Below are 57,671 nucleotides of genomic sequence, written 5' to 3'. Positions count from 1 at the left end.
CTCCGAACGGACACTATGGAAGAGCCCACTTCACGACGAAGGATTCGAGTGGCGTTCTCCAACGTCGCTGGCCATCTACGTCCACACGTCGCATGCGTGGAAGATCGATATCGAGGAAGAGCCCCAGGACGGCAGGATCAGGACGGCAACGGTCAGGATCTGACGGACGTGTAGAGTTCGTCACTGCCCTCTGCCCGGCGGTTGTGCCGGAAAGATGTCCACACGCCGGCTCTGCGGATGCTCCTTCAGGAAGAGCTGGGTTCCCTGATACTCCACGCCTCGGCCCGTCGCCTCGATGCGCTTCTCGTCCGCTCCTGCCTTGCGCAGCGCTTCCCGCGTGGCTTCTGCTCGGCCCTTCGAAAGCCTGGCATTATCGCGCTGGTTGCCGATCGGATCCGTATACCCGACGACCTCGAAGCTGATGGCCCTCAAGCCGTATCGTTGCACGAGCTCGTCGAGCTTGGCCTGCTCGACCGGTCCTACTTCATATGAACCGCGCTCGAAGAAGACGCTCGCCAGCGGCATGCGATGATCGAACAGGTAGACCGACAGCCTCAGTTCCGATGTCGAATCGAGTCTGCGTACACCGATCGTCTGCGTGGCGGAAATGTGATGGGCGGCCTGTGCTTCGATACCGTAGCGTTTGCCCGATGCCAGCGTGATCGTGAAATCGCCGTTCGCCCCCGTACCGTAGATCAGCGCTTCGCGGCATGTCGATGTGGAATCGCGTACGACGAGACGCGCACCTTCCACGGGTTGTCCGGTCAACGGATTGGTGATCCTTCCCGAGAACATGACGTAGGGTGCCGGACGCTGGTCGGTCGTGAGGCCGACGAGATAGATGCCCGGTCTGCCATGCTCCGGGTCCCATGATGTGACCAGCGCCGAATCGCCATCACCGATCAGCGAGAACGATGTCTCGTCTTCCAGCGTATTGATGCACGGCCCCATGTTCACGGGGCGGCTCCATGACGTCCATGTGTCGTCCAGCCTGCGCGTAACGTACATGTCGGCCTTGCCGCGCCGGTCGTCCCGTCCCGATGACGAGAAGTACAGGGTGAGACCATCGGGGGCAAGACAGGGAGCTCCTTCGAAGGCTTTCGTGTTGATGGTATGACCGAGAGAAACCGGTGTACTCCATTTGTCGCCGCACCGTCTGCTGACGTAGAGATCGAGATCACCGACACCACCCGGACGATTCATCGCAATGACGAGGGCAGTGGCATCGTCGGACAACGACCCGTAGAAGTTCCGTCCCATGTCTCTCATCGCAGGCAGATCGATCGGGGTCAGCACCGAAAAGGGAAGACCGGCATCGATACGCTCCGCGACAGCGAAGCAACGGATGGAATCGCCATCCCTATAGAGATACCGCCCGTAGACGAGGGCTCTCCGTCCGTCCCTGCTCAGCGAGAAGAGAACATCGGGACGACGGAACGTCGTGAATGCAGTACGTTCCGGTTCGGTCCAGATCGATCCACCCATCCGGTGGCTGATCCACACGTCGTCGGGGTCGGAGGCACCTTCCTCGTTCTCCGGGTGGAGCTTGCGATCCACGAACAACGTCTGGCCGTCCGGGGACAGCACGGGAATGGTCGTAGGCTGGAATTTGTTGATGGATTCCGGCAGCCGCTGGCGCATGCATGTCGTCGGCCCCTGTGCGATACCGTTCGTCGCAGGAAGCGATACGCAGAGAACGAGACCGGTCATGACGATACGGAGGAATGTTCCGGCACAATACGGCAACGAACGATCATCGAACCGGACATGAAGGTGTCCTGTCACGTTCCGTCCATCCTGCTTGGCATGTCGCATTCGGATGCGATCCATCATGGTTTCGATATTCATCCATTGTCCCTGTCGAATTCATACGATCGCCGTCGTTCGTTCCGATCTCACGCGTCGTCCTCGTTGCCGGACCCCATGTCGTCGTCCTTGTACCGCTCGATCACGCGCTTGATGACGTCCCAGGCATAGCCCCTGTACTGCATGAAGCGAACGAGTTTGTCCATACGCTCACGCGGCGGCGTGCTGGACAATGTCCGCCACTTCTTTCCGGCGACGCTCTGTGCCGCGGTCAACACGTCGTCCTCCGCATACGAAGCCGACAGTACCCTGTCGATGACATAATCTGCGATACCCTTCTTCAGCAGCGTCTGCCGGATCATGCGGGGTGACAACGGTTTCCGTTCCCGCGAAGCGTCGATGAACCGTTCGACATACCGATTATCGTCGACAAGACGGAATTCGGCAAGCCAGATCATGACGTCGTCGATCTCTTCGGGCGTGTAGCCGAGCTTCGCGTAGTGATCCCTCACCTGACGTTCGGTACGCGGCTTGTAGGTCGCATAGCCATATGCCTTGGTACGAAGCGTCATCCTCCTGTCTTCGGCACGAAGCGTGCGTTCGATCTCCGGTGTCATCACCAGACCTTTACGCAGGCCCAACGATGCAGCGATATCGATCGCACAGGCGGCGAAGAACTCTTCATCGACGAAGACCGAACAGCGCTCGCCGTTCTTCTTGTTGCGTCGGATGGAGGTGATGACGGCCGTGCCCGAAACGGGAAGCCCCCGGTCATCCGAGGGCTTGTCGTTACTGACGCTCATGGGATGGGACGATTATTCCGATTTCTTCTTGCCGTTCGTCGCGGACGGCCTGGCGTTGTTCGGAAGGTGGAGCAGTCCACGAACTTCCGTTTCGAGAGCGTTGAAGAGTTCGGCGTTCTCCTGCAGCATCTTGCGGAGACCGTCGCGTCCCTGCACGCGCTCCTCGTTGTACGTGAACCACGACCCCGACTTCGTGACGATACCGTTTTCGACGGCGACGTCGATGATATCGCCGAGCTTGGAGATACCCTCGTTGTACATGATGTCGAATTCGGCTTCGCGGAACGGGGGAGCGACCTTGTTCTTGACGACCTTGGCGCGTACGCGGTTACCGACGATGTCCTGGCCGTCCTTGATCACGTCCTTCCGGCGGATGTCGATCCGCACCGAAGCATAGTACTTGAGGGCGTTACCGCCCGTGGTGGTCTCGGGATTGCCGTAGACGACGCCGATCTTGGAACGAAGCTGGTTCGTGAAAATGACCGTCGTGTTCGAGCGGCCGATGGCGGCATTGAGCTTCCGCATGGCCTGACTCATGAGACGGGCCTGCGACCCCATCTGGGCATCGCCCATGTCACCTTCGATTTCGACGCGGGGTGTAAGGGCTGCGACGGAGTCGACGACGATGACGTCGATGGCACCGCTGCGCACGAGCGTTTCGACGATTTCGAGTGCCTGTTCACCGAACTCGGGTTGCGACAGAAGCAGGTTGTTGAGATCCACGCCAAGGCGCTGGGCATAGCCGATGTCGAGGGCATGTTCCGTATCGACGAAGGCCGCGAGGCCGCCTCCGCGCTGGGCTTCGGCGATGACCTGGAGACAGACCGTCGTCTTGCCGGACGATTCCGGACCGTAGATCTCGATGATCCGGCCGCGGGGAACTCCACCGATACCGATGGCGGCATCGAGCGACAGGCAACCTGTCGAAATGGCGTCGATCTGAACGGGATTGTCGTCGTTCAGCCTCATGATGGAGCCCTTGCCGAACTGTTTCTCGATCTGTTCGATGGCAAGCTGGGCAGCCTTGATCTTGGCGTCGGGGACGAGGGTGTCCGCCTTGGGCGCTTTCGTGTCCGTACTCATGGTGATAAAACCGGGGACGAATGAAACAATTGTTGCTGGTTGGGATGAAGTGTCCGGTCGGTGGTCAACCGTGACAAGGTCTGGCTAGACCCCCAAAGATATAGCGTCGTTCCGACGGTCACGGACTGAAGTTATCAACAGGCTGGATGGTAGCGTCACGATCGGATACGGTATCGTACGAAGTAGCATGGAACGTATCCGAAGCCCCCTTCTTGCCATCCTGTGCATCACCCTGTTCGTCGATGTCCTGGTCGTCGATCTGGCCTGGATTCTCGGGTGGGATATCGACGTTCTGCACGGGATGGCATTGGGTTTCGGGCTCTGTACCATGCTCGCGAGGCGCCATTTGCCGGTCTGCGGCATGGTATCCGCGGCAGCGTCCCTGGGCACGATGCTCGCGGCAGGAGTGCTCACGATATATCCGATGTCTCCGGGTACCAGGGAACCGTACCGGAGGGCACGGATCGAGGGTAGCGTAGGCTCGGTCCGTACCGACGGACGATTCGTCATGGAAGGCACGGTGGATGGGCAGCACCTGCCGCCGATGGAGGACAGCCGGATACACGTCCGCGTCGTGGATTCCATCGAAGGTATCGCGGAAGGGCAACGGGTCGTCGTCTACGGTTCGGTCCGGCGGCGCGCCATGACCACATGGGGTCCGGTCGCCTGGGAATGCTGGTGCCATGCGCGCGACGTCGACGTCCGTGGGAATCCCGGGCCTCTCCAGGCGGCCGTGGGCCGTTCACGCAGCGCGCTACGACAGCATATCGAAGGGAACTATACCCCCTCGTCCGGCCCGATGATCCTGGCGTTGCTGACGGGAGACCAGAGTGAAATCCCGAAGGAGGAACGGCGCTGGCATGCGGCGGCAGGCACGGCTCATATGTTCTCGGTGAGCGGATCCCACGTGATGTTGATGCTCGGAATCATCTCGACGCTGTTCGCATGGGTCGCGCTACCGTGGATCCGCACTATCATATGCCTGATGGCGATCGCGTGGTTCGTCCTCGTCACCGGCGGGGAAGCGCCGGGCATACGCGCGGCCCTGTGCGGCGGGCTCGGTATCGCAGGACGGCTTCTGGAACGGGACAGGGACGACGTCACGATCCTGTCGGCCACGGCCCTGGTGATGATCGTCATGGATCCCGTCCTTCCATGGAATGTCTCGTTCCAGCTTTCCATGGCTGCGGCGCTGGGTATCCTGTTTCTCACACCGGCATGGGAAGGGTGTCTGCGACGCTGTATCGTCGTCCGCAGGTCATGGCATGGAACGGCCATCGCGACCTGGTCCGTAGGCATGGCGGCCTCGGCCGCTATTTCCATACCGTCTGCGATGATCTTCGGAGCGACGTCGCTCGTCAGTCCGCTCGCGAACATTCCCGTCGTTCCGTTGATGAGCGGTGCCATGACCATGGCCCTGTGCGGAGTCGTCATCGATCTCGTCGGACTTCCATTCCATACGGCCTTCATCGCATGCGCGGAAACGATGCTGCATCTGGCCAACGTCATCGCACGATGGATGTCGATGGCCCAGCCCGATCATTATTCCTCGATAGCCGTGGCAGTCGTCCTCGTCGTCACGACCTGGTGGATACCACGATGCTCGATCTGGCTGCATCTCGTCACTCGTGGGGCGGTCGCTGCCGTCGTCATGACCCTTGCATGCCTGGTGTGATCCGGCGTGAACGACGATTCGATTACATGACCTGTATGTCGCGCATACTTCCGGAAGGTGTGCTACCTACATATCCATCGACATGCGCGACGTATCATCTATCGCTTCGACGACACACGGCCTCTATCTATCTGCATTCGTTACACGACATCGACGGTATTCCCGACCGATCCTGTCGTCCCATGCGAGCGGAACGGTCCATATCGCGGTAGCCGTTCAGTCATCCTGGTTGGGGGATCATCGCTAATTTCATCGCATGATCACCTACACACCTGCGGACCTGGGACCGAACGTCGTCGCAGGCGTCACGCACACGAATACCGACAGACTGCCTCCACCGGGTCTTACCTTTTCCACGTCCGGCGGTGCGGACGATTCACTGGTACGGACCAGCATCCACCTTCTCGCTGCCACGATCGGCATCGATTCCGACCGATTGGTCATGCTCCGGCAGATTCACGGGAGTGAAGTCCACATCGTGGATGAACCTGTGGAAGGTCTTGCGGGGGACGGTCTCCTGACGGATGTTCCGGATCTCGTACTCGGAGTGAGGATCGCCGATTGCTGCGGCATCCTCCTTCACGATACGAAGCGGAATGTCATCGGTGCGGTGCATTCAGGTTGGCGCGGTACACAGGCGAACATCGCGGGACACGCGATTTCGCTCATGATCGAACGGTGGGGAAGCGATATGGACGACATCTTCGTCTATATGTCACCTTGCGCTTCGGGCGAGAGATATGAAGTCGGAGACGACGTGGCACGATTCTTTCCTGAACACATCCGTGTCAGTGAAAACGGTCGCTATCTCTTCGACAACCGTGCAGCCATCAGGGCTCAGTTCGTCGGCGCGGGGATATCGGCCGAACACATCACGGTGGACGGAGCCTGCACGCTCGTGGACGAACGCTATCATTCGCATCGACGCGATCGTGAATACGCAGGACGTTCGCTCGCCTTCATAGGCCTTCGAACCGCCGTAAATCCGTAGCTTTGTCGCTATTGTCGGTTAACCGGAAAGCACTCGACCATGATGTCGATGAATAGCGCATACGTCGATGAAATGTACTTCGACTATCTGCGTGACCCAGACTCCGTCACTCCTGAGTGGCGCTCGTTCTTCCAGACATACAATCCTGAAACCGCACCGGCCTCCGCCGTCGCAGCAGCGCCCGTCGTTGCTCCATCGGCACCGGTCGTCTCCACGCCTGCAGTGCCGGCCGCACCGCCTGTACCGGCTCCTGCCGTTGCAGCGACGCCCGCCATCGTACCTACGGCGAACGGCACCACGCGTCTGCCTGCACTCGGTGCCGGTGACGAGCTCGTTCCGTTGAGTTCGATCGGCGGCAAGATCGCGGAGAACATGATCGCCTCGCTGCATGTTCCCACGGCGACGTCCGTGCGATCGGTACCGGTCAAGGCGCTCGAAGAGAACCGACGCATCCTGAATACCTTCCTGTCCAAGAAGCGGCTTCCCAAGCTGTCCTTCACGCACATCCTGGCCTGGGCCATCGTCAAGGCCGCGGAGCGTGTGCCCAACATGAAGAACAGCTATGGAGTCCATGACGGTATCCACGTCAAGATCCAGCGCGCATCCGTGAATCTCGGTCTGGCCGTCGATACGACGCGCAAGGATGGTTCGCGCATCCTGCTCGTTCCGAGCATCAAGAATGCCCAGAACCTCACCTTCGCCGAATTCGCGAAGGCCTATGACGAGCTGATCGCCAAGTCGCGCACGAACAAGCTCACACCGGAGGATCTCACCGGCGCCAACGTCACGTTGACGAATCCGGGCATGATCGGCACCGTCATGAGCGTGCCCCGTCTCATGGAAGGACAGGGAACGATCGTGGCAGCAGGTTCCATCGAGTATCCGGCCGAATTCCAGGCCATGATGCCGGAGATCCTGGCAACGCTCGCGATCTCGAAGACCGTGACGATCACGTCGACCTACGACCATCGTGTGATCCAGGGTGCGGAATCGGGTGAGTTCCTGCAGTACATGCACCAGCTCCTGCTTGGAGAACACCGGTTCTACGACCAGATCTACGCCGCCTACGAACTGCCCTTCGAGCCCATCCGCTGGGTCGTGGAAAAGGGAAGCAATCCCTTCCTTCCTGCCGACCAGCCGGAAATCATCGACAAGGAAGGTCGCGTCGTCCAGATGATCAACGCCTATCGCGTACGTGGCCATCTGCTCGCCGACATCAATCCGCTCGGACTCGAAGCCTATTACTATCCGGAACTCGACCCGGCCCACTACAACTTCACGATCTGGGACCTCGACCGTGAATTCGACACGGGCGGTCTCGGTGGCGTGAAGCGTGCGACGCTGCGCGACATCATCGGCATGCTGCGCGAGATCTACTGCGACCAGATCGGTACAGAATACATGCATATCCAGGATCCCGTCAAGAAGTCCTGGATCTGCAACTACGTCGAGAACTCCCGTCTCAGGATGGCCCTCGACGCCGACAAGAAGATCGAGACCTTCCGGAAGCTGTCCCGTGCCGAGCTGCTGGAGAACTTCCTCCAGACCAAGTTCCTCGGTGCGAAGCGCTTCTCGCTCGAAGGCGGCGAGTCCACGCAGATCATCCTCGACCAGATCCTCGAAAGTGCGGCGGAAGCCGACCTTTCCGGCGTCGTCCTGGGCATGGCCCACCGTGGCCGTCTCAACGTCCTCGCCAACATGATGGGCAAGCCACTCGAGAAGATCTTCAACGAGTTCGAAGGGATGATCGACCCCGAAGCCTTCCAGGGTTCGGGTGACGTGAAGTATCACCTCGGTGCGCGCGGCACCTACGTTTCCTCCGATAAGAAGGAAGTGCATCTCGTTCTCGCTCCGAATCCGAGTCACCTCGAAGCCGTCAACCCGGTCGTCGAAGGGGTAGCGCGCGCACTCGACGACGAGATCATGGACGAAGGCCACTCGCGTGTCCTCCCCATCCTGATCCACGGTGATGCAGCCTTCGCCGGACAGGGTGTCGTTCCCGAAACGTTGAACATGGCCCGCCTCAACGGCTATGCGACGGGCGGAACGGTCCATATCATCATCAACAACCAGATCGGCTTCACGACGTCGCCGGAAGATTCGCGTTCGACGAACTATGCGACGGGCATCGCCAAGATGTTGCAGATACCGATCCTGCACGTGAATGGCGACGATCCGGAAGCCTGCCGCGCAGCGGCCCAGTTCGCCTTTGCCTATCGCAATCTGTTCAAGGAAGATGTGGTGGTGGACATGTACTGCTATCGCAAGTACGGCCACAACGAGCAGGACGATCCCACGGCGACGCAACCGCTTCTCTACAAGAAGATCCGCAGCATGATTCCCGTGCGCAAGCTCTACGGAAACAGGCTGATCTCGGAGAAAGTGACGTCGGCCGAAACCCTCCAGGCCATCGTCGAGGAAGAACAAAAGGTACTGGAAACGGCGTTCGACAACAGATCGTCGCAAGGCGCGTCCGTCTTCTCGCGCCGCCCGAACCTCACCTACGATATGATGGCTCCCGTGAAGACCACGGTACCGAAGGATGTGCTCGCAACGATGGTGTCCGCCATCTGCTCCGTACCGGAAGGCTTCAACATCCATCCGAAGGTCAAGTCCGAAATGGACAAGCGGAAGACGATGTTCGACGAAGGCCACGTCCAGTGGGGTATGGCCGAGGCGCTCGCCTTCGGCTCGCTGCTTCTCGAAGATCATCCCGTCCGTATCACCGGACAGGATACGGGCCGCGGTACGTTCAATCACCGCCAGGCCGTACAGAACGATATCGTGAACGAGTCGCGTCACATTCCGATCAATACGATTCCCGGACTGAACGCCAGACTCCGCATCCACGACAGCCCCCTCAGCGAGTATGCTGTGCTCGGATTCGAATACGGATACAGCACCGTCGCCAAGACCGGCCTCACGCTCTGGGAAGCCCAGTTCGGCGACTTTGCCAACGGCGCCCAGATCGTGATAGACCAGTTCATCAGCAGTGCCGAAGAGAAGTGGGGACAGCGTTCGAACATCACCATGCTTCTGCCCCACGGCTACGACGGTCAGGGCCCCGAACACTCGAGCGCACGTCTCGAGCGCTTCCTTCAGCTCTGTGCCGAAGACAACATGATCGTCTGCAACTTCACGTCGCCCGCCAACTACTTCCATGCCCTGCGCAGGCAGGTCAAGGCGGACTGGCGCAAGCCCCTCGTCATCATGACGCCAAAGGGTTATCTGCGGACGTTCGTCTCCGATGTCGACGAGCTGGTGAACGGTTCCTATCAGGAAATCATCGACGATGCCACGATCGCCGATCCTTCGACGATTTCGCGCGTCGTGATCACGACCGGCAAGGTCCATAACGAACTCGTCAAGAAGCGCGCGGACCTGAACGCCTCGAGCGTCGCCCTGGTCCGCCTCGAGCAGATCTATCCGTTCAACGAAGCCGGAATGCGCAGCATCCTCGCACGCTATCCCCAGGCCACCGAAGTGGTGTGGTGCCAGGAAGAGCCCAGGAACATGGGTGCCTGGTTCTTCGTCCAGCCCATCCTGTCGGATCTGATGCGACTCGGCCAACGCCTCCTTTACGTAGGACGTCCAGCGGCTGCAAGCCCGGCGACAGGTTCGGCCAAGCTCCACGAACGTGAACAGGATACACTGCTGACAGGAGCTTTTTCCGTGATCAAGTGATCGCGATAAGCGATTGACAGATAAATGAAAAGCAGGACGGGCCGTCATCCTCGAGGATGACGGCCCGTTGTCGTTCCGGTCTCGTTTGTGATGCCGGCTATCGTCCGTAGAAGGTTCCGATACCGTTTCCCTTGAACGGTGTGGAACGCTCGACGACGAGCATGGCATGAGCCGAATAGTAGGGAATGCGTTTCTCGTCATCCAGCCTGTAGGCATGCTCGCTGATGTCGGTTACGAGTCCCGTACCGACGTCGCGTCGGATGGTCGCTTCCGATACATAGGTGGTTCGTGTGAAGGTACGCCGTTCCGATCGGACGGAGAAGTAGGCGACCTCACGCTGATCGGCGATGACGACGGAGTCGAGCACGGTCGTCCGGTAGATCGTATCGACGTTGAGCTTCCGGTCGGAATTCGATTCACCAGGAGACAGGGTGGAAATGGACTGGAACCGTGACGTGACCTGGGCCGTATCTAGATACTTTTCCTGTATCACGGTCTGCTTGGGATAGGGAATCGTAGGCTTGACCACCATGTTCAGTTCGGCAGCATCTCTCGACGAAACCGTCATCCGGTTGAGCTCGTTACCTGCACTCGTCTCCATGCCCTTGTCACGTTCTTCGAGGATGGACCTGCCCGAAATCATCCGCCCCATGGCATCGATGATCGATTCGAACATACCGGCTTCCGTGAAGAGACGATTACCAGCCACGACGTACGTCGTCTTCGCTCCTGATACATCACCCTCGAACTTGCTCGTATCGGCAAGGACGTGGAGGCGGCAGATCGGATCCGAATTATCGTCGCTATCGATGACGTTCATGTCGAATCGCGTATGGAGTCGTGCCGCGCGGTTGTTGACGACATTCTGGTCGATGATGATACGATAGGAATAGACGTCGCCCACACCGATATGGTACTTCAGCGTAAGTGTATGATCCGGCGAGCTTCCGGTCTGTCCATTGGAGGTGCCGATCATGGTCAATGCCGACACGACCCCCATCAGGGTCAACTTCCACGCCCCCATTCCCATATGTCTACCCTTCGTACCGATGTCGATTGAGGTCTCCGAGAGAACCGCAAAGTTCCGGCGTTTTCGGCTGAGGAAACATCCGTAAACGTACGCAACTACCTGATTCTGAACGGGAATACGGCCGAAATACACGGCCGGGTCATCACCATGGTCCCGTCATGACGGTGCATGACGTGGCAAAATTACCATTCGTCGTCCATTCGGCCAGTCACTTTTGACGTATGTAGATGACACCCGATCCCGACATGCTGGCAAGAGTGCTGTCTCTCATCGCCCGCGAAGCCGTCACCCTGGTGAACAGCATCGTCACCAAGAAGGTGGAGGCCTTCCCCTCGGCAGCAAGACTGGACAACGGTACCTCGCCCTGATGAGTGCCACGGGAACCCATCAACGGTCCGACATCGACGAGGGCGACATCTTCGGAGCCCTGTCTGCGAACGGCGATGCCATGCGATGCGAGGTAGAGGACGTATCGATCGTTGCCGATCCCCACCTGCATGGTATCCCTGACCTTGGCTTCCGCGTCGAAGTCGAAGACGAACGGTATGGCACTACCGTCCGGAACACGTGCCAGTGCCATCACGTCCGCTTCCAGGACCACGCTTTCGTAACGGGAACGCGGATGCTGTTCACCCGTGATGACACCAAGCCGATAGGCATAGAGATCTCCGTGAGAGTAGGACAGGGTCGTGTCCGACATCGACGGAGCTCCGATATCGGAGAACCAGGACGTGATGCGTGTCGTATCGGAATAGTCGTACACGTAGTCCACGGTATTTGCGACGATCCGCTTGAGACTGTCCGGCATGGCCAAGGCCTTGTTCCTGTCGAACCGCCCGTTCGTCATCGCATGCTCACGAAGGACCGTCTCAGCACGCGATGTCTGATCGTTCCAGGAAACAGTACGGGCCCCGATAGGTCCTGCTACGGTGACGAGTCCGGCCACGAAGAGCGACAGGGGAACGATGCGGATATCGGGATTACGCACGAATGCCAGATACGGCGCGATGACCGTACAGCATGCGGCCAGGGCCATGACGACGTACCTCGGCTCCGTCATGCCGTAGTCGGCGATGCGCTGCAGGACGGCAACCCACAGCACCACCGTCAGCGGAATCAGAAGGATACCCAGAATGCGTACGTAGGAGCGTACCCATCGATACTCCGGCGATCCATGCAAGGGAGCGGTGAACAGCCAGGCCAGTACACCGCAACCGGTCAGCAGAAGGATGAAGGCCGACACCGATCCATGCATGCCCGATACGAACAGAACCTTGACGACGTATGCATAGAGTATCGCGGAGAAGACGACGACCAGCGGAAGCAGGACGAACTGCGAGAAGATGCGCAGGCCCCGGGGCACGTCCTTGACCTCGATGGTCGCCTTGTCACGGGCAGGAGTCGCCGGTATACCGGCGAGGAAGAACCACGTATGGACGATGCCGAACATGACGATGAAGATCGACGGATAGATCTCGTTATCGATGTGCATGTCGAACAGAACCTCACCCGCGACGACGGCCAGTTCGAGACCGATCGTCAGGACACCGGTGAACAGGGCGCCGGAACATATCCGAAGGAACAATGCCTTGTTGTAGGCCCAGAATCCCGTACGCCCCGTATGGAGCATACCGCACAGGGCCACCTGCAGGTGTGCGAGCGCGAGAAAGACGAGGATGATGATTCGTCCGGAGCGCGACAGATCTATGGAGGCCCGTATCGCCATGACCAGGCCGATGGCCACCAGGTATGAAAGACCTTCCGTTCGCCGCGATATCCTGCCCGACTCCCGGATGAGTACCAGTGACAGAATCATGGTGAAGAGGATGATACCGCAGGCCGTGTTCAGGACGTAGTCGTTCTCCGTCCAGTACGGGAAGGTCGTCGGATAGGATCCGGACCATAAACCGGCCAGCCCCATGATGGTCGACAACAGCGCCACGACCAGGGGTTCGGGGAATCGGCGGAGCGTTTCACCCGCGCGTACCGTCATGTCGGCCAGGGAAGGGAATCGCATGGAACCTCTATGATGAAGGTTGTCGGAGCATCGACAGGAGAACCCCATATCGGAGTCCACGCGTACTGACCGTCACGCTGTCGGCGCCGAGCACCGACATGGCTTCGTCGAGCAGTAACGCTCCTGCAGGAAGGATGTCGGCCCGCTGTGGATGCACACCCGGCAGCGCACGGACCTCGTCGAGGGTATATCTCAGCAGCTCTTCGGCACGATCGTGGACACGGACAGCAGTCAGAACGTAACCGTCGATACGGGACGCATCGAACGATGCCAGCCCCTGGTCTACGGCAGCCAGGGACGTCGGCGTCCCGGCCACTCCGACGAGTCGCCCCGCATCGCCTATCAACGTGACGATGTCCGAAATCATTGTACGGATTTCTCCGCGTGCCTTCAGGATGGCATCGCGGTCGGCCGGCAACGTGCCCAGATACCGTTCGGTACACCGTACGGCACCGATGTCGATGCTTCGTGATGCACTGACGACACCTCCCGTACCTTTCACGAACTCGGTACTGCCACCGCCGATATCGATCACCGTGGCAGGACGATCATCGGTACCGACCGTTCCGATGAACGTCAGTCCTGCTTCCTCCTCGCCGTCGATCACGTCGATCGGCCATCCCAGAGCCTGTTCCAGCCGATGCCGGACCTCCGTCGCATTGGTGGCATCCCGCATCGCACTGGTAGCGACGGCCCGGACCCGGGAAACGCCCATGTCCCTGATGATGGCGGCATAGCGTCCGAGAATGTCACATCCGCGTACGACGGCGGCCTCCGAAATCGTTCCGGTGGCATCGACACCTTCACCGAGACGTGCGATCGAGTGCTCGTCACGCATAACGACAAGATCGTTTCCATCCATCCTTCCGATGACCATGAGCATCGTATTCGTACCGATGTCGATACCGGCACCGATGATGGGATCGGACGACAGGGAATCTGGGATCATAGACGACAGGAGTATTCAGGATATACGATCGATAGCGCATAGCCCCTGAAACGCCATGGTCACGAGGCATACGGTGTCAAAAATGCCGAAAGTGTATGGGTAATCGCACAGGTATGATATAGGGATGAACGCCGTTTCGCAATCGATAATGGTCAATGGCCGAAACTGCAAAGCGATCCAGGCGCCGACGGCCGTTCTCATACTTCCTGCGAGTTCTGCTCCAGCACACGCAACAACTGCTTGTACAACACTTCGTAGGGAATGAGCTCGTTCGTTTCCGATGGCATAGGCTCGGCGCTGGACTCCTCGAGAAGCTTGGCGAGCTTCGCATTGGCCGAAGCGATGGCCTTCGCGTCGAAGCTGAGGCGGGGGAAGGAGGCGATAAGGCGCAGGAAGAGTCGCGTCCGCATGTATTCCTTCTCGCGCAGATACCGCGTCGTATAGACCCTGAGGTATTCCAGACGACGCTCCGCAGAGTCGTAGGCATTGTCGATGATGAGGAAGGCCGTGTGCGAGATGAGGATGAGGATGTTCTCGATCTTCTTTTCCTTGGAGAAGACCGGTACCGAGTTCATGAAGGTCGAAAGACGGAACGTGGTGCGCTGCGACTCTTCCTTGAAGCGGAACAGGCCGAGACGTTCGGCAAGGTTGAGATAGGCGCCGTAGACGACCCATCGCTCACGCGTATGTTCCGGCTGCAGCGCGAAGCGTTTGTGCGAGACGGCTTTCCAGTAGTAGTCCAGGGCGATGTCGTACTCGCCGCAGTTGATGGCCGAGACGAAGGATACGTCCAGGGCCACGTACCAGTTCGTTCCCGCCTCGATGAAGCTGTTGATACATGTGTCGGCCACGTCGAGGGCGTCGCGGAACCTCCGGAGATAGACGCAACTGAACATCTTCGTACTGGTGAACTCGCCGATCCGTGCCTTCTGGATGAGGTGGGGATTGGAGAAGAGATATTCCAGAGCCTCGTTGCAGATCTCGATGGAACGCTCGTGCTCGCCGCTGATTTCCGAGACGTTGACGGCCATACGGTACTTGTTCAGGATGAGCTTGTGCGACGCATGCTTCGCCACACTGGCATCGATCCTGTCCATGTAGCCCTTGCTGAGGTCGAGCAGATAGCTCTTCTTTCGGCTGGCGATCTTGGATTCGATGACGACATAGTCCAGGCCCTCCTCGCTGGCATACTCCGCTTCGAGGATTTCCAGGTATTCCTTGAGCAACTGATTGTAATGCAGGAATTCCTTGCGGCTGAACCGGATTCCGGCCGATTCGCGGAGCAATGCGACGAGCTGGAGACACAGATCCGTAAACTGGTATTTTTGCGCGACGACGAGTGTCCGCTCGGCGACGTAGGTGCTGGCCTTTCTCGACGCGAACCTCATAAGTGTCTGTGCAGCAATAAGGTTACGAGTGCACTTGTAATAGTAGGAAAGGATCTCGGAATGCTCCGGCTGCTTGACCTGCAGGAAGAGCAGGGAATGGAGCAGCCGCTCCTGTAGTCTAGACTTCAATGTTCTGTATCTTTGGTCGATCCTTCCGGATCCATAGAGATCCTTCGCGGCTTGATCGTCCGTTTCATACTGGTTGTCAAGCACGCCGCGTATGTACTTTGCCGTAAGTAGATTCTCTGAATTGTCGTCATGGAGCTCAGGAAAGGTCTTCCTGGTGTCCGATTTGGATGTAACAACTCGCAGTATTTCACGCAAAATATCCACGTTCGGGTCCCTTTTTCTGCGGAGAGTAGCCTCAGGCGGTTCGAAAAATGCTCGGAAAGCGCACTTTCTGCTTCCAAGCATCCCCGGATAGGGTTAATGTAACAAATGGTCGATTTCTGTAAGTGGTATCGCCTCTCGAACCCCCGAAATTTGTCCCTGTAAGACGCGCCGAGGAAACAAAAGCGCCGCTTACAATAACAAATTCGAAACGGGCAAACAGCAACACTACTAGATAGGGCACGACCATGGATCTGATCTGCGCAATCCTGATGTACTTCGGTCTTCTGACATCGCCTCAGCCTCCGGCAGGCGAACCGGTTCCGTACACGTATTATCAGCAGCAGCAGGCGATGCAAACAGCCATGATGCAGCAGTATCAGACCAATACGGCCGTGTTCGAGTACTACGCTGCCAACCCTGCCGAACTGGACAAGCTCCGCGGCGGTATCGATCGCACCGAAGACTAAGGTTAGCTCAGAATCCTTGCCAAGACCTCGAACGAATGTCAAACCCCAATTCTGAGTTTACCATGGAAGACACGAACAGACACCTCCCGTACATCATTGACCGCGGCGAAGAAAACTAACAGCCAGGTCGACAGACGATTCGTCAGGAGAACAACAATGCTACTATCAATGCCGGTTCAAAACTGCATGCACTTCATGGCCCCCGTAAGCCTCGAACACTGGCGAGCTTACGATGTACCGGGCATCGTTGGAGTCCTCAAACGCGAAGACAACGGCCAGTATTCGGTCATCGATGCCTTCGAAGTGGATGCAGTTCCTACAGTTCGCCAGCTTGCACTGGATGAACGTTTTGGCTCATGGACGGATCTCGCCGGCAGCCGCGATAAGGTTCGCTTCGACGTTTTCCTCATGCCGAAAGCCGATATGAACCGTCGCAAGGAAGTCGTTACGCTCCTTGAGCGTAGCTGTGGTTTCAAAGCCACGCAAATCCCTGCATATGCCCATGCTGTTTGAGTTCTGACCCGTCTCTTTTCACGGCGGGAAAATGAATTCACAATCAGTGTCGATATCAGATCGTATGCCCACGACTGGTACGCACTGACCTTTCATCTCCTCAGGAGCGACGATCGGAAGAGAGGCCGACGTAGTTACTGAGGAGATTTTATTTTTGCCACCACCAAAATACGAGAATATCCCTATTTGATAGCAAGTCTTATTTGCTTTAGCACTTCACGGGCAGCCTGGATGATATTGGTGCCGGGACCGAATACGGCCTTCACCCCCATAGCGTACATGTCGCCGTAATCCTTCGGCGGAATGATTCCACCCGCCACGACGATGATATCCTCCGCACCTTCGTCCTTGAGCGCAGCCAGAAGCTGTGGTATCAGCGTTTTGTGTCCTGCAGCCTGACTCGACACCCCGACGACGTGGACGTCATTGTCCGATGCCTGGCGTGCAGCCTCGGCCGGCGTGCTGAACAGGGGGCCGATATCGACGTCGAAGCCGATGTCGGCGAAGGACGTGGCGATGACCTTGGCTCCACGGTCGTGTCCGTCCTGCCCGAGCTTCGCTACCAGGATCCGGGGCCTCCTGCCATACTGCCGCGCGAACTCTTCCACATCCGCACGAACGGCGGCAAAGTCGGGATCGTTCGCATACTGCGCTCCATAGACACCTTCGATGGCCACGGAATGTGCCTCGTATCGTGAGAATACCTTCGCCATTGCCTCGCTGATCTCGCCGACGGTGGCACGTGCACGGGCACAGTCGATGGCCAGGGCCAGCATGTTACCCGTACCGGTGCGGGCAGCTTCCTCGAGTACGGAGAGCAGACGCCGAACCTCCGCATCGTTCCGCTCCGCGCGGATCTTCTTCAGACGTTGGATCTGCGACGCACGCACGGCCGTGTTGTCGATGTCGAGCACGTCGATGTCCGCTTCGTCCGTAGGGCGGTATTTATTGACCCCCACGATGACTTCCTTGCCCTGGTCTATCAGGGCCTGCCTGCGGGCAGCGGATTCCTCGATCCGCATCTTCGGAATGCCTGCCTGGATGGCCTTCGTCATCCCGCCGAAGCCTTCGACTTCGGCGATGATAGCCGCGGCCTCCTTGACGAGCGACGACGTGAGCGATTCGATATAGTAGGAGCCACCGAGCGGATCCACGACCCTGGTGACCTGCGATTCTTCGGCGATGATGAGCTGGGTGTTCCGGGCGATCCGTGCCGACATGTCCGTGGGCAGTCCCAGGGCCTCGTCGAAGGAATTGGTATGCAGCGATTGCGTACCGCCCAGGACGGCTGCCATCGCTTCGATCGTCGTCCGGATGACGTTGTTGTACGGATCCTGTGCGGCGAGGGACCAACCCGACGTCTGGCAGTGCGTACGCAACATCAGCGACGTATCCCGCTTCGGCGTGAACTGCCGCATGGCCGTCGCCCACAACTGTCGTGCAGCGCGCAGCTTGGCGATCTCCATGAAGAAGTTCATGCCGATAGCGAAGAAGAAGGACAGACGGGGAGCGAAGGTATCCACCTCCATGCCGCTCGACATCGCCGTGCGGACGTATTCGAGCCCGTCGGCGATGGTGTAGGCGAGCTCCTGCACAGCCGTCGCTCCGGCCTCGTGCATGTGGTAGCCGCTGATGGAAATCGAGTTGAAGCGGGGCATATGACGGCTGGTATGCTCGATGATGTCGGCGACCAGCCGCATGGACGGCTCGGGAGGGTAGATATAGGTGTTGCGGACCATGAACTCCTTCAGGATGTCGTTCTGGATGGTACCGCTCAGTTTGTCCTGACTCACACCTTGCTCTTCGGCCGCCACGATATACATGGCGAGGATGGGAATGACTGCTCCGTTCATCGTCATGGAAACGCTCATGACGTCGAGCGGGATACCATCGAAGAGGATCTTCATGTCCTCGACGGAGTCGATGGCCACACCGGCCTTGCCCACGTCGCCCTCGACACGGGGATGATCACTGTCGTAGCCGCGATGCGTCGCCAGGTCGAAGGCCACGGAAAGCCCCTTCTGCCCGGCGGCCAGGGCCTTGCGATAGAACCGGTTCGATTCTTCGGCCGTGGAGAACCCGGCATACTGGCGGATCGTCCATGGACGGTTGGTGAACATGCTTGCATACGGACCACGCACGAAGGGGAAGATGCCCGGAAGCGTTTCCTCGAAGCCGATCGCCTCGAGATCGGCCGACGTATAGAGCGGCCGAATCGGAATCCCCTCGGCGGACGTCGTCGTCAGGGATTCGAGAGGACGGTCCTTGAGTTCCTTCCTGGCCAGTTCGGTCCATACGGAGATGTCGATCGTCATTCGCCTGTTCCTGTAGCTATCTGCGTTGAGGGGCAAAAGTACGAACAAGGAACGGGGCAATCAGTACGGACACGAATGACCGTGTCGATACCGATTGCCCCGTCCTGTGGATGCGTCGGCCTGGGCCGACGTCGATTACTTACATGTGTCGATGACGCGTACCGCGATACGGCGGTTCTGCTTGCGTGCTGCCTCGATCACATCCTTCTTGCCCTTCTTGGGTTCGGGGATGAACGGGCGGGTCGAGCCGTAGCCCACGGTACGGACGATCTTCTCGGCCTTGACGCCCTGGTTGATCAGCCAGTTCTTGACGGCAGCGGCGCGCATTTCGGACAGTTCCTGATTACGCGTGGCCTGGCCTTCACTGGAGGCATGACCTTCGATTTCGACCGTGATACCGTCGCATTGATCGACGAGAGCCTTGATCTTGTTGAGGCTTTCCATCGTGCCGGGCGCGGTCATATCGAAGTTGTCCGTGTTCACGATGAAGAGCACTCCAGGGAAGTTCGTCACCGTGTTCGGCTTGGGCTTCGGCGGGCAACCATCAGGAGCGACGCCGGCGATGAGCGGGCACTTGTCCACGGCATCCTTGAATCCGTCGCGGTCCGTATCCGGATCGAGAGGATTGGTCTTCGTGCGGTTCACCTCGTCACCGTCCGTCAGCGTATCGCCATCCGTATCGGCCATGGCAGGATTGGTCTTGTAGGTATTCACCTCGTCGCCATCCTTCAGGGCGTCGTTATCGGAGTCGACGTTCTTGGGATTGGTCCTGTAGGTGTTGACTTCATCGCCGTCCGTCAGACCGTCGCCATCCGTGTCCTTGTTGGCCGGATCCGTCTGGTACGTGTTGACTTCGTCTCCGTCCTTGAGGCCATCGATGTCGGAATCGTCGGCGACGGGATTGGTCTTGTACTTGTTGACTTCATCGCCGTCCGTCAGACCGTCGCCGTCGGTATCGGTCTTGAGGGGATTGGACTTGTAGGTCTTGACCTCGTCACCATCGTTGAGACCGTCGGCATCCGTATCCGGGTTGTTCGGATCGGTCTTGTAGCGCAGCACTTCATCACCATCCGTCAGACCGTCGTTGTCCGAATCGTCCTTGGCGGGATTGGTCTTGTAGGTGTTGACTTCGTCGCCATCCTTCAGGCCATCCTTGTCGGTATCGGCGTTGGTGGGACTGGTGTTGTACTTCTTGACTTCGTCACCATCGGCGAGGCCGTCCTGATCGGTATCGGCCGCCAGGGGATCCGTCTTGTAGGTATTGGCTTCGTCACCGTCCGTCAGGCCATCGCCGTCCGTGTCCGGATTGTTCGGATTGGTCTTGCGGGCGATCTCCTCGTTGTCCTTGAGGCCGTCACCATCGGTATCGGCGCTGGCAGGATTGGTCTTGTGCACGAGGAATTCCTCGCGGTCGTTCAGACCGTCCTCGTCCGTGTCCTGCTTGAGGGGATTGGTGCGGATGTTCGTCTCGGGAAGGGCGTCGATCTGCTCTCTCGTGAAGCCGGTCGGGACCTTCCTCGATCCCATGTATTCGTATCCGTCGGGAAGACCGTCGCCGTCGGTATCGGGATTGTTCTCGTCCGTACCGAGTTGACGTTCCTGACTGTTGGTGATGCCGTCGCCGTCGTAGTCTGCATTGCCGAAGACGTAGTAGGTGAAGCCGAGACCGACCGTGAAGAAGGCATCGTTGCCGCCCTTCGACACACCGGCAGGTTCGGGAAGGGTGACATTCGAATACTGATTCGTCGTGGGATCGTAGGCCTTCATGCTACCCGGATTGTAGTCGTCCAGATACTGCGTCGTCGTGAAGCGGAAGGTACCGCGACCGTTGAACACCAGATCGTCCGTCAGGTAGAGCTCGAAGCCGAGACCGACAGGGAAGACGACGCCACCGTTCAGACCGTCCGTCTTGTAGAGTCCGGCAGCCTGGCCGGGGAGGACGCCGACCTTCACTTCGCCGTTGATCGGATCCCTGCCGAGGCCGGCACCGCCGGAGAGACCGGGGCGGACCTGATAGGACATCAGGCCTATACCGCCGAAGATAAACGGATTGAATTTCTCTCCCGGCAGCAGATTGATGGCAGCCAGAACTTCATAGGAGAAGATGCGCGTATTGTTCCGGCGTTCCTCGCCGTCGTCGGAGATCAACGTACCGTTGGGGTAGCGATCACCGGGAACCTTCGGGCTTCCGTCGGAACGCAGACCGAAGTAGTCGGTGTACTTGCCGAGCGCATTGTCGACGTCGATACGATACCGGGGATTGGCGTAGCTGAACTGTGCCTGGAAGGACAACCAGTCCAGTGCATTGTACCGGAAGAAGATATCTCCCCCGAGCCACCATGAGTTATCCGAAAACTCCCCGAAGTACTTGGCTCCGCCAGCACTGAAGCCGAATCCGGCACGTCCGGCCTGGCTTTGGGCATTCGCGCTTCCCGTGAAGGCTATTGCGATCATCAATGCTGCAAGAGTTCGCCACAGCGTACGTTTGGACATCATATAGGCCCCTTCCTCGCAATTGTACAAAGATCAAACCATGCTTCGCTCGCTTCTACACTCGAGATGCGGCATCGGTTCCTGCATCACCGATACGGCTGCTGCCTGTATCGCTGTGCTTCGGCATGGGAACCGTTGTTGTCGGACCAGGCAAGAACCTTGTCGTACTGCTTGACGGCGAGATCACGTTTTCCCTGGAGGTCGTAGATCTGGCCAATCAGCAGATTCGTCTTGATCATGAAGCCCGAAGGATCCTCGTCGAGAGCTCGACAGGCTTCATCGCACTTATACAAATATTTCAGCGCCATTTCATAATCGTTTTTACGCATTCTGGCAAGGCCAATATAATACAAAGCCTCGCGCGCGGTGAGATTATCATAACCGAACCGCTTGTCGAAGAAACGGTTCAGCACGTCGCGCCATACGACTTCCATACTGTCGATGGGACCGAGCTGTACGGCACAACGTCCGTATGCTTTATGGAAGTATGGATTGTCGGGATAGCGACGGAACAGCTCGCCGGCATATTCCATCGCCTTGCGAGGATCCTTTTCGAAATCGTAATAGACCTGGAAGAGCACGACCTCGGCTTCGACGTAGGCGTAACGCGCCTTGCGGGCCGCTGCCTGCAGTTGCAGGATGCCGAGGAACTTGTCGCCTCCGGGGAAGAAGACCATGACGGGCTTGAGCAGGGGATACTTCTCCGGCAACGCGACGGCGAAGTAGTTGTAGATGCCCGTACCGAGCATGATGTCGTGATTACCCGGTGCGATCTTCTTGCATTCCATGAGAATGTCGAACGCTTCCTTGCCATCGTTGGCGGCATTGATCATGCTTTCACGCACGGCATGGAACCGCGCACGGAATCCGAGTGCACCTCCCTTGAAGAAGAGCCCGGTGATGTTCTTCGGATCGTTCTCGAGTTGTTTGTCGCAGACGTTCAGTACCGTTTCGATCTTCTGAAGGAAGGCGGCATCGTATTCCCTGGTGCGTCTGTTGATATTCAGACGCCACCATTCGACCATCGCATCGAGGAAGTAACCCGCAGGGTGATCGGGATAGAGACTCTTGACTTCCTTGAACTTCGCGATGGCCTTGTCGAACTGTACGTTGTAGATGTACTGGATGCCCTGCTGCAGGAGGGTATCGCCATCCGACTTCATGAACATCCACTGTGCCGAGACGCGTGGTACGGACAGTGCGACGACGGCGAGAAGACAGACCAGTATCCGGGAAGATGGCTTCATGTAGTCGATGGTGATTGTTGTTCGATCGTCACGGCCTGTTCGGCGAAACGGCGTCGTGCACGCGCTGCGGCAACATAGGGATTCCAGGGCAAGCGTCGTGCCACGATCCATGTCGCGATCGCGAGAAGCAACGTCGTCACAAGACCATGCTCTATTCCAAAGGTTCCCGTCACGAGCCATTGCAACGATGGCGCGACATGCGACACGTCCATCGTGACGATGGCACCATCGACGCCATTTCCACTTACGGCACCGAAGCAGAGTGCGACGAGTACGTTCCATACGATATGGAAGGCGATACCGGGCCACAACGAACGAGTCACGGAAGCCATCGTGCCGAGAAGGATGCCGGCAAGACTCACGTTGACGACGGCGAGAAGATCGGCCCCGTCGTTCGACAGATGTGCGACACCGAACAGCAGCGACGTCGTCGATACCGCTGCGATACTGCCGAAGCGTTCTTCCAGTGCCTGGAAGATCGTTCCCCGGAAGAGTATCTCCTCACCGGCAGCGGCGATCATGAACATGATGAAGGGGAAGGCTCCGGTACCCACCGTCGTCCAGGTAGCTCCGAGGAACCATGCCACCACGGCAACGACAGTGAGCATGAGCATGGCGATCGACGTGCCCGATAGCAATTCTCTGCCGATGGTCTGGCGCAAGGGGAGACCCGCACATGCCGCCGTACCACCTTTCCGCATCTTCTCGATGCCGATCATGAGAAAGGTGAGCGGTGCATAGAAGACGAGTGGACCGACCGTTGAGCCCATCCAGGCTGTAGGAAGCACTGCCATGATGGAGACGAGGGCCGCCACCGCGAGCAGTGTCAGGAGAATGCGTACCCACCATCGGGCGAGGGCTTGCTGCATGGCGTCAGTTCGCCGACGTAGCTTGTTCGCTCTTCACGCGTTCGATATATGCGAGCACGTAGGCCTTCATCGCCTCCTCGACCTCTTCGTGCGCAGTACCCTTGATCATGTGGGCGAGCTGCGGACAGTAGGAGGCATAGTCGTTCTCGCCACGACGGCGGATGAGGATTTCGTAGTCGGATTGATCGGTCGATGTGATCATGATGCGTTACCTGTAGTTATCTGTACCTGGAGAGCTTGCGTTGGATCGAATCGCGTCCGGGATCCTTCTCGAGTGCGGTTTCCCATGCACGCACGGCTTCATCGAGCAGGCCGAGACGTTCCAGGATGTCGCCCAGGTGTTCGTAATGCGTCGCATTGCCACCACGCACGATGGCGCGCTCGATATACGTCCGAGCCCTGTCGTAATCACCGCTCTGATACAATACCCAGGCGTAGGTATCGAGGTAGGAAGGATTCGCGGGATACTGTTGAACCGCACGCCATGACATCAGGCGGGCGCGTTCGAGATCGCGGCCGCGTACGGCCAGAGAGTATGCGTAGTTGTTGTTGGCGAGATGATTGTCGGGCTCGAGCTCCAGGGCCTTTTCATAGACGATGTCGGACGAATCGGGTTTGCCGGCCATATCGAACAGCAATCCCATCTGTATCCATGCATCGGTATAACCCGGCTCGATCGTTACCGTCCTGCGATAGAGAAGCAGGGCGAGTGAATCCTTGTCCATCTGCATGCAAGCCGAAGCCATGAAGAAGGGGAAGCGGGCATCCTGCGGATGCAGGCCCACGCCCTGGGCGAGAATGTCGTACGCCTGCTGCCATTGGGCGAGCGTGAGATAGGTCATGGCGATCTGCAACGGCACTTCGGCGTCCCCCTTGCCGTGAACCACGGCCTGACGGAATTGCGCTGAGGCACGAGCAGTGTCCTGGATCCGCAGCGCGACGGCGCCGCCCGCCACCATAACGGGCCATACCTGTGCGAATCGCTGGCTGCCCGTATCGAGCAGACCGATAACGGTATCGGCATTGAGCAGGGTGAGGAGCGAATCGGAAAGGAAGACGCCATATCCGCTCAACCATACTCCCGCACGGGATTCGAGATCCTGATCCTTCGTGGCCCAGGATCGGAGCAGGTCTGCGGCGGCATCGACCTTGCCTGCCTGAAGATAGGTCCGTACGAGATCGGATGCGATGTCGGCAGACGCCGGGGCCATCCCCTGGGCGCGTTCGAGGGCGCTGATCAGGCCGTTGTTCTGCTTGGTACGCTGATACAGTTCGGCCAGACGCCGGAGTACTCCGAGATCCGGCTCCATCTTCATGAGACGTTCGAACACTGCGATAGCCCGGTCGGGATCACGAGGTTCGTACAGCCTGCCGAGCGTATATAACTGACGTCGTGTGGGTTCCAGACCCTGGATCCGTTCGTAGGCTTCGATCGCCTCGTCGTAGCGACCTTCGGAGATCAGGATTTCGGCCAGCAGTTCCCAGCCTTCCGGTTGCCGCGGTGAACGCCTCGTCGATGCTTCCGCAGCCTCGCGGGCGAGTTCCACCTTGTGCAGTTCCAGGAAGCTGCGTGCCATGGCGTTCAGCGTGACGCTGGCACTATCGTAACGGAGCGCCTGCTGGAATTCCAGGATGGCCTCCGCGTGCTTGTCTCCCTGAAGTTGCAGCGCGGTACCGTTAATGAAGTATTCACGAGCCTTCCGGACACGGGAAAGGGAATCGTCCTCCACGACATACGCCCGCCCGGACTGGGCACCACAGATCATACCGCCGATCACGACGATCGTGCTTATCGCTGTTCGTTTCATGATTCCGTAAGACGTTGAACAGCCCGTAATATGCGACAGAGAACGAAAAAAGGCCGCCGACGGCGACCTTTTCATGCTTTTTCCCGACGGGAATTACTTCTGCAGACGCTTCTTCATGGCCGTGTAACCGACCTTGTCGAGGGTCTTGAGAGCGCTTGCGGTAGCCTTTACGGTTACCCAGCGACCTTCTTCAGGAACCCAGATACGCTTCTTCTGCAGATTGGGCAGGAACCGACGACGGGTCTTGTTATTGGCGTGCGACACATTGTTGCCGTACATAACGCCAGTACCCGTGAGTTCACAACGACGCGACATGATTGTCTCCAGCTGGAAGGGATTGACACAAGAACACAAAATTACACATGTTATCAACACAAAGCAAGCGCCGTGCCAGTAAGGAATGGATGTAACCGACGGAAATCCCGTCACATACATGAATCCTTCGCCGGACGTCGTCATACGTGTCGATCCGTACCGTAATTTTGCTTTCTATGGCTAAATCCTCCGAATCCGCACGCCTCATTTCCGTCCGTGGTGCCCGCGTCAACAACCTCAGGAACGTATCGGTCGACATTCCCCGAAACGCCTTGACCGTCATTACGGGTGTGTCCGGATCGGGCAAGTCCTCCCTTGCCTTCGATACCCTCTATGCCGAAGGACAACGGCGCTTCGTCGAATCCCTGAGCGCCTATGCACGGCAGTTCCTGGACCGTATGAACAAGCCGGACGTCGACTCGATCGGCGGCCTGCCACCGGCCGTGGCCATCGAACAGCAGACGTTCTCGAAGAATCCCCGCTCGACCGTCGGTACGACGACGGAGATCTACGACTACCTGCGTCTGCTCTACGGCCGCATCGGTACGGTGATCGACAAGGACACGGGCGAAGTGATACGCAAGGACTCGCCCCAGTCCGTGGCCGATGAACTCTTCTCGCTCGCCGACGGCACGCGGCTCTACATCATGTACGTTCCGACGCTGGACCAGGCCTCGGTCGAAGACGTCCGCGACGGCCTCACGGCACGTGGCTTCTCGCGCCTCGTGATGGACGATGGTACCGACCTTGTGGAGATCGGTGATCTGACGGCCCTGCCCAAGGATCCATCGTCGTTGAAGGTCCTTGTCGACCGCATCATCATCCGCAATGACGAGGAAACACGGAGCCGTGTGACGGACTCCCTGGAAACGGCCTTCGATGCGGGCAACGGCCGTGTCATCATCCGCAACCTCGCGACGGGCGAGGACAGATTCTTCTCGTCGCGCTTCGAAAGCGCGCGCACCCAGACGCAGTACATCGAACCCGAACCACGGCTGTTCTCCTTCAACAATCCCTTCGGCGCATGCCCGACGTGTCAGGGCTTCGGCCGCAGCGTGGGTATCGACGAGCATCTCGTCTTTCCCGACAAGAGTCTGAGCATCAAGAGGGGAGCCATCCATCCCTTCCGTGGCGAGACCTTCGGCTCCCATCTTCGCGTCCTGCTGAAGGAAGCGCCGTCGAAGGGCATCCCCATCGACAAGCCCGTGCTGTCCTTCACGCCCGAACAGATGGAACTGCTGATGAAGGGCTTCGGCGACTACATCGGCGTCGAAGGCTTCTTCCGCATGCTGGAGGAGAAGTCCTACAAGACCCACTACCGCGTCATGCTCAGCCGCTATCGCGGATACACGCGCTGCCATTCGTGCCATGGCTCCCGCTTGCGTACGGCCGCACGGCAGGTCTTCGTAGGTGGAAAGAATATTCCACATGTCGTCAACCTGACACTTCTCGAAGCACGCGATCATTTCAACAGGCTCGATCTCACGGATCACGAAGAACAGATCGTGGGCCAGATCCTTCTGGAGATACGGCGTCGTCTGACCCTTCTCGTCGACATCGGCCTGGAATACCTTACACTGGATCGTCTGTCCCACACGCTGTCGGGCGGTGAATCCCAGCGCATCAATCTCGCCACGTCCCTCGGATCGGCCCTCGTCGGCACGCTCTACGTACTGGACGAGCCGAGCATCGGCCTCCACCCCCGTGATACGCATCGTCTGCTGTCCATCCTGCAACGACTGCGCGGGCTCGGCAACAGCGTCGTCATCGTCGAACACGACCTCGACGTCATACGCACCGCCGATCACGTCATCGACATCGGTCCCGCTGCGGGAGAGTTCGGTGGCGACGTGGTCTACAGCGGATCGCTGCCCGACATGATCGAAGGGGGAGAGTCACTGACGGCGGACTACCTGACGGGACGCCGGTCCGTATCGGTCAAGACATCGTACCGTCGTGGCAACGGCAAGGAGATCGCACTGCTGCGCCCGGTCCACCACAATCTCAAGGGCGACGACGTCCATATCCCGCTCGGCTGCATGACGGTGGTGACGGGGGTGTCGGGATCCGGCAAGAGCTCCCTCGTCCATGACGTGCTCTACGGCGGCATCCAGCGTACGCTCGGCGGATATACCGGTGAAGTCGGAACCTGTGAACGTATCGATGGCATCGACAACATCACCGCCGTCGAGATGATCGACCAGACCCCCATCGGCCGCTCCTCGCGCTCCACGCCCGCAACCTACACGAAGGTCTTCGACCACATCCGCGACGTCTTCGCGAGTACGCAAGGTGCGAAACAGATGGGATGGAAGGCCGGCTACTTCTCCTTCAACGTGGCCGGTGGGCGATGCGACGTCTGTGAAGGCGAAGGTCAGGTCACGATCGAAATGCAGTTCCTGCCCGACATCGAACTACCGTGCGAAGCCTGCGGCGGCTCGCGCTACAAACGCGATGCCCAGCATATCCTGTACCGTGGCAAGTCCATCGTCGACGTGCTGGCCATGACGGTCGACGAAGCATGCGAGCATTTCGACAGCGTGCCCAAGGTCGTAAACAAGCTCCGCATCCTTCAACAGGTCGGCCTCGGATATATCAGACTCGGTCAGCCCTCCACGCACCTATCCGGCGGCGAGGCCCAGCGTATCAAGCTCGCGGCGCAGCTCGACTCGCAATCGGACGGACCGATCCTCTTCATCTTCGACGAGCCCACGACCGGACTGCACGTCCACGACGTTGCAGCACTCCTGACGGCATTCGACAGGCTCGTCGAACGTGGGCATTCGCTCGTCATCATCGAACACAACGTTCACGTCATGGCTCATGCGGACTGGATCATCGACCTCGGCCCGGATGGTGGTGACCAGGGCGGCAGGATCGTCGCCACGGGTACACCAAAGCAGGTAGCCGGTACGACGGGATCGCATACCGGTGCCGCGCTCAAGGCCTTCTTCGAAGAGCAGGGCATGACGGTGGGACGTCGTCGTACATCGTCGAAAGGCAACTGATGGCCCGGAGCAATAGCCTGCGTCTGAGCATCGGTATCATCATCGTCGGTATGGCCTTGTGGTATGTGGCCAGCATCGCCGATCTGGGCGTCATGGCACGTATTCTCTCGCAGGCCGACCCATGGTGGACGCTCGCCTGCATTCCATGCGTCCTGCTCTCGCACCTCGTCCGTGCGCGGCGATGGCAGACGCTGCTGCAGCCCGTCCATCCCGACACAGGGTTGTGGACGGCATTCAACGCCGTCATGATCGGCTATGCCGCGAACACGATCATCCCTCGTTCGGGCGAGCTGATACGCCCCTTCGTGTATTCGAGGCGCGAAGGGATTCCTCTCGCGACGAGCATCAGCAGCGTCATCGTGGAACGCGTCCTCGACGTCATCGCCCTGCTGATCGGAATCGTCCTCGTGCTTGGTATCGAGCACGACAAGGTCACGGCCGCCATTCCGAACTTCAGTCCGACGATGCTGTTCGGAAGCCTCGTCCTGCCGTTGATCGTCCTGCTCGTCCTCATCGGCATCGTGGTCTTCACGTCGGCCGGCCCTGCCATGATCGACGCCACCGTACGTCGTTTCCATGCACGTACGGCGGATGCCATGTCGTCCATGCTCGGATCCGTCCGTGCAGGACTCTCCGTGATCACGACGCCATCGCTGTGGTTCCGTCTGGCCATCGAAAGCGCGGGAGTATGGGTGCTCTACATCCTCCCCATGTGGTTCGTATGGCTCGCCCTACCCATACGGTCATACCCGGCCTTCTCCTTCGTGGACGGGGCCATCGTCCTCGTCGTCATCGCCATCGGCGTCACGATCGCACCTACGCCGGGAGCGCTCGGCATCTATCAATCCTTCGCCCAGGCGGCCCTCATGCGTATCTATGGCGCTTCGCCGGAAGAAGGCCTGGCCTTCGGAGTGCTGGCATGGCTCGTCAACTACGGTACGGCCCTGCTGTCGGGCGGCATCTGCCTCGTCATCGAAATGCGTGGGGGACTCTCCATGCGCGACATGATGGGCAGGGGAAGGGTGGAGCCGACCAGCGAACGGTAGCGTCCGCACGCTCCCGACACCGTCAATGCCGTATCTTTGAAGTCTTGACATCAACGTAAGCGTACCATCATGTCGACAACACAACCCATCACGACGGACATCATCATCATCGGTGCGGGCCCGTGCGGACTCTTCACCGTCTTCGAAGCCGGTCTGCTGAAGATGCATTGCCATCTCATCGACTATCTGGGCGTTCCCGGAGGACAGTGTGCGGAGATCTATCCCAAGAAGCCGATCTACGACATTCCCGGACATCCGTCCGTCCTGGCAGGCGATCTCATCGATAACCTCATGAAGCAGATCGCACCGTTCCATCCGACGTTCTCGCTCGGCGAACGTGCGGAGTCGATGGAGAAGCTCGACGATGGCCGGTTCCGCGTCACGACCCATCGTGGCGTGGTGATCGAAGGACATACCATCATCCTCGCCGGCGGCCTCGGCTGCTTCGAGCCACGCAAGCCTGCTATCGCCAACATCGGCGACTTCGAAGACCATGGCGTGGAATACGTCATCCGCGATCCGGAATTCTATCGCGACAAACGCGTCATCGTCGGTGGCGGAGGAGACTCGGCGCTGGACTGGACCATCGTCCTGGCCGACATCGCACGCGAGGTGACGCTGGTCCACCGCAGCCAGTCCTTCCGTGCCGCTCCCGACAGCGTTGCCAAAGCCCAGGCCCTGGCCGACGCGGGACGCATCACGATGATCACCGATGCGCAGGTAACGGAACTCGGCGGTAACGGTTCGCTGAAGGAAGTGGGCCTTACCCACAACGACGGCCGTATCGAGCGCGTTGACATGGATCACTTCATCCCGCTCTTCGGCCTGTCTCCCAAGCTCGGTCCTATCGCCGACTGGGGACTCGCGCTGGACAAGCACGCCGTTACGGTAGAACCCACGACGTACGAAACGTCGGTTCCCGGTATCTACGCCGTCGGAGACATCAACGAATATCCCAACAAGCTCAAGCTCATCCTCTGCGGCTTCCACGAAGCGGCCGTGGCATGCAACGTCATCTATGCACGCCAGCATCCCGAGAAGAAGCACGTACTCAAGTACACGACGGTGACGGGTATCGCGGGGCTGGCCTGATTCGATGGCCCATGCGGCGGTGCTCGCGCGCCGTGGGATCCGATCCGAACATATGAAAACGACGAAGGGGCATCTCGCAGGAGATGCCCCTTTTCCATATCGATAGGGTAGAGTACGGCCTTCCTACTGGATCCGCGTGAGTTGCATGTACGAGTCCTGGTAGACGGTCAGTGTGTTGATGAGTCCGATACCGGCCATACCCCAGCGGAACTGGATGTTCCCCGCATTGGCGCCAGTGCGGATGATTCCCTTGACGTAGATGGATGTGATATTGCCCCCACCCAGCGCCGCTACACTGATTCCGGGCGTGGCGATACCGAGAGCCTGGACCACGCCCTGATTGAGAGCTGCAGCGGAGCTGACGTAGCCGAAGGTACCGGTGGTGCCAGCGGGACCATCGAACTGGATGGCGATGTCACCGAGGGCGAGTACCGCCGTCTTGCTCGTGGCGATGAACATATCGAAGACATAGACGGCATTCGCGGAAACGGGAATGACGAGGTTGTCGTCGTCCTGGATTCCCTGTCCGATGATCAGCGTACTCACCAGAGCCTCGTTGGCACCTTTGACGACGACACGAGGAATACCGAGGTCCGACCATTCGAGATCCGTCGCCGTCGTCGAACCACCCTTGAGATAGGTGCCCGATGTGGGTGACCCCGACGGCATCGTATACGTGATGTCGGAAGCCATCGCCGACGGTGCACGAAGGCCGACGAAGTTGGTCCCGTTCGCCGACGCTTCCATGAGACGCAATTCGGCGCGCGTACCGGTATTGGCGAGAAGCAGATTACCACCCGATACCGTCAGGCGCTCGGTAACTGCGTTACCCGTCGTACCGATACCGACGTTACCGTTCTCTCGCACACGCATACGCTCCGTGCCGTTCGTGCGAACGATGATGGGCAGTGCATCCGTTGTACCGATGTACTGCGTCGACGTATCCATGCCGGTGTTGCCGGTGATGGACCATGTGTTGCCGAGGAACGTGGAGTTGGCCACCCATGTCGGTTGCCCCGAACCGTTCGTCGTCAACACCTGATTCGCTGACGGCGCCGTCGTCCATGCAAGCTGGCCGCTGCCGTTGCTGAGATAGAGCAGGCTGCCCTGACCCGGTGCGGAGGCGGGCATGGTGAGTTGATACGATCCGGCACCTGCCGGAGCTATCAGGGATACCGTCCCGAACGGAGCGTTCTGTTCAACCAGAGTCAATCTCGTCATTCTCTGTGTCGTGGTCTGGCTACGAACGTCGTGCACCTGTACCATCGCGATGACGATGGTGAAGCACATTATCCAGCCTGCACGTCCACGCAAGGACCATTCCTTCTTCATGATCAGAACTCCTCGATGTTCTTGTTAGGGGATAACCATCCAATGGATGATATCGCTTGCGTCGGCAGCACCGGGCAGTGTGACCGTAAAGGAAGCGACGCCTGCCGTGCCCGGCGTGATGGTCGAGACGAAGGCTCCACCACCGATGGACGATACGTGCGTGATCATGATCGTCGACGTTGCCGAAAGAGCCACGCCGGGAGAAACCGTGATCTGGAAGGAACCGTCGACGGGATCGGCGATACCGCGAACCATCGACATTGCGGGAACCGTTTGCCATTGCGCCGGAGCGTTGGCGCCCTGGGATACGAGTACGGAACCGGCCGTACCCTGACCGCTTGCGACCGCGACATCACCCGTCGTGGACGTGGCACCGATGTTAGGCAGACGATAGTTGTGATCGGCGGCAAGCGTCGCGGGGTTGATCGTGGCGTTGTGCGTACCACCATCGGACAGACGCAGGCCATTGTTGAACGTCACGGCACCGGTGGCACCGTCGATGTTCAACCGTGCCACACCACCGGCGACGAGGTCGAGGTCGCCGTTCACGGCATTGTTGCCGAGGAGCGTGCTTGCGGGAGCGGTGTTGCCGCCGACCGCCCAGAACGGACCGGAAGCGGGATCCTGCCACGTCGGCGTCAGACCGGCACCGTTGCTCGTGAGCACGTACCCTGCCGTACCGGCCGAACCGTTCAGGAGAAGGGGAGTGTTCCCGCCAGCGAGTTCGAGCGAATGATAGACGCGAACGGAACCGTCGGCTTCGATCGACATACGGACATTGCCCGTACCGTTCGTGATGAAGTTGAGGCCGACATTATCGCGCGTACCGAAGAAGTTCGTCGATCCTGCCGTCAATCCCGTATTGCCGCCGGTGGACCAGAGCGTGGTCAGTGATGTCGGATTCGTAGCGACGATATCCCCACCTACGACCGTAAGAATAGAACCGTTATCGGCCGTCGATACCGTCATCCATGACAACTGGCCGGACGAGTTGGAACGAAGCAGACCATTCGCACCCGCAGCCGGAAGTCCCGTCGGCAGCGTCAGGGTATACGATGACGTAAGCGATGAGCTCGACGGCGTCAGCAGTTGTATGGTATTCAACGCCGGTCCAATGCCTTGATCGTCGAGTTCTATCCCCGATCCACGGATGAGCCGTTGGGCGAACGTGGACGAAGAGGCGAGGAACATGACCACGACGATGGCGATGGCGGCGCGAAGAAGTACTGTCGATTTCATTTCTGTCTCCGAGGTAAATAAATGTCCGTAACTAACTACTGGATGATCGCGGTCACGGCGTCACGGCGATGTAATGCAGAGAGGCGTTGGCCGTTACCGGAACGGGTGCCGACAGCCGAACGTTGAAGCTGCCTGCTTGCTGGGAAACGATCTGTGCGAAGACGAACCCCGAATCGTTGAGGTCCCGCATCGTGATCGTGATAACGGATGCCGGAGTGATGGCTGCGTTGTTGACCGTCACCAGGGTCTGTCCGGCGAGCAGGGCGACGGTGCCGGCGATCGGAGACGCGGCAGGACCGGAGCCGGGTGCCGACCATACGGGACGACCGGATCCGTTCATCGTGAGTACCTGGCCCGGTTGTCCGACCGGAATCCACTCCGGACTCTGATTCGCTCCGTTGCTCATCAGAATGCCACCAGCACTACCCGATGATCCATTCAGCATGAGAGGTCCTTGTATTCCGAGCGATCCGCGGATCGTCAGTGTCTCCGTCGGCGTATCGGTACCGATGCCGATACGTCCGTTGGCGAGAATGCGCATGCGCTCCTGGCCGGAGGTGCGGACGACGAGAGGTTGTGCATCGCTCGTACCGAGATACTGCGTGGCCGGATCGATTCCGGCATTGCCGCGAAGGCTCCATGCCGACGTGCTCACCTTCGCATCCACGATCTGTTCGATCGTCTGGCGAAGCTTCGTATCGACCAGCAGCCTGTCCCGGATGGTCTCGTAGGCGATCGTATCCGTATCGACGAGCATCTCGCCGACGATATCGCGTATGATCTTCGTCGCGATGGTATTCGTGATGACGGACTTGATGAAGGCCGTATCCCTGCCGAGGCGGGGAGCCAGTCTCGCCGCGAGGCTATCGAGCGTGGCGTCATCGACGATGTCCAGCAGTGAACGCCATCGCGGAGTGATGTCTTCGGATGCTGTAAGTATCTGTCCGGCTGCGCCGCGTTCCGTCGTCCGGTAGCGTGTCCCGTCACCATAGACGACACCTCCGGCGACGGGCATGTCGGATGATCCCGTACCGCCCTTCGAAGGGGGCAGGGTGGAAGAGAAGTCCTTCGCGGTACCGGCCGTATCCGCATACATCGATGCACGTGCATAGATGCTGTAGGGTACGCTCAGGATGCGCTGTTCTCCCATGAGTCCCAGTGGTCCGTCCTTCACACCGATTTCGATGCGAAGCGTGAGTTCACCGGAGCCCCACGGAATGCTCGTGAACGTTCCGCTTTCGACGCGACCCGTTCCGAAGGCCAGGTTGAAGTGGCCGAGATCGTCGGTTTCCGTCTCGTGCCGCTCGGCATAGACGAGAGTACCGCTCTGTGTAATGGACAGGCGGAGAAGCACATGCGTCGAGGCAAGATGGGACCCGTCGGCTGCACGGGCCACGCCCTGGAAGTTGACGGCCTCCGGGACGCCCTGCGATCGTGCTTCCCATGTGGTCATGAAGATCATGACCAGCCATACCAGCCAGGCGGAGCGCTGAAGTATCTGGTGTCGTTTCATACGCCTTACCATGAGAAGAGTGGAGATGATGTTCTGTATGGTGCCTTGTCGAAGGCCCAGAGAAGGGAAAGACTGAAGCGCGCCGTGTGCAGGAACCATTTGTCGACGTCGATCGGTCTGCCCAGCATCGCCGTCCAGCCGATTTGCGGCTGAAGCGACCATACATGATCCCGATCGATATGGAACTGCGCACTCACGCCGATCGATGCCAGCCATCGAAGACTTTCGGCCGATGCGATGCTACCGTCGGACGCATTACGCGTCGACGATCCGGATGTGAAGATCACGCCGCTGGTCGGCTCCGTGATCGTTTCCTTCTGTGTCTGATGCGTACCGATGGTGATCGCCGGACCGATACCGATCATACCGCGGAATGGACCGACGATGTCGACCACCGCCTTCGGCATGATGGTGAGATAGGTGAGGTTCACCTTCTGTTCGAAGCGGAAACTTCCCGGCGTCGGCTCGTCGTCGATGATGAAGGTCGTGGACTGGTTCGAGGTGAAGAGCACGGACGTTCCCGTGACTCCTACGTCGACACCTGCCCACCACGCACCGTCGATCCTGCGTTCCATGCCGAGCGCACCGCCGAGCCACGATCCGTTTTCCGAGCTGTATCCCGAACAGCATGATGGCGCTTCGGGCAAGGCCTGGAACGAGGCATTGTGGAATCCCATCCCTACGTCGAACGTCGCCGATAGTCTCGTGCGGGCCGCATAGGTGTGGAGCGTGGTGTCGTAGGTGGTACCCGGTTGCGACTCCTGTGGTCGTGTGTCTTCGTTGAACGACGCTGCGTTCTGACCGAGGGCATACGTCGTGAGCGAAGCCGACACTGCGATGATGATGCCGATACGGCGTATGGTCGAGATGTTCATCGCAGCACCGATATCATTACTAGTTGATCGCGTCCATCGGTCGTCAGGATCAAGGCGTGAACACCGGACGGAATGTCCGATACGTCACAGACGATGGTCTGCATTCCGACGCCGACCGATTTCACATGGGCGAGGTTATGCACCTGTTGTGTTCCGGAGGTCGCGTAGGCACGGATCAGAAGATCCTCGATGGCACTACGTACGTCGAGCTCTATGCGTACCGTCGTCGATGCAGGCTGGGGGCCGATACGGATGATCTGCGCGGAACGCAGGGGATCCACCAGTCGTGGCCCGCCTTGATAGCAGATGCCTTCCATACGTACGACGGCGTTCTGTGCGACGAACGGAACGACCTTGCCGTCGACCTCCACCGCTTCGACGTTCACCGTCGTGACGCTGTCGTCACCGAGCCCTGCCGCCATCGCCAGCTCCGCGACGAGGTCGCCTGCACCGGTGGCCGACAGGGGAACACTGAAGGTGACGAAGCGTCGCCTGTCGACCAGTTCCCTAGCATCGATCGTACCGCCTGCGGTCGCCACGCTGCGTGCCGATAGCATCGTCGCATTCCATGATGCGGTGATGGATATTCGTGACGCCGTACCGAGATATCGCGGGTGGGGATCGAGCATGCGTACGCGAAGAAGGAAGCCGCCTCCGACGGTCGTCACGGCATCGTCGACCGCCAGTCGAAGCAGTTGAACAGGTTCTCGATATGCCTGCTGAAATCCGAGCGTCAGCCTGTGGTCGCCCGTTCTGAAGCCCGTCGACTCTATCTGACCGAACGTCCAGGATCCCTGCACGGCTCCTGTGTTGTATGATTGCCCGGCCGAAGACAATACCGAGCGTTTGAGTTCTTGCGCGCAAACGCTCATGGCGTTGAGCACAAGAAGGTAGGCGAGGTACCACCGAACCACGTTTGGCATACGCACCCCTTCACTGTGGTGGTTGAAACTGTGTATTCTGGGAGAATGAGGCACTACTATAGGTTTGCGTACTTCTACGTAGTGACTTTTGTTCCCCGCAAGTAAAAATCCATCTGTCGCCGACGGTCGAGAGGATGCGTAGGGGAATTTCCGGAACACGTTATCGATACGATCCCATACGCACTAATACCGTTTTTTCGCCGTATCGTTCGGGAGCAAACATCTTGCTTTTGCCGTAGAAGACATATCCTATGTACAGGGGATATTGGTCCAAATACCGGGTTTCAGGGATGGAAGATCAGGCTTAAAAAAAAACCGTTTCCCTACATGGGAAACGGTCGTATAAGAAGTAGCATCCCTCCGGTCTTCCGCCGTTCCCGGCATGGGAACAGCGGCCGATGGATGCGGCGGCAAGCGATGTCCGGTCGGGTCCGGGTCGTCCCGATGATCCGTCAGTTGAACATGACGTGGAGGCCGACCATGACGCTGCTGAACTTCTGCTTGAGCGGATCGTCCTTGATGTATTCGCTCAGACCGAGGTAGAATCTGGCATCGACGATGAGGTTGCGGAGCAGGCGCAGATCGGCACCTACCGCCAGACCGTAGCCGACGGTATTGAGGCTGTCGAGATCCGTCGAACTACCGCTCCGGTTATCCTCGACCTTCGCACCCAACAGGAAGTTGGCGAACGGGCCGATGAATACGCTGGGCTGGATCGTATTGGGATCTCCCAGGCTCAGCTTGACGAGCAAGGGGACACGGATGCTGGAGAACTTCGTCGTCATATCCGTATTGACGGTCGCTCCACCTACGTCCATCTTCGTGTCCACGACTTCATCCGTGTACAGGACTTCGGGCTGGAAGCCGATGGATGCGAAACCACCGCTGTTGAACAGGGCAACCAGACCGGCCTGCCATGCGAGTCCGCCCGACAGCGTCGTCTGGGCTCTGTCCTCATGACCGAGAATGCCGACACCCGCGCTCAACCTGCCCCCGAACCACGTCTTCCGCTCTTCCTGTGCCAGCAGATTGACCGAAGCGATCAATATCAGCATGGTGATGAGAAGACAATGCTTTGTTCTGGCCGTCATGATGACCCCTCGCTGATGTGATGAAAACACCCGTTGCAATATCCCTCTCGGGCGAACATACTGCGGTCTGATATGAAATGTGCCGTCCAGAACGAGCCTGTCGCAACAAATTATCCGGAGAATCGCTGCAGCATTTTGATGCAATTCATTGAAAGTTCACAGATTTGACCTATTTACCGCAGGATTCACATCAAAAGAAAACAGGCATATGGTGCAATACCATATGCCTGCATTCATTACGAGATCGAAAGAACCAGGGCTGTTCCTGCTATCAATTCGCTGCCGCATGCGTCCTGCGTTCCACGAGCGACGTCGCCACGAAGAGCAGGCCGCCGAAGAAATAGGTCGCGAACAGGCTGTTCAGGAAGAAGTTGCCTCCATCGCGATAGAAGGCCAGACCGGCTTCGTAGCTCAGCAACAGGCCGCTCATCGTATGGGGATAGAAGTCGCCCATGGCCCATACCGCAGCATTCGTGATCAGGAAGAACAGTACGGAAGCTACCGTACCGCCGCCCAGCACCGTCTGCCAGGGCTTCGCATTCCTGAACAGGCGTCCGAGGGCGACCGTCAGGATGAAGGACATATAGACGAAGGGTTGGGCACTATGGAAGGCATAATCCCAGCCGAAGATCGCACCCAGCGCAATGTCGCTCAGCAACATCGCGGCAAGCGGGATCAGGAAGGCACGCCATCTGTTGGCGATGGCCGCGCCGCCGAACAGCGCCATGGCCGCCACGGGCGTAAAGTTGGGCCAGTGCGGCAGCAGACGGCTCACGGCCAGCAATGCGATCAGCACCATGATGGAGTTGGTCAGACGTTCGTTGGTTTTCATTGTCGTTCCTGCGTTGTACAGGGGAAATGGAATCGATCCATTTGGTTTACATAATGCAGATTATATTGACGAGATGCCAAGAATCAGACCGTGACACCGAGGGCTTCCGTGACCTTTTCGGCGGCGTCCTTGAGCGTGGCTGCGACCAGGAAGTTCAGTCCGGACTTCTTCAGGATCTGGCGTGCTTCCTCTGCATTCGTACCGTCGAGACGCACGATCATGGGCACGTTGACCTCGACCTGCTTGAGCGCCTGGAGAATACCGTTGGCGACACGGTCGCAACGGACGATGCCGCCGAAGATGTTGATGAGCACGGCTTCGACGTTGGGATCGCTCATCATGATGCGGAAGGCGTTGGCGATACGCTCCACGTTGGCTCCACCGCCGACATCCAGGAAGTTCGCAGGCTTGCCGCCGGCGAGCTGGATGATGTCCATCGTACCCATGGCCAGTCCCGCACCGTTCACCATGCAGCCCACGTTGCCGTCGAGCTTGATGTAGTTCAGGTTGTACTTGCCGGCCTCGATTTCGAGCGGATCTTCCTCTTCGATGTCGCGCAGGGCCGCGATGTCAGGATGACGGTACAGGGCATTGTCGTCGAAGTCCACCTTCGCGTCGAGTGCGACGAAGTCACCATCGACCGTCGCGACGAGCGGATTGATCTCGAGCATGCTGCAGTCGAGTGCTTCATAGGCTGCGTACAGCTTATGAATGAAGGCGACGAAACTCTTGAAAGAATTGCCACTTAGGCCAAGGCCGAATGCAAGGCGGCGAGCCTGGAATCCCTCGAAACCGGTCGTGGGATCGACGTATTCCTTGATGATCTTCTCGGGAGTTTCTTCGGCGACCGTCTCGATTTCGACGCCACCTTCGGTCGACACCATGATGATGTTCTTCGACGTCTGGCGATCGAGCAGGATCGAGCAGTAGTATTCGTGGGCGATCTTGCAGCCTTCTTCGATCAGGACGCGGTGGACGATCTTTCCTTCTTCACCGGTCTGGATCGTGACGAGCTTGTTGTTCAGGAGACCGTGGGCGACCTGATATGCCCTGTCGGCGATATTGCCTTCGGTGATCACCGTGACGCCACGCAACGGCTTGCCCATGATTTCGATGGGAGCGTTCGTGACGGGATCGTGTACGGTTCCCTTTCCACGTCCGCCGGCATGAATCTGAGCCTTCACGACGATGGTCGAAATGCCGCGTTGAACGAAGTCGTTATAGGCAACGGCACCAGCGTCGGCAGCGGTAAGAACGGCCTTGCCGAACAGAACGGGCACGTCATGGGCACGCAACAGTTCCTTCGCCTGATACTCGTGAATGTTCATGGGATCCTCGATGTTGGGAAATCGGAGTAATTTCGACGGTTCGCCTGATATCCACTGCACGGATCAAGCGAAGAGATGCGAAATTACCAAATCGACGTGGCATAGAAAAGAACGGACGGCAACCGACGATGCGCTACGCACGCTACTACCTTCCCCTGCTCCTGCTTGCCCTCTTGTGGCTATCCGTCCGTCCCCTGCTCGAAGACCGTTCGCTGGGCAGCAGGACGAATCCCATCATGGTGCTGCTCACACCGTCCGTCGATGCCGACCGTGTTTCGAAGAACGCGGACGTCCTGGTCAAGTACCTCGAAACCCACACAGGATATCATTACAAGGCCGTCGTGCCGACGAACTTCGTCGCCGTCGTCGAAGCCTTCGGTTCGGGCAAGGCGGACATCGCCATCATGAATACGTTCTCCTACCTGCTCGCTCATTCGCGGTACGGTGCGAATGCCGTCATGAAGGTCGTGCGTCGTGACGGAGAGCTGAACTATCGCGGACAGATCATCGCCCGGACGGATTCGGGTATCGACACGTTGACGGATCTCGGCGGCAAGCGCATCGCCTACGTCGATCCGTCCTCGACGTCGGGCTATATCTATCCGAAGGCGCTGCTGCAGAAGGCCGGCATCAGGACGAAGGAGGAAGTGTTCGGCAACAAGCACGACGTCGTCGTCATGATGGTCTATCAGCGCCAGGTCGATGCCGGCGCCACGTTCTACTCACCGCCGGACAAGCATACGGGAGAGATTCTCGATGCCCGCGCCAAGGTCCACGCCCAGTTCCCGGACGTCTACGACAAGGTCAAGATCATCGCCCTCACCGATCCCATTCCGAACGACCCCGTCGTCGTCCGGAAGGACTTTCCTGTGGACATGCAGCAGCGCATCATCGAAGCGCTCACATCCTTCCAGGCCACGAAGGAAGGCAAGGCGGCCCTGAAGGACATCGCCAGTGTGGAAGGGCTCGCAGCGTCGAGCGATGCGGACTATAACGACATCCGCACGCTCATCTCCCGGTATTCGGTCGATATCGAGAAGGTCCTGAAAAAGAAATAGGGCCTGTTCGGAGGCCCTATGGAAATCGAATGGTATGCGTTTTCCGCTTATTTCTTCTCGACGAGTTTCCGTGCGAAGACGGACGCCCCGCGTGCCACGCCGGCGATCAGCGATGCGACGTCCTCGAGCGGTTCGCGCACCTTCGCCATCAGGTTCGTTTCCAGCACCTTGACGTCGTCGGCGATCGAGGCGAAGGTATCGGCACCGCGTCCGAGTTTGTCGAGCTGGGAATCGGCATTCTCCAACGTCGAATGCAACTGACCCAGCACCACTTCACTCTGCTGGATCACGGGTTCCAGTTGTCGCTTGAGATCGGACATGTCCCCTGCCGCCTTCTCGACGGTATCGATCACGCGATCGAGCTGCTTGCGGGCGTAGAGAAGCGTAACCGCACCAGCGATGCACAGCACCGTCAGAGCTGCGAGCGCGATGCAGCCGAAGATGACGAGAGAAGTATCCATGGATCAGGACAGCTCGGAACGGAATGCTTCAGCACCGGCCTTGGCGGCATCACCGACCTTGGAAGCTCCTGCCTGAACGGACTCCTTCAGATGTTGTGCGCGATGCTTCGCTTCGCGGAGAACCTGTTCGGCATTCGACATCAGTGAATCCGCCTGCGCACGCGCGGTCGAGACGATCCGCTCGGCACGAAGGCGGCCTTCGTTGATGAAGTCTTCGGTTTCCTCTTCGCCCTTGTAGAATAGATCGGCGGCCTTGTTGTACAGTTCCTCGCCCTTGTCCGCCAGATCCCTGCGCAGTTCACGTCCACTCTTCGGTGCGAAAAGAAGTGCGGCTACGGCACCGACGGCGCCACCGATGACGGCACCAAGGAGCAGGCCCTTGGTGTAGTTGTTGTTCGAATCCATGGAAGCCTCCGAAGTGTTCACCATTGTTCCGGCAATGTTACCGGATGTCCTTGGGACGTAAGTATCAACTCTGCGAATTCACGAACGGCGCCATTGCCGCCGGGTGCGTGACACGTATACGTGGCCACGTGCCGGATGGCCTGGACGGCATCGGACGGGCAGGCCGAAAGGCCGCAGAGCTGCATCGCATGCAGGTCGTTGATGTCGTCGCCAATATACGCAATGTCGTTCAAGGCCACCGAGCAGCGCGAGGCCAGTTCGTTCAGCGCCGTCGTCTTGTCGTGAGACCCGAGAATGACCTCGGATATCCTGAGCTTGTCGGCCCTCCGGACGACGATCTCCGACCGCTCGCTGGTAATGATGGCGGTACGGATACCGGCCCTGTGCAGCAGGGTCACTCCCATACCGTCCCTCGTCGAAAAACGTTTCAATTCCTCGCCTATCGCCGAAAAATACATGGCACCGTCGGTAAGGGTACCGTCGACATCCATCACGACAAGTTTTATCCCCAACGCCTGAAAACGTATGTCGTCTGTCATTCCAACCTCATAGATTCGCGCTCCACAAAACTACACCGCTTCCACAACGATCGTGCCGATTATCAATGCTTGACATCAATGCCCTGCTTGCCGGAGAACTGAACCTACAACACTGGCAGGTGCAGAACGTACTCGCACTTCTCGACGACGGTGCCACCATTCCGTTCATCGCCCGCTACCGCAAGGAACGCACGGGGGAGATGGACGATGTTACCCTGCGAACATTGAAGGAACGGCACGAATATCTTACCGAACTGGAAGATCGCAAGCAGACGATCCTGGCTTCCATCAAGGAGCAGGGCAAGCTCACCGACGAGCTCGAACGCCGTATCGTCGGCTGTACACAGAAGACGGAACTGGAGGATCTGTACCTCCCCTATCGTCCGAAACGCCGGACGCGGGCGACGATCGCGCGCGAGCGCGGGCTCGAACCTCTGGCCATCGGTATCGAGGAATACGATAGTCCCGATGCGGCCGACGTCGACCTGCTCGCCCTCGCCGCACCGTTCGTGGACCCGACCAAGGAAGTGCCCGATGCCAAGGCCGCCCTGCAGGGTGCAGCCGACATCATCGCCGAGAACATCGCCGAACAGGCAGACCTCCGCCAGACCGTCCGCGCGATGATGTTGCGTGACGGTACCTTCGTTTCTCGCATCAAGGCGGAGATTCCCGAAGGTAGTACGAAGTTCGAGATGTATCGTGACTTCCGTGCCCCCGTATCGTCCATCGCCGCCCATACCATGCTCGCCCTGCGTCGTGGCGAGGCAGAAGAAGTGCTCTCCCTCTTCATGGAGATCGAGGAAGACGGCGTGCTCTCCTACCTCCGCGAAAAGGTCGTCCGCCGTACCTCCGGTGCCGTGGCCGACTTCAAGCGCACGGTGGTCAAGGATGCCTACGACCGGCTCATGAAGTTCACGCTGATCGGCGAAGTACGGTTCGAGAAGAAGCAGAACGCCGATGCCGATTCCATCCGCACGTTCGAGACCAACCTGCGCAACCTTCTGCTGTCGGCTCCGGCAGGCATGAAGCCCACGCTCGGCATCGACCCCGGCTTCCGAACGGGATGCAAGTTCGCCGTCGTCGATGCCACGTCCCGTTTCGTCGAACACGCCACCGTCTATCCCACGGCTGGCTCGGCGGATCAACGCCAGAAGGCCACGATGGTCCTGCGCGACATGATCCGCAGACACAACATCGAACTCATCGCCATCGGCAACGGCACGGCCGGACGCGAAACGGAACAGTTCGTGGCGGAATCCCTCGAGACGCTGACATCCGAAGAAGCGAAGCCGACGTTCGTCATGGTCAGCGAAGCGGGGGCTTCGGTCTACTCCGCATCGGAGACGGCGGGAGAGGAATTCCCCGACCTCGACGTCACGATCCGCGGTGCGATCAGCATCGCGCGGCGCCTGCAGGATCCCCTGGCCGAGCTGGTGAAGATCGATCCGAAAAGCATCGGCGTAGGTCAATACCAGCACGACGTCGATCAGCGCCTCCTCAAGAAGAACCTCGAAGAGACCGTCGAATCCTGTGTGAACTACGTGGGTGTGGATCTCAACACGGCCTCGAAGGAGCTGCTCGGCTACGTATCGGGCATCACGCCGACGCTCGCACGCAACATCGTCGAATACCGCAACCAGAACGGTCCGTTCGCCAGCAGGGAAACGCTCCTGAAGGTACCGAAGTTCGGTCCCAAGACCTTCGAACAGTCCGCAGGCTTCCTGCGCATCCGTAACGGCAGCAATCCGCTCGACAACTCGGCGGTCCACCCCGAGCGCTATCCCATCGTGGAAGTCGTGGCGAAAGATCTCGGTGTTCCGCTGAGCGAGATCACCAAGGTACCCGACCGTATCCGCTCCGTCGACATCAGCAAGTACGTCAACGACTCCGTCGGTCTGCCGACCTTGCGCGACGTCATTGCCGAGCTGGAGAAACCGGGACGCGATCCCCGCGCCCAATTCCGGTATGCGACCTTCCAGGAAGGCGTGAAGGAGATCACCGATCTGAAGCCCGACATGGAACTCGAAGGCGTCGTCACCAACGTGGCCAACTTCGGAGCCTTCGTCGATATCGGCGTACATCAGGACGGCCTCGTCCATGTTTCCCAGCTTGCCGACCGGTTCGTCAAGGACCCGAAGGACGTCGTTTCGGTGGGGCAGGTCGTGAAGGTCCGCGTCGTGGACGTCGACGTCAAGCTCAAGCGGATCAGCCTCACCATGAAGAAGAAGGGTGGTCATTCGCCCTCACCGAAGAGGAAGTCCGAAGCACAGTCGTTCAGCATGGACGATCTGAAAGCTAAATTTGCGAAGTGATCCGCGCGATGCCCCGGCATCGCGTCATCGTTCGACCAGCATCGTTCAACGAATCAACGTTCGAAGACCATATGACGCGTTACGTCCTGCTCTCCATCGCACTACCCGAAGAACAATTCGATCTCATGTCGGGAATCCTCTCGACCTACCCCATCGTCGGCATCGAGGAAGGGATGGACGAGCTGACGGTCTGTTTCGAACAGAACGACTGGCAGGATCACTATCGTGAATCCATCCTCGAAGAATGTGCAGAGATCGGCGTCAAGGCCGCGATTCTCAAGGTAGGCACGGAGGAGGACCAGAACTGGAATGCGGAATGGGAGAAGACGGTCGATCCCGTCGTCGTCAACGAACGGATCGTCATCGTGCCCGAATGGAGAGCCGACGAATACGATGCCCCGCTGAAGCTCGTCATCACGCCGAAGATGTCCTTCGGAACCGGACATCATGCCACGACACGCATGATGTGCCTACTGATGGAGCGCTACGTCGTACCCGCGGATCGCTGGATCGACGTTGGAACGGGCACCGGAGTACTCGCCATCCTCGCACGCAAGCTCGGTGCGTCGTGGGTCTATGCCTTCGACAACAACGAATGGTCGGTCCTGAACTCGCAGGAGAACATCGAACGCAACGACGTCGTGGAAGGCATCCTGCTCGAACAGAAGGAACTGCAGGAGGTGGAACTTCCATCGGTCGACGGTATCGCAGCCAATCTGTATCGCCATCTCGTCATCCCCTATGCAGCGGCCTTCACGAAGGCAGTCAAACCGGGCGGCATCATCCTCGTCTCCGGAATCCTCAAGTACGATGCGGACGAAATACGCGCAGCCTTCACCGATGCCGGCTGCACCGAAGTCGAACGTCTCGACGAAAGCGAATGGTCGGCCATCGCATTCAGGACGCCGGAGGCCTAGATGTCATCCGAGCGTCCGCAGAATCGTTACGTCATTCCCGTCCTGACGGCCGTCTTCATCGTCGTCGTCATGATCCTGATCATGAATGGAGGCATGTGCGAGCGTTACGAGCGGAGGATGCAGCGTCAGGAGATGATGCGTCACTACTACGATTCCGTACGCCGCGAATCGCAACTGGAACGACTGAAGCATCAGAAGAAGAACTGAAGTCCGAACGAAGGACCATCCACCGCATACGGAACGTGAGCTATGGCGTCACGCCTCAGTTCTCGCGATAGTTCTGCCCGAAATAATAGGTATCGTGACCGTTACGACCCATCGAAACGAAGCTGGCCTCGGACTTCGAGCGCTTCTCGAGGTAGTCCCGTGCGTCGTCCTCGTTGATCTCGGCGACGCGGGCAAGATCCTGTACAGGAACACGTCCACCATTCGAGGAAATGAGATAGCGGATGACCGTTTCCAGTCGTTCCCGCTCGGCACGATAATCGCGAAGGCTCGATAGCAAAAGCCATGACCCGCCGGCGAGATGTAGCGACGCCAGGACGAAGCACGTCAGAATGTCCTGATAAGAGGCGTCACCCATATACCAGCCGACACCACCGAACAGGAAGTAGACCAGACTGAAGATGGTCACCATACTGCCCAGAAGATACTTGATGCGGAACATGATCCTGACCTCGGGTATTGCGGTGCAAGTTACGGTCCTGTAATGACTTTCGTAACATTCCTGTGACATACGGACCGGTCACAAGGTTTCCGTGCCGGTAGCTGCAACCGCCTCCGTCCGTACTTTTGCGGTTCTTACATCACCGTCGATTCCAGCATCGTGCACGCCATACGTTCGGACTATTCCAGACTTCTCGACGCACTGAAGCATTCGGCCGCCGTACTGCGTACGGCCGATACTCTCTCGGTACCCCGCTCCACGTTCAGTATCAAGACGCTGACCGGTTCGTCGCGGGCCGTGCTGGTGGCGGCCCTGTGGGGGCTCGGTGACCTTCCCGTCGTCGTCATCACACCCGACGATCAGAGCTGTGACGAGCTCCAGCACGATCTCGGCATCCTGATCGGCGCCGACTCGGTCGGCTCCGTACGCTCGGCCTCCAGAGCCAGCGTGCTGGGATCGTCGGCGACGCTGCACCACGATCAGGTCGATGCGCTCTCCCGGTTGAAGGAACGTCCACGCTTCGTCCTCGTAGCCTCGGCTCCAGCCCTCGCACTGGCTCTACCGTCGAGCGTCGATCTCGGCGGTTCGACGGTGCATGTCACCAAGGGCGATACTCTTCCATACGACGCCTTCGTCATGGATCTGGCCGTCAACGGATTCGAGCGGCAGGACTACGTGTCCAAGCCCGGCGACATGGCCATCCGGGGTGGCATCATCGACATCTTCCCCGGTGGCTGGGACAATCCCCTGCGTCTGGAATTCTGGGGCGATACGGTCGAGTCGATCCGCGAGTTCGAACCCATGTCCCAGCGTTCCATCCGCGAGCACGATACCGTGACCTTCCTGGGCAAGGTCTTCCACGAGGACGACACGGCCCTGACGTCGTCCTTACTCGATCACGTTCCCACCGATGCCCTCATGGTGCTCGATGGTCCGGAAGCGATCGCAGGCGATCTTCATCGTCTCGACGAAACCTTCGACACGACACGATTCGAGAATTGGTCGAGGCTCCTGATCAATCCGCTCGGCGACGTCGATCATCAGGTCCAGACCACTGCACAACCCGTCTTCTCCGCCTCCATCGAACAACTCCTGAAGTCATGCGGCACCCAGCTCATACGACATCACTCCGTCTTTCTCGGAGCCGACGGCGCCAATAACGCGCGGCGGATCCGGGAGCTGTGCGACAACGTGGCCGACCAGCTCGAACTCGACTATCCCGACATCGCCCTGGCCTATCACCGCACCATCGATTCCATGTGGTTCGTGAGCGCAGCGCTCAGTGCCGGCTTCATATGGGAGGACGAACACCTCGTGTGTTTCACCGAGCATCAGGTCTTCGGACGCCAGCGCGCGCAACGGCGCACGAAGCGCAACGAAGGAGGCATCTCGATCCGCGAGCTGCAATCGATGCATCGAGGCGATTATGTGGTCCATGCCGACAAGGGCATCGGGCGGTTCGAAGGTCTGGAAGCCATCGTCATCAACGGCAGTACGCAGGAATGCGTCAAGCTGGCCTTCGCCGGTGAGGATGTTCTCTACGTCCATCTCAACTACGTCCATAAACTCAGCAAGTATGCTTCGGAAGAAGGAGCCGTTCCGAAGCTGAGCAAGCTCGGCTCGGCGGAATGGGAACGGAAGAAGTCGAAGGCGAAGAAGAAGATCAAGGATATCGCCCGCGACCTCATCAAGCTGTATGCGCAGCGGAAGTCGCAACCGGGCTTCGCCTTCCCCGTGGACACCGTATGGCAGAAGGAGTTCGAAGCGTCCTTCCAGTACGAGGACACTCCCGACCAGTCGCGTGCCACGGCCGAAGTCAAGCTCGACATGGAACAGTCGTCGCCGATGGACCGGCTGGTATGCGGCGATGTGGGCTTCGGCAAGACGGAAGTCGCCATCCGTGCGGCATTCAAGGCAGCGCAGGCCGGCAAGCAGGTAGCAGTCCTCGTACCCACAACCATCCTCGCCCAGCAGCACTACGTGACCTTCACCGACCGCCTCCATCGCTATCCGGTGGCGATCGAAGTGCTCTCCAGATTCAGGACGCGTACGGAGCAGAAGGAAGTTCTTGAACGCCTCGGCAAGGGCAAGGTCGATATTGTCGTCGGTACGCATCGCTTGCTGAGCAAGGACGTCATCTTCAAGAATCTCGGCTTGCTGATCATCGACGAAGAGCATCGCTTCGGTGTGGCGGCCAAGGAAAAGCTCCGTTCGTTACGGGCTTCCATCGATACGCTGACGCTGACGGCGACGCCCATCCCGCGCACGCTCAACTTCTCGCTCATGGGAGCGCGCGACCTCAGCGTCATCGAAACGCCTCCGCGGAACCGTCTGCCTATCAAGACGGAGATTCTGCAATGGGAGGACGACATCCTGCGCGAAGCCCTGCTTCGCGAACTGGAGCGCGGCGGCCAGGCCTTCGTCGTGACCGACCGTATCGGCGACATGGACAAGCTGATGATACGCATCAACATGCTCGTCCCATCGCTGAAGGTATGCATCGCTCACGGACAGATGGAGACCGAAGAACTCGAGAATGTGATGGAAGGCTTCCTCGAACGGAGGTACGACGTCCTGATCGCCACCAAGATCATCGAGTCCGGCCTGGACATTCCGAACGCGAATACGATGATCATCGTCAATGCAGACAACTTCGGTCTCGCGGAACTGTATCAGTTGCGCGGACGCGTAGGACGGTCGAACATCCAGGCATACTGCTACCTCGTCATTCCTCCCGTCCATACGCTGTCGCGTACGGCCCTGCGCAGACTCCAGGCTCTCGAAGAATACACGGACCTGGGCAGCGGCTTCCAGCTCGCCATGCGCGACCTCGAGATACGTGGCGCCGGCAACCTGCTCGGCGGCGAGCAGAGCGGCTTCATCATGGAAATGGGATTCGAACTGTATCAGAAGATCCTCGACGAAGCCGTATCGGAACTCCGTTCCGACGAGTTCAGCGCGCTGTTCACCGGCAGCAAGCACGTCCATCCTTCCTTCGCCAACGAAGACGTAGCCATCGAACTCGACGTCGACGCCCTGCTGCCGAAGGAATACATTCCGGCCGATACGGATCGTTACGAAGCATACAAGCGTCTCTACAACGCACACACTCATCAGGAAGTCGATACGGTCTTCGCAGAACTGCGCGACCGTTTCGGCGCATTTCCGGAACCGGCCGAAGAGCTGCTCTTCGCCGTCCGTCTGCGTATCGCGGCATTGCCGATCGGCCTCGTCCGCGTCAATCTCCGCGGCACGCGGCTGATGCTCGAAATGCCGCCCGACAGCGACACACGCTACTATGAAGAGGCATTCCCCCGCCTTCTTCCGATCATAACCTCGATGAAGAACGCACGCTTCGTCCAGAACGGAAAGCGATTCTTCGTCGAAGTGCAACTCGGTCGGCGTGACGATGCCATCGCGGTCCTCGACGAGCTCTCGCGTGCGGTGATGACGGAACCGGTCGCCACTGGGGAAGAAGAAGCATGAGCTGCGTTCTTGCCATCGAAACGTCGGGAACGACGTGTGGTGCAGCCGTCGTCATCGATGACCTGCTCGCGTCGGAAGTCGCCATCTATCGTCCGCATCAGCACGACGAACGTCTCGCCGCCTGCGTTCGACAGGCCCTGGATCATGCGAACAGGACGATCGACAACGTCGACGTCATCGCCATTTCTGCAGGACCGGGTTCGTTCACCGGCCTGCGTATCGGCGCATCGTTCGTGAAAGGGCTGTGCGTCACCGGCTCGCCGAAGCTCGTAGCCGTTCCTACGTTATCGGCATGCGCTGCGGCAGCGGTGGAAGTCGCCGTATTCGCCGGTGCGGCATCCATCGTCGCCACCGTCGTCTCGCATCGCGATCTCGTCTACTTCCAGCGGTTCGCCGTCGACGGCTCACCCCATTCGCCGAGTGACTTCATCACGGTCGAGGAAGCACGCGGCCGGATTTCCCCTTCGGACCTCGTCTGTGGTCCGGGGGCATCGACATTGATCGACGCCCCCATCAGTGGACTCACAAGATTGGCACCACGATTCGTGGCGAAAGCGGCACGGACGCTGATTCTCGACGGCCGCTTCACGGATCCGGCGATCTTCGTGCCCGACTATCAGCAGGACTTCGTCCCGCGCGGATCGGCCTGACGGCCGATCATCAGAGCGTATACTGCAGGCTCACGTTCGCAAGGCGCGGCATGATCGTACCGCCGAAGATCTCGTAGTGCTTGCGATCGAGAAGGTTGTAGATGTACAGTCCGGCACGAAGGCCCTGCATGATCTCCACACCTGCATTCACGTTGACGAGGGCATAGGCCGGAACGTATCCGCGGAAGTCGCCTGCAAGCCACGGGAAACCATCGACGTAACGGAACGTCACCGAAACGTCGAAGAGACCATCCTGCTTGTATGACGCCCCGACGTTGACGCGGTGCGGCGACGTGTTCGGGCTCAGCAGCAGATCACCCTTCGGCAGGAACGGATTCGGCGTTTCCGCTTCGACGAGACGGAATCCGTAGTACGAGTAGTTCGCGTTGAAATGCAGTTCGCGCGTCAGAGCGTACTCGGCGGCGATTTCCATACCGTACTGTTCGACAAGACCGATGTTCGTATTCGATACCACGAACATGGGCTTCCCGTCCATCGTCGTGAACCGCGCACGGTCGAATTGCGAAATCTGCTGATAGACCAGGCTGTCGACGAGCTGTGCGTACTGCTGCAGATCGGGCGACAGCGACGAGGACGACGACCACGTCTTGTAGTTCTCGTTCACACCCGGAAGGAAGCCCGAGATGAAGTCGCGCATCCGGTTATAGTAGACGTCGACCGTCACGAACAACTGCTTGCTGATCGTTCCCTTGTAGCCGAGTTCCAGACCGACGTTCTGTTCCACCTTCAGATCGGGATTACCGATACCGATGGCCGTCGGCTGGATGGCACGGGGATCGCGGGGATTCGTGACGCTGGGATCGAAGAGCGACAGATCGACGTTCTGCTGCGTTCCTGTCAGTGCCGTCAGCGTATCGTTGATGCGCTGCTGGACAGGACGGAAGTTCACCGGAGCACCCTGGGCGTTGAAGACCGGACGGAATCCATAGCGACGGTACAGTTCCGAGAAGTTCGCACGCTGGAAGGAACGTCCGGCACTGAGCCTGAGCTGATGTCCGGTGACCGGCGTGAAGACGACGGCCGCGCGTGGGGAGAACTGCTGGGGATAGATCGACGAATTGTCGTAGCGGGCCGAGAGGATCACGGACAGCGGCTGTGCGATGTTGTATTCGAGCTGACCATAGATACCGCCGATGTTGGCCGTGATGGGATCGTTCGGGAAGACCGTTCCCTTCGAGCCCACGGACATATGCTGGATCTGACCACCGACGACGTAGTTCAACGACGACGAGATGGTATCCGCATACTGGGCATCGAGGTTGAGATCGTAGGAATCGTCGAGGATGATCGTTCCTGGAGGTGCCGCGAGGATACGCATGGTATCGATCGTACGACGTGCATTGTAGGCAGCCTGGACGTGGAAGTGCGTCTCGTGGAAGGCCAGACGTGCGAACGGTTTCTCGGACTTCGGAACGTGGATCCGTCCCGCACCGGCCATCATCACTTCGTTGCCGAACTGCGTATATCCTACTTCGCCGAGAATCGTCGACGTCGGCGTCAGATCGTAGTCGAGACGCGCCGTACCGTAGGTTGCGAACGTGTTCAGGTCATCGTCCGTGAGCGCGTTCTGCTCGAGTCCCGCAGGAAACAGTCCCGGATATTCATGGACGATCGACGCACTGTCCGTACGATTGCGCGACAGGTTCTTGCTCTGCGAGTGACCGAGCGTGATCTTGTATGCGAGCTTGTCCCATGCACCGGCATGGCGAACGTCCGTACGGAGGGTCGCGTAGTCACCGGCGAGGACGGAGATCCTGGTGCCGATGGCTTCGCGCGGGGAAAGCGTGGTCAGGTTCAGTACTCCATTGAATGCATTGGCGCCGTACAGAGCTGCTGCAGGGCCGCGGATCAGTTCGATCCGGCTGAAGTCATCCAGCGAGCTCGCGAAGGAGTTCCATTCCGTGGCACCGATCTGTTGCAGGGCGACGTCGCGGCCATCGACCAGGACGAGCAGACGACGGTTGGTGCTGTTGTTGAATCCGCGCGTGTTCACGTTGAAGTCCGTGGCACCGTTCTGCGTGACGTCCACACCGTTCAGTCCCTCGAGTGCACGGCCGAGCTGGTTACCTCGTGCGGCGTGTACGATGTCGTCGGTATTCATGGCCGTCACGGCGGCCGGGGTTTCCGTCACCTTCTCCGCGCGTTTGAATGCGCCGTAGACGATGACGTCGTTGAACAGCGTCGAACGCGGAGTCATGCCGACGTCGATGGAGCGCGTCTCTCCATCCTTAAGATCGCGTACGGTGATCGTCGTATCGCTGAAGGCGATGCCGCCGAACTGTATCTGCCGCTCACCGGCAGGAACGTTCAGTTTGAATACGCCTTTCGAATTCGTGTAGGCGACCTTGTTGATACCGATCGCACGTACTCTGATACCTGCGACCGGCTCCCCTCCGTCACCGCTCACGACCTTACCCGTGATGGTGGCATCGGCATACAGCCATGCCGGCAGAATCAGCAACAACAATGACGCGGTCACGGCCAAACGGACACAATTGCCCATGGCTTCCTCGGAAAATTGATAATGGATGTGTTACGTGTGTGCCCAGTCTTACGGTGTCAATATCGGTGGCGTGGCATACCCTTCCACGGAACGCTGTCTGCCGATACGGGCATAGACTTCCGGATCCGTCGGTATGTCGGTTTCCATGCCGTCGACATATCGATTGAACATGCAGAACGACGATGCGATGAGTACGGTATCGTGAATCACCATATCATTCGCTCCGAGCGAACGTGCATGATCGATCGCCGCTGCGGTGGCAGCACGATCGAGACGCGTCGCGGCAGCGGCGATGTCGCATAGCGCCATCAGCATCGGCGTCAACGGTGCTTGCCTGTAGTCTTCGAGTATCTGGTCCATGATCCCGCCCGCGCCGGCTTCGTCTCCCCAATGACAGCGCGCAACGGCCGCGTGGGTCCGAGAGCAGTAGATGCACTCGTTCGTCCTGCTCGCGACGACGGCGATCGTTTCCCGTTCGGCGGCCGTCAGGACCTCATCTCCCCTCAGCAGTGCATTGGCGATACCGTTCATATGTACGGCGAACTGCGGATAGGCCATCATCAGTCCGCGGATGCCCGGCATTCCCTCCGGTACGTCAACGTGTGCCATCGGTCGTTCCCTTCGGCCGGACGTAACCGTTCGTCGTCAGTCGGTCGGCCAGTGTTTCGAAATACTCCATGGACGGGGGCATGACCGTCGCCAGCCCATCGACATATCGATTGTACATGCAGAACAATGCCGATACGAGGACGGCATCATGAATGCCTTCGTCGGACATATCCAGTTCCTTCAGCGCCTGGACCGAGCGTTCGATCGCCTCGCGGTCGAAGGTCGTGACGGCCGTACCCAGGTCACGCAGAGCCTCCAGTCGAGCAGGCGGCCGGGTGACGTGAAGGCTGGCATCCTTGAGTACATGATCGATGAACGGCTGCACGTCGTCGTAGCGCCGCGTTACCGTCGTATGTGCCGTAGAGCAGAACTGGCAGTCGTTCCTGTGGGAAACGACGGAAGAGACGAATTCACGCTCACCGACCGTCAGATCGGACGGTCCCCGCATCAATCGCTGGGTGAGATCGCGAATCGGTTCGCCCGTATCGAGACGGTATTCGAGAGGTCCGGTGATACCGGGAAAGTCCGTGTTGAAGGTAATGTGTGGCATCATGCTTCCCGTACATATCCTTCGACGGCCATCCGACGTCCCATCTCGACATAGTCAGCGGGATCTGTCGGCGTGATCGCACCGAGACCATCGACGTATCTGTTGAACATGCTGAACGCCGCTGCGATCAGCACCGTATCATGGATGTCCCTGTCGACGGCTCCCATGGCTCTGGCCGTCGCGATGTCGTCGTCCGTCACGATACGACCACCCTTACGAACCTTTTCCGCGATGGGCAAGAGGGCTTTCATCTTCGGAGAAAGACCATCGTAGACACCATTGTAGACGACGTCGTCGACGATGCTGGCCTGTTCGCCCCAGTGATGGCGTGCGGCAGCTGCATGGCTCATCGTGCAGAAGACGCAGCGATTGCCGTGCGATACGAAGGTCGCGATCAGTTCACGTTCCCCTTTGGTAAGAGGGCTTTCCCCGTGCAGAAGAGCCTGGGCGAGCCGAAGCATCGGTGCCGCGGTTTCGGGTCGGAACTGGAACAATCCTCTGATACCGACCACCGACGAATCAACGGTAATATGTGGCATGTGTCACTGTTGTGTTGAAAAGACTGCGAATATCCACTCGTTGCTGAAGTTCCCTGCAGGACAAACTCCTACGACGCACCCTGCCTGCCCAGCTCGACCGATGTGGCACCTTGACGATGCAGGATGAAAAAGGCGCTGACGAGACCTGCACCGAACGGAAGAAGTCCGAACTGGAGAGCATTCCTGAATCCACCGACGGATATGAGGAAGGTACCGCCTACGAAGAGCGCGATCATCGTCAATAACCGACCGGCATTGAAGCTCATTCCTACACCCGTTCCGCGCCAGCGTCGCGGGAACAGCGTAGGAATGTAGTAGGTCAACACACCCTGGCTCACACCGAAGGCCAATGCGAAGAACAGCGAGATCAGAGGGAACATCGTCGCGGAAGGGGTTCCTGTCATCGTCGAGACGATGACCATGACGACGCATACCGCATTACAGGAAATCATGATGGCGAGCGGATGGAAGCGTTTGGCTACGACGCCCGTGAACAGGCTGCCGATGATGCCGCCCATACCGAGACTCATCGTCGTCGTGCCTGCGATACCGGACAGTCCCTCTTTCGCCCCATGTACTTGTTGTGCCCATGCAGGAAGCCACGTGAAGACCGTCCAGAGCCCTATGAGCATGCAGCCGAAAAGTACCATGCCCTGCAGCGCCGGAGACCACGGGAATTCCGTCGATGCATGATCGTCCATATCCGTATGCCCATGACCATCGGCGATGGTCTTCTGGCGATGCCTCATCAGGATGAGAAGCGGAACGATGACCAGGCATACGGACGACAACGTCGCTGCGGTCTGCCAGTCGGGAATCATCGAGCGCATGGCTCCCATGCAGACGATACCCACGGCATACGAGTTCGCCATGACGCCCATGAGCAGCGGCTGACGTTTCGCTGGAATGATTTCACGACCGATCGTGGCACCGAGGACCAGACAGCCGCCCGCTCCCATACCGGAGAACATGCGCATGAGCGCCGCGAGTTCCAGCGTCGGCATCAGCGTCATAAGGAAGAGCGCCCCGATACAGAAGAGCACGGCGATCGCCATCGTCACGAAGCGGTTGATACGATCGGCCGTGAAGCCGAGCAACACCCCACCGATGATCTGTCCGCCCAGGAACGCTGTCTGGAGCCAGGCACCGACGTTACCCGAAGCCTCGGTCGACGATGTATCGAAAAACGTCTGTGCGATGGCCTGCAGATAGCTCGGTGCGAGCGTTGCGGCAAGCCCCGCAGCCCATCCAGCCAACCAGCACAGCACATATGCCGTCACAACGGTAGTCCCCTTGCCCTTCATCCCCACAGCCCTCGTAGACACAGCGATCGAAGCAGTACACACCAAAGATGGGACGAATCGGAACAACTGGTTTCACGAAGGGAGCCTTGTTACCTTAACTGCCCTGTTGTTCGGACGATGACGAGGTTTCGTAATTTGCCGGATCATTGCCACCACGAACATCGCCAAGACCAATGATTGAACGTTATACCCGCCCCGATATGGGGGCGATCTGGTCGGATCAGAACAAGTACTCCATCTGGTTGGAAATCGAAATCCTGGCCTGTGAAGCACAGGCGGAACTTGGCGTCATTCCACGCGAAGCCGTCGTCGAGATACGGCAGAAAGCCTCGTTCGACGTCAAACGCATCCTCGAGATCGAGGAGGTGACGAAGCACGACGTCATCGCCTTCACGACGAACGTCGCGGAATACGTAGGTCCCGCATCCCGCTTCATCCATCTCGGTATGACGTCGAGCGACGTCCTCGATACCTGTCTTGCCGTACAGCTCAAACAGGCCGGTGAACTGATGCTGGTGGATCTCGTCGCCTTCCGCGACGTCCTGGCCCGCCGTGCGAAAGAGTTCAAGTACACCGTCTGCATCGGCCGTTCGCACGGCATCCATGCCGAACCGACCACGTTCGGACTGAAGCTCGCCCTCTGGTACGAAGAATGCAAGCGGAGCATCACGCGCCTCGAACGTGCCATCGAGACCATCTCGTACGGCATGATCTCCGGGGCCGTCGGCACGTTCGAACATCTTTCGCCCAAGGTGGAAGAGTACGTCTGCGCGAAGCTCGGTCTCAAGCCTGCACCCGTCAGCACGCAGGTCATGCAACGCGATCGCCATGCCGAATACCTCACGACGCTCAGCATCATCGGTTCATTCCTCGAGAAGATCGCGACGGAAGTCAGACACCTCCAGCGTACCGAAGTCCTGGAAGCAGAGGAATACTTCTCACCCGGACAGAAGGGCTCGTCGGCCATGCCGCACAAGCGGAATCCGATCGTCTCTGAACGGCTGTGCGGCCTTGCCCGTCTGCTCCGTGGCAATGCGATGACGGCGATCGAAAACAATGCCCTCTGGCACGAACGCGATATCTCGCATAGCTCCGTCGAGCGCGTGATCTGCCCGGACAGCACCATCACACTGGACTACATGCTCCATCTGGCGACGAATCTCATCGATCGTCTGCTGGTCTATCCCGAACACATGAAGCGCAATCTCGAGATCACGCACGGACTACCCTTCTCGCAGACGGTCATGCTCGACCTCGTGCGGAAGGGCCAGACACGTGAAGACGCCTACAAGATGGTCCAGACGTGTGCAATGCGGACATGGGAGACGAGAATTCCCCTGCGTACGACGCTCGCCGAGAGCGCCGACATCATGGCCCATTTCAAGGAAGAAGAACTGGATGCGCTCTTCGACGGAAGTCGCATGGGCAAGAACGTCGACTACATCTTCACACGGTGCGGCCTGTGATCCGTACATCTGTCATCGCCGCACTGATCGCCGCAACGCTGGTCACCGTATCCGCTACGGTCAGGACGACACCGTCGAATGCCGGAAACGCTCCGGCAGTGGCAATATCGAAGGCGGCA

At 58.9% G+C, this 57,671-nt stretch carries 50 protein-coding genes (2 of these 50 cut by a window edge); 17 read left to right on the top strand and 33 right to left on the bottom strand.

From position 1 onward, the window contains the following. Nucleotides 1-163, top strand: partial view of a hypothetical protein gene (locus BGO89_02350; protein ID OJX59280.1) — the final stretch only. 1,817 nt of this gene lie to the left of the window's left edge; 163 of the gene's 1,980 nt are visible here — the last part of the coding sequence; its start codon lies off the left edge, out of view; the stop codon is at nt 161-163. A 17-nt stretch (nt 164-180) separates the two neighbouring features. Here BGO89_02350 and BGO89_02345 read toward each other — a convergent pair whose 3' ends face one another. The 4 genes from BGO89_02345 to BGO89_02330 all read right to left on the bottom strand — a co-directional run bounded on the left by BGO89_02345 (nt 181) and on the right by BGO89_02330 (nt 4,038). Continuing rightward, nucleotides 181-1,848 carry a hypothetical protein gene (locus tag BGO89_02345; GenBank protein ID OJX59279.1) on the bottom strand — a complete coding sequence of 556 codons (1,668 nt, stop codon included), beginning with the start codon at nt 1,846-1,848 and terminating at the stop codon, nt 181-183. Nucleotides 1,849-1,895: 47 nt separating this feature from the next. Continuing rightward, entirely contained in the window at nt 1,896-2,609 is a 714-nt protein-coding gene (locus tag BGO89_02340) for a hypothetical protein (GenBank protein OJX59278.1), read from the bottom strand. A gap of 12 nt (nt 2,610-2,621) precedes the next feature. Next, on the bottom strand, nt 2,622-3,692 hold the full coding sequence (locus BGO89_02335; protein ID OJX59277.1) for a recombinase RecA: 1,071 nt from the start codon (nt 3,690-3,692) through the stop codon (nt 2,622-2,624). A 118-nt stretch (nt 3,693-3,810) separates the two neighbouring features. Continuing rightward, nucleotides 3,811-4,038, bottom strand: coding sequence for a hypothetical protein (locus tag BGO89_02330; protein ID OJX59276.1), 228 nt, complete (start codon nt 4,036-4,038; stop codon nt 3,811-3,813). Nucleotides 4,039-4,053: 15 nt separating this feature from the next. Between BGO89_02330 and BGO89_02325 the strand changes: the two genes are divergently transcribed. The 3 genes from BGO89_02325 to BGO89_02315 all read left to right on the top strand — a co-directional run bounded on the left by BGO89_02325 (nt 4,054) and on the right by BGO89_02315 (nt 10,042). Continuing rightward, a complete protein-coding gene (locus BGO89_02325) occupies nt 4,054-5,367 on the top strand; it encodes a hypothetical protein (protein ID OJX59275.1) in 1,314 nt (437 codons plus the stop codon). A gap of 256 nt (nt 5,368-5,623) precedes the next feature. Beyond that, on the top strand, nt 5,624-6,358 hold the full coding sequence (locus tag BGO89_02320; GenBank protein OJX59274.1) for a hypothetical protein: 735 nt from the start codon (nt 5,624-5,626) through the stop codon (nt 6,356-6,358). A 39-nt stretch (nt 6,359-6,397) separates the two neighbouring features. Continuing rightward, nucleotides 6,398-10,042, top strand: coding sequence for a hypothetical protein (locus BGO89_02315; protein OJX59273.1), 3,645 nt, complete (start codon nt 6,398-6,400; stop codon nt 10,040-10,042). 97 nt (nt 10,043-10,139) lie between these two features. On the opposite strand, the gene BGO89_02310 is transcribed toward BGO89_02315, so the two are convergent. The 5 genes from BGO89_02310 to BGO89_02290 form a co-directional block, all read right to left on the bottom strand. Further along, complete coding sequence (locus tag BGO89_02310) at nt 10,140-11,066, bottom strand: hypothetical protein (protein OJX59272.1); 927 nt, start codon at nt 11,064-11,066, stop codon at nt 10,140-10,142. A gap of 214 nt (nt 11,067-11,280) precedes the next feature. Beyond that, nucleotides 11,281-13,089: a hypothetical protein gene (locus BGO89_02305; GenBank protein ID OJX59271.1), complete on the bottom strand. Its 1,809-nt coding sequence runs from the start codon at nt 13,087-13,089 to the stop codon at nt 11,281-11,283. A 7-nt stretch (nt 13,090-13,096) separates the two neighbouring features. Next, entirely contained in the window at nt 13,097-14,008 is a 912-nt protein-coding gene (locus tag BGO89_02300; GenBank protein ID OJX59424.1) for a hypothetical protein, read from the bottom strand. A gap of 45 nt (nt 14,009-14,053) precedes the next feature. Continuing rightward, nucleotides 14,054-14,239, bottom strand: a complete 186-nt coding sequence (locus tag BGO89_02295; protein OJX59270.1) for a hypothetical protein — start codon at nt 14,237-14,239, stop codon at nt 14,054-14,056. Next, a complete protein-coding gene (locus tag BGO89_02290; GenBank protein ID OJX59269.1) occupies nt 14,236-15,426 on the bottom strand; it encodes a hypothetical protein in 1,191 nt (396 codons plus the stop codon). The genes BGO89_02295 and BGO89_02290 overlap by 4 nt, the downstream gene beginning before the upstream one ends. Nucleotides 15,427-16,004: 578 nt before the next feature. Between BGO89_02290 and BGO89_02285 the strand changes: the two genes are divergently transcribed. Both BGO89_02285 and BGO89_02280 read left to right on the top strand, forming a co-directional pair. Continuing rightward, nucleotides 16,005-16,226 carry a hypothetical protein gene (locus BGO89_02285; protein ID OJX59268.1) on the top strand — a complete coding sequence of 74 codons (222 nt, stop codon included), beginning with the start codon at nt 16,005-16,007 and terminating at the stop codon, nt 16,224-16,226. A gap of 186 nt (nt 16,227-16,412) precedes the next feature. Beyond that, nucleotides 16,413-16,739: a hypothetical protein gene (locus tag BGO89_02280; GenBank protein OJX59267.1), complete on the top strand. Its 327-nt coding sequence runs from the start codon at nt 16,413-16,415 to the stop codon at nt 16,737-16,739. A 182-nt stretch (nt 16,740-16,921) separates the two neighbouring features. Here the strand turns inward: BGO89_02280 and BGO89_02275 are convergent, their stop codons facing one another. The 7 genes from BGO89_02275 to BGO89_02245 all read right to left on the bottom strand — a co-directional run bounded on the left by BGO89_02275 (nt 16,922) and on the right by BGO89_02245 (nt 25,786). Next, nucleotides 16,922-19,054: a methylmalonyl-CoA mutase gene (locus tag BGO89_02275; protein OJX59266.1), complete on the bottom strand. Its 2,133-nt coding sequence runs from the start codon at nt 19,052-19,054 to the stop codon at nt 16,922-16,924. A 135-nt stretch (nt 19,055-19,189) separates the two neighbouring features. Then, nucleotides 19,190-21,508, bottom strand: a complete 2,319-nt coding sequence (locus BGO89_02270; protein OJX59265.1) for a hypothetical protein — start codon at nt 21,506-21,508, stop codon at nt 19,190-19,192. A 125-nt stretch (nt 21,509-21,633) separates the two neighbouring features. Then, nucleotides 21,634-22,794, bottom strand: a complete 1,161-nt coding sequence (locus BGO89_02265) for a hypothetical protein (protein OJX59264.1) — start codon at nt 22,792-22,794, stop codon at nt 21,634-21,636. Further along, complete coding sequence (locus BGO89_02260; protein OJX59263.1) at nt 22,791-23,663, bottom strand: hypothetical protein; 873 nt, start codon at nt 23,661-23,663, stop codon at nt 22,791-22,793. Before BGO89_02260 ends, BGO89_02265 begins: the two co-directional genes overlap by 4 nt. A gap of 4 nt (nt 23,664-23,667) precedes the next feature. Then, entirely contained in the window at nt 23,668-23,865 is a 198-nt protein-coding gene (locus tag BGO89_02255; protein OJX59262.1) for a hypothetical protein, read from the bottom strand. 16 nt (nt 23,866-23,881) lie between these two features. Next, nucleotides 23,882-25,471, bottom strand: a complete 1,590-nt coding sequence (locus BGO89_02250; GenBank protein ID OJX59261.1) for a hypothetical protein — start codon at nt 25,469-25,471, stop codon at nt 23,882-23,884. 93 nt (nt 25,472-25,564) lie between these two features. After that, nucleotides 25,565-25,786, bottom strand: coding sequence for a 50S ribosomal protein L28 (locus tag BGO89_02245; GenBank protein ID OJX59260.1), 222 nt, complete (start codon nt 25,784-25,786; stop codon nt 25,565-25,567). Nucleotides 25,787-25,962: 176 nt separating this feature from the next. Here BGO89_02245 and BGO89_02240 point away from each other — a divergent pair, with 176 nt between their 5' ends. The 3 genes from BGO89_02240 (at nt 25,963) to BGO89_02230 (ending at nt 30,932) form a co-directional block, all read left to right on the top strand. Further along, a complete protein-coding gene (locus BGO89_02240) occupies nt 25,963-28,794 on the top strand; it encodes an excinuclease ABC subunit A (GenBank protein OJX59259.1) in 2,832 nt (943 codons plus the stop codon). Further along, nucleotides 28,794-29,840 (top strand): hypothetical protein, encoded by a 1,047-nt coding sequence (locus BGO89_02235; GenBank protein ID OJX59258.1) that lies wholly within the window; start codon nt 28,794-28,796, stop codon nt 29,838-29,840. Before BGO89_02240 ends, BGO89_02235 begins: the two co-directional genes overlap by 1 nt. A 69-nt stretch (nt 29,841-29,909) precedes the next feature. Next, the gene (locus BGO89_02230) at nt 29,910-30,932 is read left to right on the top strand and encodes a ferredoxin--NADP(+) reductase (protein ID OJX59257.1); all 1,023 of its coding nucleotides are present in this window, start codon (nt 29,910-29,912) and stop codon (nt 30,930-30,932) included. 123 nt (nt 30,933-31,055) lie between these two features. On the opposite strand, the gene BGO89_02225 is transcribed toward BGO89_02230, so the two are convergent. The 8 genes from BGO89_02225 to BGO89_02190 form a co-directional block, all read right to left on the bottom strand. Then, entirely contained in the window at nt 31,056-32,264 is a 1,209-nt protein-coding gene (locus tag BGO89_02225) for a hypothetical protein (GenBank protein OJX59256.1), read from the bottom strand. A gap of 24 nt (nt 32,265-32,288) precedes the next feature. Continuing rightward, nucleotides 32,289-33,503, bottom strand: a complete 1,215-nt coding sequence (locus BGO89_02220; GenBank protein OJX59255.1) for a hypothetical protein — start codon at nt 33,501-33,503, stop codon at nt 32,289-32,291. Nucleotides 33,504-33,555: 52 nt separating this feature from the next. Continuing rightward, nucleotides 33,556-35,016, bottom strand: a complete 1,461-nt coding sequence (locus BGO89_02215; GenBank protein OJX59254.1) for a hypothetical protein — start codon at nt 35,014-35,016, stop codon at nt 33,556-33,558. A 5-nt stretch (nt 35,017-35,021) separates the two neighbouring features. Continuing rightward, nucleotides 35,022-35,891: a hypothetical protein gene (locus BGO89_02210; protein OJX59253.1), complete on the bottom strand. Its 870-nt coding sequence runs from the start codon at nt 35,889-35,891 to the stop codon at nt 35,022-35,024. Continuing rightward, the gene (locus BGO89_02205; protein ID OJX59252.1) at nt 35,888-36,691 is read right to left on the bottom strand and encodes a hypothetical protein; all 804 of its coding nucleotides are present in this window, start codon (nt 36,689-36,691) and stop codon (nt 35,888-35,890) included. Before BGO89_02205 ends, BGO89_02210 begins: the two co-directional genes overlap by 4 nt. A gap of 575 nt (nt 36,692-37,266) precedes the next feature. Continuing rightward, nucleotides 37,267-37,905, bottom strand: a complete 639-nt coding sequence (locus tag BGO89_02200) for a hypothetical protein (GenBank protein ID OJX59251.1) — start codon at nt 37,903-37,905, stop codon at nt 37,267-37,269. 271 nt (nt 37,906-38,176) lie between these two features. Further along, nucleotides 38,177-38,737 carry a hypothetical protein gene (locus BGO89_02195; protein OJX59250.1) on the bottom strand — a complete coding sequence of 187 codons (561 nt, stop codon included), beginning with the start codon at nt 38,735-38,737 and terminating at the stop codon, nt 38,177-38,179. An 83-nt stretch (nt 38,738-38,820) separates the two neighbouring features. Beyond that, entirely contained in the window at nt 38,821-40,065 is a 1,245-nt protein-coding gene (locus BGO89_02190; protein OJX59249.1) for a succinate--CoA ligase subunit beta, read from the bottom strand. A 128-nt stretch (nt 40,066-40,193) separates the two neighbouring features. On the opposite strand from BGO89_02190, the gene BGO89_02185 reads away from it, so the two are divergent. Next, nucleotides 40,194-41,123, top strand: a complete 930-nt coding sequence (locus tag BGO89_02185) for a hypothetical protein (protein ID OJX59248.1) — start codon at nt 40,194-40,196, stop codon at nt 41,121-41,123. A 47-nt stretch (nt 41,124-41,170) separates the two neighbouring features. On the opposite strand, the gene BGO89_02180 is transcribed toward BGO89_02185, so the two are convergent. The 3 genes from BGO89_02180 to BGO89_02170 are packed head-to-tail and all read right to left on the bottom strand — an operon-like array spanning nt 41,171 to nt 42,501. Beyond that, nucleotides 41,171-41,584, bottom strand: a complete 414-nt coding sequence (locus BGO89_02180; GenBank protein ID OJX59247.1) for a hypothetical protein — start codon at nt 41,582-41,584, stop codon at nt 41,171-41,173. Nucleotides 41,585-41,587: 3 nt separating this feature from the next. Continuing rightward, nucleotides 41,588-41,989: a hypothetical protein gene (locus tag BGO89_02175; protein OJX59423.1), complete on the bottom strand. Its 402-nt coding sequence runs from the start codon at nt 41,987-41,989 to the stop codon at nt 41,588-41,590. A gap of 17 nt (nt 41,990-42,006) precedes the next feature. Beyond that, nucleotides 42,007-42,501 carry a hypothetical protein gene (locus tag BGO89_02170; protein OJX59422.1) on the bottom strand — a complete coding sequence of 165 codons (495 nt, stop codon included), beginning with the start codon at nt 42,499-42,501 and terminating at the stop codon, nt 42,007-42,009. A gap of 92 nt (nt 42,502-42,593) precedes the next feature. On the opposite strand from BGO89_02170, the gene BGO89_02165 reads away from it, so the two are divergent. The 3 genes from BGO89_02165 to BGO89_02155 are packed head-to-tail and all read left to right on the top strand — an operon-like array spanning nt 42,594 to nt 45,964. Next, on the top strand, nt 42,594-44,840 hold the full coding sequence (locus BGO89_02165; protein ID OJX59246.1) for an RNA-binding transcriptional accessory protein: 2,247 nt from the start codon (nt 42,594-42,596) through the stop codon (nt 44,838-44,840). Continuing rightward, on the top strand, nt 44,837-45,757 hold the full coding sequence (locus BGO89_02160; protein ID OJX59245.1) for a hypothetical protein: 921 nt from the start codon (nt 44,837-44,839) through the stop codon (nt 45,755-45,757). The genes BGO89_02165 and BGO89_02160 overlap by 4 nt, the downstream gene beginning before the upstream one ends. Then, complete coding sequence (locus BGO89_02155) at nt 45,758-45,964, top strand: hypothetical protein (GenBank protein ID OJX59244.1); 207 nt, start codon at nt 45,758-45,760, stop codon at nt 45,962-45,964. A gap of 55 nt (nt 45,965-46,019) precedes the next feature. Here BGO89_02155 and BGO89_02150 read toward each other — a convergent pair whose 3' ends face one another. After that, nucleotides 46,020-46,424: a hypothetical protein gene (locus BGO89_02150; protein ID OJX59243.1), complete on the bottom strand. Its 405-nt coding sequence runs from the start codon at nt 46,422-46,424 to the stop codon at nt 46,020-46,022. Nucleotides 46,425-46,583: 159 nt separating this feature from the next. Between BGO89_02150 and BGO89_02145 the strand changes: the two genes are divergently transcribed. Both BGO89_02145 and BGO89_02140 read left to right on the top strand, forming a co-directional pair. Next, the gene (locus tag BGO89_02145) at nt 46,584-49,910 is read left to right on the top strand and encodes a transcription-repair coupling factor (GenBank protein ID OJX59242.1); all 3,327 of its coding nucleotides are present in this window, start codon (nt 46,584-46,586) and stop codon (nt 49,908-49,910) included. Beyond that, entirely contained in the window at nt 49,907-50,560 is a 654-nt protein-coding gene (locus BGO89_02140) for a tRNA (adenosine(37)-N6)-threonylcarbamoyltransferase complex dimerization subunit type 1 TsaB (GenBank protein ID OJX59241.1), read from the top strand. Before BGO89_02145 ends, BGO89_02140 begins: the two co-directional genes overlap by 4 nt. A gap of 10 nt (nt 50,561-50,570) precedes the next feature. Here BGO89_02140 and BGO89_02135 read toward each other — a convergent pair whose 3' ends face one another. The 5 genes from BGO89_02135 to BGO89_02115 all read right to left on the bottom strand — a co-directional run bounded on the left by BGO89_02135 (nt 50,571) and on the right by BGO89_02115 (nt 56,086). Further along, nucleotides 50,571-53,042, bottom strand: a complete 2,472-nt coding sequence (locus BGO89_02135; GenBank protein OJX59240.1) for a hypothetical protein — start codon at nt 53,040-53,042, stop codon at nt 50,571-50,573. Between the two features lie 90 nt (nt 53,043-53,132). Further along, complete coding sequence (locus tag BGO89_02130) at nt 53,133-53,693, bottom strand: hypothetical protein (GenBank protein OJX59239.1); 561 nt, start codon at nt 53,691-53,693, stop codon at nt 53,133-53,135. After that, the gene (locus BGO89_02125) at nt 53,680-54,243 is read right to left on the bottom strand and encodes a hypothetical protein (protein ID OJX59421.1); all 564 of its coding nucleotides are present in this window, start codon (nt 54,241-54,243) and stop codon (nt 53,680-53,682) included. Before BGO89_02125 ends, BGO89_02130 begins: the two co-directional genes overlap by 14 nt. Beyond that, nucleotides 54,243-54,782 carry a carboxymuconolactone decarboxylase gene (locus tag BGO89_02120; protein ID OJX59238.1) on the bottom strand — a complete coding sequence of 180 codons (540 nt, stop codon included), beginning with the start codon at nt 54,780-54,782 and terminating at the stop codon, nt 54,243-54,245. Before BGO89_02120 ends, BGO89_02125 begins: the two co-directional genes overlap by 1 nt. Before the next feature lie 68 nt (nt 54,783-54,850). After that, a complete protein-coding gene (locus BGO89_02115; GenBank protein OJX59237.1) occupies nt 54,851-56,086 on the bottom strand; it encodes a hypothetical protein in 1,236 nt (411 codons plus the stop codon). A 173-nt stretch (nt 56,087-56,259) separates the two neighbouring features. Between BGO89_02115 and BGO89_02110 the strand changes: the two genes are divergently transcribed. Together BGO89_02110 and BGO89_02105 are read left to right on the top strand one after the other, a co-directional pair. Then, on the top strand, nt 56,260-57,552 hold the full coding sequence (locus BGO89_02110; protein ID OJX59236.1) for an adenylosuccinate lyase: 1,293 nt from the start codon (nt 56,260-56,262) through the stop codon (nt 57,550-57,552). Further along, a protein-coding gene (locus tag BGO89_02105; protein OJX59235.1) for a hypothetical protein crosses the window boundary here: on the top strand, nt 57,549-57,671 show its 5' portion. The gene runs 1,467 nt beyond the window's last position; only the first 123 of its 1,590 coding nucleotides appear in the window; the start codon lies at nt 57,549-57,551; its stop codon lies off the right edge, out of view. Before BGO89_02110 ends, BGO89_02105 begins: the two co-directional genes overlap by 4 nt.

The organism is Candidatus Kapaibacterium thiocyanatum, assembly GCA_001899175.1.
Lineage (GTDB): Bacteria > Bacteroidota > Ignavibacteria > Kapaibacteriales > Kapaibacteriaceae > Kapaibacterium > Kapaibacterium thiocyanatum.
Note: the sequence above shows the minus strand (reverse complement) of the source record. Positions and strands in the feature narration are given on the sequence as shown.

Coding starts and splice junctions, on each gene's coding strand:
- BGO89_02345 (OJX59279.1), bottom strand. CDS start 1,848: ATGAATATCGAAACCATGATGGATCGCATCCGAATGCGACATGCCAAG.
- BGO89_02340 (OJX59278.1), bottom strand. CDS start 2,609: ATGAGCGTCAGTAACGACAAGCCCTCGGATGACCGGGGGCTTCCCGTT.
- BGO89_02335 (OJX59277.1), bottom strand. CDS start 3,692: ATGAGTACGGACACGAAAGCGCCCAAGGCGGACACCCTCGTCCCCGAC.
- BGO89_02330 (OJX59276.1), bottom strand. CDS start 4,038: ATGGCGCCTCGCGAGCATGGTACAGAGCCCGAAACCCAATGCCATCCC.
- BGO89_02325 (OJX59275.1), top strand. CDS start 4,054: ATGGTATCCGCGGCAGCGTCCCTGGGCACGATGCTCGCGGCAGGAGTG.
- BGO89_02320 (OJX59274.1), top strand. CDS start 5,624: ATGATCACCTACACACCTGCGGACCTGGGACCGAACGTCGTCGCAGGC.
- BGO89_02315 (OJX59273.1), top strand. CDS start 6,398: ATGATGTCGATGAATAGCGCATACGTCGATGAAATGTACTTCGACTAT.
- BGO89_02310 (OJX59272.1), bottom strand. CDS start 11,066: ATGGGGGCGTGGAAGTTGACCCTGATGGGGGTCGTGTCGGCATTGACC.
- BGO89_02305 (OJX59271.1), bottom strand. CDS start 13,089: ATGCGATTCCCTTCCCTGGCCGACATGACGGTACGCGCGGGTGAAACG.
- BGO89_02295 (OJX59270.1), bottom strand. CDS start 14,239: ATGAGAACGGCCGTCGGCGCCTGGATCGCTTTGCAGTTTCGGCCATTG.
- BGO89_02290 (OJX59269.1), bottom strand. CDS start 15,426: ATGAGGTTCGCGTCGAGAAAGGCCAGCACCTACGTCGCCGAGCGGACA.
- BGO89_02285 (OJX59268.1), top strand. CDS start 16,005: ATGGATCTGATCTGCGCAATCCTGATGTACTTCGGTCTTCTGACATCG.
- BGO89_02280 (OJX59267.1), top strand. CDS start 16,413: ATGCACTTCATGGCCCCCGTAAGCCTCGAACACTGGCGAGCTTACGAT.
- BGO89_02275 (OJX59266.1), bottom strand. CDS start 19,054: ATGACGATCGACATCTCCGTATGGACCGAACTGGCCAGGAAGGAACTC.
- BGO89_02270 (OJX59265.1), bottom strand. CDS start 21,508: ATGATCGCAATAGCCTTCACGGGAAGCGCGAATGCCCAAAGCCAGGCC.
- BGO89_02265 (OJX59264.1), bottom strand. CDS start 22,794: ATGAAGCCATCTTCCCGGATACTGGTCTGTCTTCTCGCCGTCGTCGCA.
- BGO89_02260 (OJX59263.1), bottom strand. CDS start 23,663: ATGCAGCAAGCCCTCGCCCGATGGTGGGTACGCATTCTCCTGACACTG.
- BGO89_02255 (OJX59262.1), bottom strand. CDS start 23,865: ATGATCACATCGACCGATCAATCCGACTACGAAATCCTCATCCGCCGT.
- BGO89_02250 (OJX59261.1), bottom strand. CDS start 25,471: ATGAAACGAACAGCGATAAGCACGATCGTCGTGATCGGCGGTATGATC.
- BGO89_02245 (OJX59260.1), bottom strand. CDS start 25,786: ATGTCGCGTCGTTGTGAACTCACGGGTACTGGCGTTATGTACGGCAAC.
- BGO89_02240 (OJX59259.1), top strand. CDS start 25,963: ATGGCTAAATCCTCCGAATCCGCACGCCTCATTTCCGTCCGTGGTGCC.
- BGO89_02235 (OJX59258.1), top strand. CDS start 28,794: ATGGCCCGGAGCAATAGCCTGCGTCTGAGCATCGGTATCATCATCGTC.
- BGO89_02230 (OJX59257.1), top strand. CDS start 29,910: ATGTCGACAACACAACCCATCACGACGGACATCATCATCATCGGTGCG.
- BGO89_02225 (OJX59256.1), bottom strand. CDS start 32,264: ATGAAGAAGGAATGGTCCTTGCGTGGACGTGCAGGCTGGATAATGTGC.
- BGO89_02220 (OJX59255.1), bottom strand. CDS start 33,503: ATGAAATCGACAGTACTTCTTCGCGCCGCCATCGCCATCGTCGTGGTC.
- BGO89_02215 (OJX59254.1), bottom strand. CDS start 35,016: ATGAAACGACACCAGATACTTCAGCGCTCCGCCTGGCTGGTATGGCTG.
- BGO89_02210 (OJX59253.1), bottom strand. CDS start 35,891: ATGAACATCTCGACCATACGCCGTATCGGCATCATCATCGCAGTGTCG.
- BGO89_02200 (OJX59251.1), bottom strand. CDS start 37,905: ATGACGGCCAGAACAAAGCATTGTCTTCTCATCACCATGCTGATATTG.
- BGO89_02195 (OJX59250.1), bottom strand. CDS start 38,737: ATGAAAACCAACGAACGTCTGACCAACTCCATCATGGTGCTGATCGCA.
- BGO89_02190 (OJX59249.1), bottom strand. CDS start 40,065: ATGAACATTCACGAGTATCAGGCGAAGGAACTGTTGCGTGCCCATGAC.
- BGO89_02185 (OJX59248.1), top strand. CDS start 40,194: ATGCGCTACGCACGCTACTACCTTCCCCTGCTCCTGCTTGCCCTCTTG.
- BGO89_02180 (OJX59247.1), bottom strand. CDS start 41,584: ATGGATACTTCTCTCGTCATCTTCGGCTGCATCGCGCTCGCAGCTCTG.
- BGO89_02175 (OJX59423.1), bottom strand. CDS start 41,989: ATGGATTCGAACAACAACTACACCAAGGGCCTGCTCCTTGGTGCCGTC.
- BGO89_02165 (OJX59246.1), top strand. CDS start 42,594: ATGCTTGACATCAATGCCCTGCTTGCCGGAGAACTGAACCTACAACAC.
- BGO89_02155 (OJX59244.1), top strand. CDS start 45,758: ATGTCATCCGAGCGTCCGCAGAATCGTTACGTCATTCCCGTCCTGACG.
- BGO89_02150 (OJX59243.1), bottom strand. CDS start 46,424: ATGTTCCGCATCAAGTATCTTCTGGGCAGTATGGTGACCATCTTCAGT.
- BGO89_02140 (OJX59241.1), top strand. CDS start 49,907: ATGAGCTGCGTTCTTGCCATCGAAACGTCGGGAACGACGTGTGGTGCA.
- BGO89_02130 (OJX59239.1), bottom strand. CDS start 53,693: ATGGCACACGTTGACGTACCGGAGGGAATGCCGGGCATCCGCGGACTG.
- BGO89_02125 (OJX59421.1), bottom strand. CDS start 54,243: ATGCCACACATTACCTTCAACACGGACTTTCCCGGTATCACCGGACCT.
- BGO89_02120 (OJX59238.1), bottom strand. CDS start 54,782: ATGCCACATATTACCGTTGATTCGTCGGTGGTCGGTATCAGAGGATTG.
- BGO89_02115 (OJX59237.1), bottom strand. CDS start 56,086: ATGAAGGGCAAGGGGACTACCGTTGTGACGGCATATGTGCTGTGCTGG.
- BGO89_02110 (OJX59236.1), top strand. CDS start 56,260: ATGATTGAACGTTATACCCGCCCCGATATGGGGGCGATCTGGTCGGAT.